This is a genomic window from Rhodococcus rhodochrous, from assembly GCF_014854695.1.
Lineage (GTDB): Bacteria > Actinomycetota > Actinomycetes > Mycobacteriales > Mycobacteriaceae > Rhodococcus.
Map to the genome: position 1 here is coordinate 4814320 of NZ_CP027557.1, position 55074 is coordinate 4869393.

Sequence of the window (55074 nt, forward strand, 5' to 3'; positions counted from 1 at the left end):
GCCATCTACCGCGACCCGATGACGATGGACGACTATCTTTCGGCACGTCTCGTCACCACTCCCTTCGGTCTCTACGACTGCGACGTGCCGTGCGACGGTGCGGTCGCCGTCATCGTTTCGGCCGTCGACACCGTCGCCGACCTCGCCAAGCCCGCCATTCGCGTCGAGGCAGTGGGAACGCAGATCGTCGAACGCATCGAATGGGATCAGAGCACCCTCACCCACGAACCGCAGGTCCTCGGCCCGGCCGCGCACCTGTGGACCCGCACGTCGCTGCGACCCGACGACGTCGACGTCGCCCAGCTCTACGACGGCTTCACCTTCAACGCCCTGTCGTGGATCGAGGCGCTCGGCTTCTGCGGGATCGGCGAGGCGAAGGACTTCCTCGACGGCGGGAAGAACATCGCACGCGACGGCATCCTCCCCCTCAACACCCACGGCGGCCAGCTCTCGCACGGACGCACTCACGGCATGGGTCTCGTGCACGAAGCGGTCACGCAGCTGCGCGGCACGGCAGGAGACCGCCAGGTGCGCGACGCCCGCGTGGCCGTGGTCAGCAGTGGCGGGCTCACTCCCGGCAGCGCGATGCTGCTGCGGAGCGACGCATGAGTACCGTCCGCGCACAGTCCTCACCGATCGAGGAGGCTCACGTCGACGACGCGGGAGACGTCTCACCCGTAGCCCGCGTCGTCGATGTCGAGGGCATCCCGATGTCGGCGCTGGTCGCCGAGGCTCCCGAACCGCGCGCCGTGATCGTGGCACTGCACGGCGGTGCCGCCCGCGCGGCCTACTGGGACTGTCCCGGTCATCCCGAACTGTCGATGATGCGCGAGGCCGTCACGTACGGTTTCACCGTGATCGCCCCGGATCGTCCCGGCTACGGCGAGTCGCGGCCGCACCGCGACGAGCTCGGCGACCCCGAGCGTCGCGTCGACCTGGCCTACCGCGCCGTCGACGCGCTGCTCGGCACGGCACCCCGTGGCGCCGGCCTGTTCCTGTGGGGGCACTCGGTCGGAAGCGAGCTGACGACGCGCATGGCCGTCGAGAACCGGCACGACGAGGTACTCGGCATCGAGCTGTCCGGCACGGGTCGCGAACACCATGCTCTGGCCGCCGGCATCCTCGGTACGCGCGAACGGTACGCGAACGCTCGCGGGGTCGGCGAGCTGCTGTGGACACCCGCCGAGTTGTACCCGCCCGACATCGTCGGTGGCGCCGTGATCGCCGCACGCACACCCGACTACGAGGCCGACGTGACGGCCGGCTGGCCGACCGTCGACTTCCCCGCCCTCGCCGCGCAGGTCCGCGTGCCCGTGCACTTCACCGCCGCCGAGCACGAGAAGGTCTGGCGCAACGATCCGCATGCGCTCGAGGACGTCGCTGCGATGTTCACGGCGGCGCCGGGCGTGACCCTGCATCTCCATCCGGGCGGTGGACACAATCTCAGCATCGGTTTCGCCGGGCCGGCCTACCACCGGACGGTGTTCGCATTCGTCGACGAGTGCATCGCATACCAGGAGGTACCGGCCCTATGACGTCCCATCCCCGATCGGAGGCACTGTGATGCGTGTCGGATTCATCGGACTCGGAAGCCAGGGCGGGCCGATGGCACGCCGGATCGTCGAGTCGGGATACGAGACGACGCTCTGGGCCCGACGCCCGGAATCTCTTGCTCCCTATGCCGATACGGCGGCGAAGTACGCGGAGTCACCCGCCGAACTCGGCGCGGTCAGCGACCTCGTCTGCCTGTGCGTGGTGAACGACGACGACGTCCGCCAGGTGATCACCGGTAAGAACGGTGTCCTCGAGGGCATGAACGAGGGCGGCATCATCGCCGTCCACAGCACGATCCATCCGGACACCTGCCGCGAACTCGCCGCGGCCGCGCGCGAACGCGGCGTGTCGCTCGTCGACGCCCCGGTCAGCGGCGGCGGAATGGGAGCTGCTGCAGGAACTTTGCTCGTCATGGTCGGTGGTGAGAGCGACGTCGTGGAACGGTGCCGGCCGGTGTTCTCCACCTACGGCGATCCGGTGGTGCACCTCGGGGAGCTCGGAGCGGGCCTGGTCGCCAAGCTCCTCAACAACCTGTTGTTCACGGCAAACCTGGCGCTGGCCGAGAACACCCTGGCGCTCGGCGCGGAACTCGGCGTCGATCCCACCCGCCTCGGTGAGGTCGTCTCACACGGCTCGGCGAACAGCTTCGCGCTCGGACGCGTCGTGTCCGCCGGGGGCAGCCTCGCCCGGATCGGCGGCCACGCCGGTGAGCTGCTGAAGAAGGACGTGAGCCTCGTGGCGGGTCTCGCCGCAGCAGCCGGGGCGGTGGAGGGCATCACCTTCACCACTGCCGATGCGAGCCTCGAGCGGATGGGGCACCCGCGATGAGCCGCGTGCACTTCGTCGGCGCCGGACGTATGGGGCTGCCGATGGTCGAACGTCTGGTGGCCGACGGACACGAGGTGCACGTGCTCGCGCGGCACGACGACGCCCGGGTGGCCGCGGAGAAGACCGGCGCGACCGCGGTCGGTGGCATCACCGCTGTCGGCACCGACGCCGAGCTCGTCGTCGTCTGCGTGTTCACCGACGAGCAGGTACGCCAGGTGTGCCTCGACGACGGCGTGCTGGGGCGTATGCCGAAGGGTTCGACCCTCGTCGTCCACACCACGATCAGCCCGCGCACCGTGGAGACACTGGCTTCCGCGGCCGAGCCGTTCGGGGTCGCGGTGATCGACGCCGCCGTGAGCGGTGGCCCGCACGACATCGCCGCCGGTGCCCTGACGCTGTTCCTCGGTGGAGCGGACGAGTCCGTCGCCGCGGTGACGCCTGTGCTGAAGAGCTACGGCGATCCAGTCCTGCACGTCGGCGCACCCGGCAGCGGGCAGAAGGTGAAGCTGGTCAACAACGCCCTGTTCGCGGCCGAGATCGGGTTGCTCGCCGAAGCGGCCGAACTCGGCCGGCAGCTCGGGGTCGACGAGGCGGCGCTGTTCTCCGCTCTCCCCCACGGCAGTTCGTCGTGCAAGGTCATGGGGAACATCGCGATGCGTGGATCGGTGTCGGAATTCCGCAGTGCCGTAGGCGAATTCCTCACCAAGGACGTGGCGGTGGTGCGGGCCGCCGTGTCGGAGCTCGGAGGAGACCTCGGGGTCCTCGACACGGCCATCGACGCACACACCCGGTAGGCGGTCCGGCGAGGCGTCCCGGGTGGTGGTCCTGCTCCACTGCACGGGACGCCGTCCGCGCCGTCGCATCCCGCGGTTGCCCACCGGTGCGGACAGATGCACCTGGTGTACACCGAGTTTCCGTCCGCCGGGATACGCAAACGCTCACCCCGGGGCATCCCGTCGAAGCGAAAGGGCATTCCATGGAAGGTCTGAAGGACAAGATCGTGCTGGTCGCCGGTGCCGCAACGGGTCTCGGCGCCGATTCCGCCCGTCGCCTCGCCCGCGAGGGCGCCCGGGTGGTCGTCGGTGACCTGAACCACGCCGGTGCACAGAGCACCGCGGCGTCCATCACGGAGACCGGCGGCACGGCCGTCGCGGTCGAGTTCGACATCTCCGACGACGACTCCGTGCGGGAGCTCGTCGCGACGACGGTCGAGACGTACGGCGGGCTCGACGCCGTCCACATCAATGCCGGCGACATGGGTGCCGTCACGAAGGACACCGACGTCGTCGACATCGACCTCGAGATCTGGGACCGCACGGTCGCGGTGAATCTGCGCGGCCACATGCTCGTCACCCGCCACAGCGTCCCGAAGCTGCTCGAGCGCGGCGGCGGAGCGATCGTCTACACCTCGTCCATCGCCTCGTTCACCGGCGACCCGCAACGTCCGGCCTATTCGGCGACGAAGGCGGGCATCAACGCGCTCGCACGGCACGTCGCGTCGCGATGGGGCCGGGAGGGTATCCGGGCCAACGCGGTGACCCCGGGACTGATCCTCACCGACGAGATCCGGAACGGAGCGGCACCGGAACTGCTGGCAGGCATGCTCGCGCGCACGCGCAGCACCCGACTCGGCGAGGCCGCGGACATCTCGAGCATGGTCGCCTACCTGATGTCCGACGACGGCTCGTGGATCAACGGCCAGGTGGTCAACGTGGACGGCGGCACGGTGCTCCGGTGACGGGTCTCACCGGGTGATTCGCCCGGTTAATCAACCAGGTTGATAAATCCGGTTGTATATTCGGCCGGGTGGACACGATCGAAGGAACCCTCGCCCAGTCCCTCAGGGAATCCCTGCGGCCGCTGTGGAGACAGCTCAACGCACACAAGACGCTTTCCACGGGCAAACTCGACGTCCTCGTCCACCTCGCCGAGCACGGCCGCGCCACGTCCGCGGAACTCGCGACCGCCGCGAAGATCAGCCCGCAGGCGATCGCCACCGCCGTCCGCGAGATCGAGAGCCTCGGGCTCATCACTCGCACTCCCGACGACCGCGACCGGCGTCGGGTGTGGATCGAACTCACCGACGCCGGCCGGCAGCGGCTCGCCCACGAACGCTCGATCGGCAATGCGTGGCTCGAGCAAGCCATCGCCGAGCAGCTGACCGACGACGAACAACACCTGCTCGGCGCCGCCGTCCCACTCCTGCGGAAACTGACCGGCGGTGCCGCCGTTGAGTGAGCGCACCGCCCGATCCCTGCTGCTACCCGCCCTCGTCTACACCGCACTGACCAGTGCAATTGTCAGCTCGCTGGGTATGCTGCTCGTGCCGACCATCGCCGAGGAACTGTCGGTCTCCGTCAGCTCCGCGCAGTGGATGCTCACCATCAACCTGCTCGTCGGCGCCGTCGCCACCCCGATCATGGGGCGGCTCAGCGACGGTCCGCACAAGAAGCGACTGCTGCTCGTGTCCCTGGCGACCATCCTGGTGGGCTCCGTCCTGGCGGCGTGCGCCCCGAACTTCACCGTCTTCCTCATCGGACGAGCGCTGCAGGGACTGTCCTACGGCATCGTGCCCGTGACCATCGCCCTCGCCCGCCGATACCTGGCGGAGGACACGGTGCGTGTAGGTATCTCCAGCCTGTCGGTCACCGTCTCCACCGGACTCGGAATCGGCTACCCGCTCACCGGCATCCTGGCCAGTGCCGCCGGTTTCCGCGCGGCCTTCGCATTCGCCGCCGTCTTCCTCGTGACCGCCTCGATCGTGGTGTGGCGCATCGTCCCGAACGGACCGGACGAGCGTGGTCTGCGCACGAGGTTCGACAGCCTCGGCGCCCTCCTCCTCGGTACGGGGCTCGCGGCCCTGCTCGTCGCGGTCAGCGAAGGCTCGAACTGGGGCTGGTCCTCGGCATGGACCCTCTCCTGCTTCCTCGCCGCCGCCGTTCTGCTGGCCGGGTGGGCATTCGTCGAACTGCGCATCCCGAATCCGCTCGTGAATCTGCGGGTGGTCCGCAACAAGGACGTGCTGCTCGCCAACGGCACCGCCATCGGCCTCGGTGCCGCGATGTACATCGGGTTGTCGGTGAGCAGCCTCATCGCGCAGTCGCCGACCTCCACCGGCTACGGCATCGCCCTGCCGCTGTTCTGGGCCGGCTTCGTCATGCTCCCGCTGTCGGTAGGAAGCTTCGGCGCCAACCGTGTGGTGCGCGCACTCGCGCGTCGCATCCGGCTGACGACGCTCCTCCCCCTCGGCGCCGGGGTCATGACGGTCTCGGCCTTCCTGCTGTGGTTCGAACACGACCGGCTGTGGGAGATCCTCGTCGGAATGTTCCTGTTCGGCATCGGCATGGGCACGACCTACGCCGCGATGCCCGCACTCATCGCACGCAGCGTGGCCGACACCGAACTCGGCAGCGCCGTCAGCTTCAACCAGGTCCTCCGCACCGTCGGTGGTGCCTTCGGCAGCGCCCTGTCCGGCGCCGTCCTCGCCGCACACATGGGCGCCGACCTCCATCCGACCGACGGTGGCATCACGCTCGCATTCGCCCTCGCAGCGTGCGGCAGCACGATCGTGTTCGCCGGGCTCGCGGTCAACCACGTCCGGTCCCGTGCCCGAAAGGGTGAGGCACCCTCCTCGAGGGTGCCTCACGACGTATCGTCCTCCCACTGACGCGAGCCCTACTGCTCGTCGAGCGACACCCCGTACACCTGCTCGAGATGCCGCACGACTGCCATCTGATCCACGCCCGGCTCCAGTGCTTCGACGGCGGCGTTCCACATCTGCCCGATCGCTTCCCCGAGCACGGGGCTGATGCCCTGGTCGTGGGCGAGGTCGAGTGCGATCCCGACGTCCTTGCGCATCAGCGCCGCCGCGAACCCCGAATCGAAGGTGCGGGAGAGCACGAACTTCTCGTACTTCGTCTCGGTGGCCTGGTTGCGGCCGCTGCCGGCGTTGAAGACCGAGAGCAGGGTCGCCGGGTCGATCCCGAACTTCTTCCCCACCAGCAGGGCCTCCGCGGCGACGAGCACGTTGTTCGCCGCGAGGAGGTTGTTCAGTGCCTTGGCGGCATGACCCGATCCGACGGGTCCGACCCGGATGATCTCGCTGCCCGTCTCCTGCAGCAGCGGAGTCACCCCGGCGACCACGGTGGCGTCGCCACCGGCCATCACGGCGAGGGTGCCCTGCTCGGCGCGCGCGACACCACCGCTCACGGGGGCGTCGACGACGCGCACGCCCTTCTCCGCTGCGATCTCGGCGAGACGTTGCGTGCGGGTCGGCACGCTCGAGCCCATGTCGACGATGACCGAGCCCGGTCGCAGGTGCTGCAGCAGACCGTCCTCGGACAGCACGACGGAGTCGACGATGTCGCTCGTGGGCAACATGAGGACGACGACGTCGCAGTCGGCGAAGTCCTCGGTACCGCCTGCACCGACGGCGGTGGGGTGCTCGTCGACGAACCGCTGTTGAGCGGCGGGATCGGCGTCGCGCACGATCAGGTTCCGGCCGCCGCGGACGAAGTTCCGGGCGATGGGGCGTCCCATCGCGCCGAGACCGATATGGCCCACGGTTCTGAGGGTCACCGGCGCACTCCGGTCGCTCATGCGTCCTCCTCCGTCGTCTCGTCGGCCTGCAGCGGGCCGAGTTCCTCGACGAGGACCTGCTGCACGACGCGCATCGCGGCGATGCCCGCGGGGCATCCGACATACGCCGTCGCGTGCACCACCGTCTCGGAGATCTCCTTCCGCGACAATCCGTTCCGGATCCCGGTGCGGACGTGGGTGGCGAGTTCGTTGTGCTGTCCGAGGGCGATCAGCAGCGAGATGGTCACGAGCGACCGGTCGCGGCGCTCGAGACCGTCCCGGGTCCACACGCCGCCCCAGACGAATTCGCTGACGTACTCCTGCAGTCCCTCACCGTCGGTGCCGGCGTTGCGCGACAGCGCGGCGTCGACGTACTCGTCGCCGAGAACGTCGCGACGTACCGCGAGCCCGGAGTCGAGGACCGTCCGGTGCGCCGCCTGCACGGCATCGTCGAGCGCGACCTGTGTTGTCATCGTTGGCCTTTCACATCCGCGACGAATCGAGTTTGACGGTCACGCATTTGACCTGACCGTAATGGTGCAGCGCCTCGACGCCTTTCTCGCGCCCGTAGCCACTGTTCTTCCATCCCCCGAAGGGGGTCTGCACGGAACCGGTGGACCAGGTGTTGACGAACACCTGCCCGGTGCGCAGACGTCCGCTCACGGCGAGTGCGCGGGAGACGTCGCGGGTCCACACCCCGGCGACGAGTCCGTAGTCGGAATCGTTCGCGATCTCCACGGCGTCGTCGGCGGTGCCGAAGGGGACGACGACGAGTACCGGTCCGAAGATCTCCTCCCGCGCGATCCGCATCGAGTTGTCCACCCCGGTATAGACGGTGGGTTCGACGAAGAAGCCGCCGGTCTCCTCGGCCACGGCGGAGACCTTCCCGCCCGCCTCGAGGCGCACACCCTCCGCCTCCGCGATCCCGAAGTACTGCTGCACCTTCTCGAACTGGGCCCGGGTGATGATCGGACCGATGTCGACGCCGACACGCAGTTCCGACACGCGATCGACCACGCGGCGGACGACCTCGTCGTGCACCTCCCGCTGCACGAGCAATCGTGTCCCGGCCGAGCACACCTGGCCGGCGTTGGCGGTGAACGCCTGCACCGCGCCGGCCACGGCAGCATCGAGATCCGCATCGGCGAACACGATGTTCGCCGACTTGCCTCCGAGCTCGAGGGTGACGGGCACGATCCGGTCGGCGGCGATCCCGCCGATGACACGTCCCGTCGGCACCGATCCGGTGAAGGCCACCTTGGCCACGTCGGGGTGGTGGACGAGAGCGGCACCGGCCTCCCCACCGGTGCCCAGCACGATGCCGAGGACGCCGGGTGGGAAGCCCACCGCACTCGCGAGTTCCGCGAGGCGCACGCTCGACGCCGAAGTGTTCTCGGACGGCTTGAGCACCACGGTGTTGCCCGCCGCGAGCGCCGGCGCGCACGCCCGCGCCGACTGGTTGAGCGGCAGATTCCACGGAGTGACCACGCCGATCACCCCGTAGGGTTCCCGCACCGTGTAGACGTGCTGGTCGGGGGCGATGTCGAGGGTCTCCCCCACCGGCATGCCCACGAGACCGCCGTAGAACTCGAAGTAGATCGCCGAGTTCTCCACCTCGGCCAGCGCGACCTTCTCGGGTTTCCCGGTCTCGCTGACCTCGAGTGCGGCGAGCCTCGGTGCGTCGGCCCGGATCGCGCGTGCAAGGTCGACGAGCAGCCGGCCGCGGTCGAGTGCGGGGATCCGCAGCCACTGCGCGCCCGCTGCGGAAGCAGCGCGCACTGCCGCACCGACGTCGATGGCATTGCCCCGGGCGATACGCCGGACGGGACGTCCGGTCGCGGGGTCGGTGACGTCGAGGTAGTCGCCGCCGGACGGCGCCGTCGACGCCCCGTCGATCCAATGGTCGAGTGTCTCCACGACGTCACCTCCCGCCGGTGCTCTGGAGAGCACCGGCCATCGACGGCAGGGCGTCCGGTTCGAACATCGCCCGGCGTTGCCCCAGGAAGTCGTGCGGGTATCCGGCCGAGATCGCCGAGGCCTCCTCCAGCCGCGCCAGCTGGTCGTCGCTCAGCTGCAGGGACAGTGCTTCGAGATTGTCGCGGAGCTGTTGGGCCGTGCGGGCACCGACCGACAGCAGCAGCCCCTGTCGACGCACCCAGGCGAGAGCCACCCGGGCGCTGGACGTGCCGAGTTCGTCGGCGATCTCCCGGGTCACCTTCACGATGCGTTGCATCCGGAGGGTGAGAGCGGCCAGGGATTCGTCCGTGTGGTCGCGGGCCAGTGCACCCCGCGCGAGCGGACTCCACGCATACACCGGGAGTCCGAGATGCTCTGCCATCGGCAGCAGTTCGCGTTCGGGTGTACGGGCCAGGAGGGAGTACTCGACCTGCAGGGCACAGAACGACGTCCAGCCACGCAGCTCGGCGATGGCGTTCGACCGGGAGATCACCCACGCCGGGGTGTTGGAGATCCCGATCGACAGCACCGTGCCCGCCCGTACGAGATCGTCGAGCGCACGCAGAGTTTCGGCTTCCGGCGTGCAGCGATCCCACGCGTGGACCCAGAGCACGTCGAGATAGTCGGTGCCGAGTCGTCGCAGGCTCGTCTCCACACTCCGGCGCAGACTCTTCCGGTTGCTGCCGCCGGAGTTGGCGTCGCGGGGGTCGGTGGGGAGCGTGTACTTGGTGCTCACCACCACCGCGTCACGTTCGGAGGCGATGAACCGGCCGAGCATCTCCTCGCTCGCCCCGTTCGTGTAGTTGTTCGCGGTGTCGACGAAGTTGCCTCCGGCCGCGCGGTATTCGTCGTAGACCGCGCGGGACTCGGTCTCGTCGGCGCCGAAGCCCCATTCGGTGCCGAAGGTCATCGCACCGAGGCACAGTTCGCTCACGCGGATACCGGACGAGCCGAGCACGCATTGCGCCATGATTCCGTCAGGCATCGTCGTCCACCACCCAGTTGACGAAGCGGTGCAGCGGGTACATGCCGTCGTGCGGGCTGCCCATGCTGCCCTTCAGCGCGCTGCCCAGGCGGACGATGCGCTGCACCCCGGCGGTGGCGAGCCGGTCGCGGATCTCGGCCTTGCGGTGGAACGGGTAGACACCGACTGTCTGGGTGGCCACGGTGGCGTAGGAGGCGGCCTCGTCGAGCGTCGAGATCGGCAGGACGTTGACGGTCTTGTTGGTCGGGTGGAAGTCCACCATCTCCGGCGAGCGCACCACGAGGCCGCTGCCGTCGGGCTTGCCCCACACCTTGTAATCCGGTTCGAGGAAGCGCATTCCCTCGACGGCGTCGCGGATCTCGGCGTCGGGCTTCGGTCCGACGGCCTCCGCGAAGTCACGGTCCACGCCGAGTCGTTCGTGCAGCAGGGCACAGAACCGGTCGATCTGGTCGTCGTCGCCCTCGACGCAGATGTGCCGCGCCGCCAGGCACGCGTCCTGGTTGAAGATCGTCGCATCGAGGGCCGCCAGTTCGGCGACCTCGCGCAGGGTCTCCTCGGATTCGAAGGCCTCGCGGCCGACGATCGACATCGACACCTTGGGATCGAAGGAGATCAGCTGGAAACCCGGTCCGGCATAGCGCGCGGCGTTCTCGATGGCCGAGCCACCACCCCACGCGACGAGCTTGTCGAAGTACTGGGAGCGGTAGAGGATGTTCTCGACCTTCTCGTCACCACCGCGCCAGTACACGGCGGACATCGACCGCAGTACCGGGTGCCCGGGGGCGATGTCGGCCATGGTCCGCAGCACCGCGACGGTGGTGAACGGGTCGGCCGAGGGCATCTTGAACAGGTTGACGCCCTTGGTGAGTGCGGCGTCGGCGATTGTCGTCATCGCGGCGCTCGGCGAGTTCCCGGCCATCATGTGGACCAGGCGCGGCGGGAAGGCGCGGACGCGGCTGACGTTGCCGTTCGGGTCGGTGCGCTCGGCCCAGCCGTCGAGCACGTCGAGGCCGCCGAAGGTGCGTTCGAGCCGGTATTCGAGGGCCTGCCGGGTGAGGAACTGACCCGGCCGCGCGAAGGTGTTCTCGATGATGCGGCGCGGCAGGGCGCTCACCTGGACGGTCATCTCGAGGGATTCCTGGAGGTATTCGTTCTTCTCCAGGGTCAGGTACTGCGCGGTCTCGACGAGGAAGTCGATGATCTCGGAGATCGGCACGTCGAATGCCGGCCCGACCTCCGAGCGCGACGCGAACAGACCGTTGTATTCGAGTTTCGGGGTGACGAAGGGGACGCCGAAGTCGCGGGAAAGGTATTCGCTGTCCTCACCCCAGACGATCTCGCCGCGGACGAAGTGCGGGACCTTGATGCGGGTACGGGCCGGTGCGGTGGTGGTCATGGCTCACTCTCCCGAGAGTCCGCGGACGTAGGCGTCCATCGTTCCGGCACAGGTGATCTTGTCGTCGTCACCGAGGTCGGAGTAGCGGACGATGTTCGGCAGCACGGTCTCGCCGGGCCGGCCGCACGGGCACGTTCCGAGGTCGACGGTGATCCGGTCGCCGGAGATCGTTCCGCCCCACCGGCCGTCGACGGTGGTGTCGACGAAGGCCGCGCGTCCTTCGACGATGGTGCCCTCCCGTTCGGCGAGGGCGCTTCCGTCCTTGGTGAGGACGAACAGCACGATCTCGTCCGGCACGTGGTAGCGGCCCTCCTCGGGGCACTTGAACATGCGGTTGTTGAGTTCCTGCATCGAGTAGTAGTGCAGGAAGCGCTCCGGCACGATGTTGAGGAGCCGGTAGATCTGTTCCTGGTAGTCGGCGGGAAGGTTCGTGCCCTTCAGTCCGCCGCCGCTGGTGAGTGCGTTGTTGCCGGTGATGTCGCCGTCGCGGATGCCCTTCTCCCGCAGGATCTCGCAGAGCCGGAACAGTTGCGGGAACTGGGAACTGAAGAGGATGTCCTCGGACTTGTGCGCGACGATCCGGTCGGCGAAGTGGTGCAGTCGCCGATCCTGTTGGGCGGCGCGCTCGGCGGATTCGGCCTCGAAGCGTGCGATGTCGTCGGGGGCGGCGGTGCCGTCGGCCATCTCACGGCGCATGGCCGACAACGTGGCCATGTAACGGTGGAAGCCCTCGGCGGGCGCCCCCTCGAAAAGCGGAAGGGCGTCCGGGCGGGAGAACTCGCGGATGATCAGGTCGCGGACACCGTTGTGCTGGGTCTGGCCGGTCTCGGGACCGACCGGGATGACGTGCCAGCGCTTCTCCGGCGGCAGTCCGAGCGCGGTGAAGCAGTCGAGCAGGTTCTGCTTGTTGACCTCGAGATCACGCTGGGACTTGTTGAGGAAGGAGCCCTTGCCGCTGGTCCCGCTCGAACTCGACACCATGTGGCCGGCCTTCTCGAGGGCGGCGATCCAGTCGTCGACGTCGGCGACCCCGGAGACGTCGACGTCGTCGACCGGGCGGCTCGACAGGGAACCGAGCCAGCGGTTCATCTGCTCCCACCGGCCCTTGGCGATGAGCGTCTCGGGATAGCTCTTGTAGGTGGTGTGGGGAAAGAGCAGAGGGATCATGTCCTCGCGGGAGCGGATCTCCTCGATGCCCTGGTCGGCGGCGCGCTGTGCGAGCACGGGGACCCGGTCGCGTCGTTGCTGGAAGTACGCGTTCAGCGTCGCGACGACGTCTTTCTGCAGGGTTGTTTCTGTCATCTGGTGCCCTCCGGCCCTCTGGGTGCGGAACGTCGATAACTTGACTGGTAGGTATAGATAAAGAATTGCTGCAACCATACCCATGGGAAAAGTTTTGTGTCCAGAACCGGAACGATTTGGCACACTTCCCTCATGACCCCGACCCGCAGCGAGCAGGACACACGACGCCGTGGTGGACGCCCCACCAGGGAGGAAGCGAGCCGGCTCGACGACGCGGTACGCGAGTCCGCCCTCCGGCTGTTCCTCGAGAACGGCTACGAAGGCACGACGATGAACGCCATCGCCGCGGCGGCCGGCACCACGAAACCGTCGCTGTACGCGCGTTTCCCGACCAAGGAGGACGTCTTCCGGTACGTCCTCGGCTGGGCCATGCAGCGCACCGACTGGCCGGCACCCGAACCGGAGATCCCCGACTACGACGATCTCGGGGACTCACTGACCGCCATCGCGGAGGCCGCCGTCCGGCGCGCCCTGGACCCGTCGATGATCAAGCTCCAGCAGGTCGCCATCGCGTACGCCTCGCGCTATCCGGACATCGCCCGGAAGGCCCTCGGCCCCGGTTACTGGCCCCGCAGGAAACAGGTCGCGGATCTGCTCCGCCGGCACGCGGCGACGGGGAGCATCGTCGCCGACGACCCCGACACGCTCGCAGAACTGTTCCTGGCCATGGCATCCGGCGGTCCTGCACGCCTGGCCTCGTTCGGGATCGTGCGCGGGACGGAGGACGTCGACGCCCACGTGCGGGCCGTCGTGGACCTGTTCCTGCGCGGTCTACGTCCGGACTGACGCGCGTCCGGCTTCCGAGGTGATCGAGGCGACCACACCGCCGTCGACGAGCACGTCGGTGCCGTTGACGAAACTCGCCTCGTCGGACAACAGGAAGGCGACGACGGCGGCGAGTTCCTCGGCACGGCCCGTACGGCCGAGCGGCGTCGCCCGTACCATCTCGCCCATCGACTCGTTGTGGTCCGCCTCCTGCCGGCCCTGAGGAGTATCGATGATGCCCGGCGACACGGAGCATGCGCGGGCACCGACCGCCCCGAGCCGCACGGCTTCGTCGCGTGCGAACTGCTGCACACCGTATTTCGCCCACGCATAGGCGACGCCGGGATGTTCGATCGCCTCCCCCACGACCTCCCGGAGACGGTCGAGGAAGTCCTCGGCGAGCGGATCCGCGAGCACGGCGATCTCTTCCGGTGACGGCTGCATCCGCCCGATGTTCGGTGCCATCGAGGCGAAGTAGACCGACGCGGTGCCCGCGGTCGCGAGCGGACGGAGCACCCGGGCGAGCCGCGCGGTCCCGACCAGGTCGACGGCGAAGATCCGTCGCCAATCGGCCATCGTCGGCGAGATGCCCGCCGCATGTGCGACCGATCGCAGGGCCCCGAGTTCCGTCACGCGCGCAGCCAGTCGTTCGAGTCCGTCGACGTCGGTGACGTCGAGGACGAACGGTTCGACCCGTGTCCGATCACCGTTCAATTCGTCGGCGGTGGCGCGGACGGTGTCGGCGTCCAGGTCGACGAGCAGCACGGTGTCGACCGTGCCGATCATGCGTTGCGCGCACGCGTATCCCATTCCGCGACCGGCTCCGGTCGCGATCCCCACGGTGGTCATGACATGCAGTCCTTTCGGATCATCAGGATGCCGCCCAGCACCGTGAGAGTCCGGATTCGGCGGTGCGGGTGACGAGTTCGACGAGTACGCCCCGTCGGCTGCGGGCGAATGCGAAGAACATACCGCCGTCCGGCAGCGCGCGGGTGGCCTCGACGACGAATCCTTCCTTCTCGAGAAGACGGCAGTCCGACTCGACGTCGTCCGACCAGTAGCCGAGGTGGTGGATACCGGAGGTCGCGGCCCACAGGGGTGCGTCGGGCACCGCCGAGACGATCTCGATCCGCGGTTCGGTGACCGAATAGGAGCACTGCAGATCGACGCTCCGGCCGCCGTCCGGCAGCGTCACGTCGACGGCTCCGCCCACCTGCGGTCCCCACTGGTAGCCGAGCAACGTCGAGAGTTCGTCCCGGGCGGCGCGCGGGTCGTCGGTGACGATCCCGAGGTGGAAGAGGTCTTCGGCCTTCATGTCTGCGCCTTTCGGATGTAGATGTTCCAATTGCTCTTCGGTCGTGTAAGAATGGGATTCTTGGTATCGAGATAGATATTCTCACCGATGGAAGGGAGGCGCAATGGCCTGGGACTTCGAAACCGAGCCCGAGTACCAGAAGAAGCTGGACTGGGCCGATGCATTCGTGCGCGAGGAGGTCGAGCCTCTCGACCTCGTGTGGGAACACGAACAGTTCGTCCCTCTCGACGGACTCCGCCGCAAGGCCATCGACCCTCTCAAGGAGAAGGTTCGCGCAGAAGGTCTGTGGGCCACCCATCTCGGCCCCGAACTCGGTGGTCAGGGATACGGACAGCTGAAGCTCGCACTGCTCAACGAGATCCTCGGGCGCTCGTCGTGGGCACCGATCGTGTTCGGTTGCCAGGCACCCGATACCGGCAACGCCGAGATCATCGCCCATTTCGGCACCCCCGAGCAGAAGGAGCGCTACCTGCAGCCGCTGCTCGACGGCGAGGTGTTCTCCTCGTACTCGATGACCGAACCGCAGGGCGGTGCCGATCCCGCCCAGTTCCGGTGCCGCGCGGTCAAGGACGGCGCCCATTGGGTCATCGACGGGTGGAAGTTCTTCTCCTCCAACGCGCGCACCGCCGAATTCCTCATCGTCATGGTGGTGACGGATCCCGACGTCCCCGTGTACAAGGGCACGTCGATGTTCCTCGTCCCCACCGACACACCGGGCGTGAACATCGTGCGCAACGTCGGCCTCTACGGCGAACCGCTGAACGAGGGCACCCACGCGCTGATTCACTACGACAACGTGCGTGTGCCCGCCGACGCGCTCCTCGGCGAGGAAGGCCAGGCATTCGCCGCCGCGCAGGTGCGACTCGGTGGCGGTCGCATCCACCACGCGATGCGCACCATCGGCCTGGCCCAGAAGGCCCTGGACATGATGTGCGAACGCGCCCTCAGCCGCGAGACGGCCGGCAGCCGCCTCTCCGACAAGCAGGCTGTGCAGGGCTACATCGCCGACTCCTACGCGCAACTCGCACAGTTCCGTCTGTTCGTGCTCAGCACCGCGTGGAAGATCGACAAGTACAACGACTACAAGAAGGTCCGCAAGGACATAGCGACAGCGAAGATCATCATGCCCACCGTGCTCCACGACATCGCGTGGCGCGCCATGCAGGTGCACGGTGCACTGGGCGTCACCAACGAGATGCCGTTCTTCAAGATGATCCACGGCGCAGCGGTGATGGGCCTGGCCGACGGGCCGACCGAAGTGCACAAGACCACCGTCGCCAAGCAGGTCCTCCGCGACTACAGCCCGGTCGACGACATGTGGCCCTCGGAGTGGATCCCGAAGAAGCAGGAAGAAGCCCGGAAGAAGTACGCCGACTACATCGAACTCGAAGTGGGGAATCTGTGATCGACACCGAGCGTCTCGCCGAATGGATGGACGAGCAGGGCCTGCCCGGCAAGGGCGCGCCGCTCGACGCGAAGTATCTCTCCGGCGGTACACAGAACGAGATCTACAAGCTCACGCGCGACGACTTCACGTGCGTCATCCGCATCCCTCCGACCGGCGCGCCGGTCGACCGCGACAGCGGGATCATGCGCGAGTGGCGGATCATCCAGGGACTGGCCGGAACCGACGTCCCGCACACGAAAGCCGTAGCCGCATGTGAGGACACGTCCGTTCTCGGCCGCTCCTTCTACCTCATGGGTCACGTCGACGGATGGTCGCCGATGGATCACCGCGGCACCTGGCCCGCGCCGTTCGACACCGATCTCGACGCTCGCGCCGGCCTGGCCTACCAGCTCGCCGAGGGCATCGCCCTCTTGTCGAAGGTGGACTGGAAGGCACAGGGCCTGGAGGATCTGGGACGTCCCGACGGTTTCCACGACCGGCAGGTGAGCCGATGGACCCGCTTCTTCGAGCGGATCAAGGCCCGCGAGATCGAGGGCATGGACGTCGCGACGAAGTGGCTCGAGACCCATCGTCCGCTCGACTACATCCCCGGTCTGATGCACGGCGACTACCAGTTCGCCAACGTGATGTTCGAGCACGGCGCCCCCGCGAAGCTCGCGGCGCTCGTCGACTGGGAGATGGGTACCGTCGGCGATCCGAAGCTCGACCTCGGCTGGATGCTCATGAACTGGCCCGAGGATACGAGCGCGAACGAGGACAGCGCGGTCAGCTACGTCGACCTGACCGGGATGCCCGGTCGCGCGCAGATGCTCGCGCACTACGCCGAGGTCTCCGGCCGCCAGGTCGACGACATCGACTACTACCTGATCCTCGCCAAGTGGAAGCTCGCCATCGTCCTCGAACAGGGCTTCCAGCGGGCCGGGGACGATCCCAAGCTGCAGTCCTACGGACCGGTCATCACCAGTCTCATGAAGTCGGCCGCCGATCTCGCCGAGTCGACGGATTACAAGGGCTGAAGGGGTCTGCGATGACGACTGTCGTGGAAGGGCTGGTGGAGGAACGGCACGGACCGGTGCTCGTCCTCCGCATCGATCGGCCCGAGGCGCGTAATGCCCTCAACGGAGCCGTACTCCGCGGAATCGGCGCTGCGGCCCTTCGGGCAGAGGCGGATCCGGAGATCCGGGCAATCGTGCTCACCGGCACGGGGGACCGGGCATTCTGTGCGGGCATGGACCTGCGGGCGTTCGCGGAAGGCGAGGACATCGGCACCGACTCCGAGGAAGCCGCCGGATACGCCCGGCTGTCCAAGGGCGAACTCACCGTCCCTGTCGTCGGCGCCGCCAATGGCAGCGCTGTGGGCGGCGGGCTCGAACTCCTCCTCGGCGCCGACATCATCGTGGCGTCCTCCGAGGCGAAGTTCGGCCTGCCCGAGGTGAAGCGGGGTCTCTTCCCCGCCGGCGGCGGCACCGCCATCGGCACCCGCATCCCCGTCGGGGCGGCACTCGAGCTGACCCTGACGGGGGATCCGATCACGGCACAGCGCGGCTACGAACTCGGACTGATCAATGCCGTGGTGGCGCCCGATCAGGTCCTGGACACCGCACTCGACTACGCCCGGCGGATCGCGGCGAACGCCCCACTCGGCCTGTCCGCGGTGAAGGAACTCGTCCGGCTCGCGCAGGCCGATCCCGAGCGTGCCGGCGAGCGACTCTCCCACTGGCAGTCGGTCGTCTTCACCAGCAATGACGCGAAGGAAGGCGCCACCGCGTTCATCGAGAAGCGGGCGCCGGTCTGGCAGGGACAGTGACTGCCGCGGCCGCACCGACGAGCACCGTGCGCGCGGTCGTCTGCACCGAATACGGGGAACCCGAATCCCTTCGGATGGAGTCGCGGCCGTCGTCCCCGCTCGCCCCCGGTCACGTCCGGGTGCGTGTGGGAGCGGCCGCAGTGAACTTCCCCGACGTCCTCCTCGTGGCGAACAGGTACCAGATCAGCGTGCCTCCACCCTTCGTTCCGGGCAGCGAGTACGCGGGCACGGTCGTCGAGGTCGCGGACGATGCGGACGGATTCTCGGTGGGCGATCGTGTCACCGGCACCGGGCTGGTCGGAGCGTTCGCCGACGAGGTGGTTGCTCCCACGAAGGCCCTGAAGAAGACCCCGGACGGGATCGACGACCGGACCGCCGCATCCTTCGGAGTGGCGCACCGGACGGCCTATCACACGCTCCGGTCGGTGGCGCGCCTGAAACCCGGGGAACGACTGGTCGTCCTCGGGGCCGGAGGCGGTGTCGGCCTGGCGGCCGTGCAACTCGGTGTGGCGCTGGGCGCTTCGGTCACGGCCGTCGCCTCGTCGGCCGACAAACTCGCGGTCGCGTCGTCCTACGGCGCCGCGCACACGATCGATCACCGCACGAGCGACCTGCGTTCGGCCTTGAAGGACGCGTTGCCGGAGGGGGCCGACGTCGTCGTCGATCCGGTGGGTGGCGAACTCTCGGAGCCGGCGCTCCGGTCGCTGGTCCGCGGTGGACGTTTCGTCACCATCGGGTACGCGTCCGGTTCGATCCCGCGGATCCCTCTGAATCTCGTTCTGGTCAAGGGTATCCGGATCATGGGTTTCCAGTTCCAGGATCTCGATCCGGAGGAGTACCGGCGGAACGAGGCCGAACTCGTGGACCTGCTCGTCTCGGGCACGGCGGTTCCGCACATCGGCGCGGACTATCCGCTCGAGGACGCCGCGCGGGCGCTTCGTCACGTCGCCGACGGACGAGCGGTCGGGAAGGTCGTCATCGACATGTCCCGCTGATCGTCCTCGCGCGACGAACCGATCCTTGCGCGCCCTACACACCGAGCGAACCCCGGTTCGGCGCGCAAGGATCGACCGGCGCAGCAATTCTCTTCCGGCACTACGACTGCGGCCCGGCCTCCGAGCAAGGAGACCGGGCCGCAGTCGTCGTGGTGCTCAGGCCATGGAGACGAGGTTGCCGCGCACACGGAGCGTGTCGGCACCTCCGGTGAGGAACGATTCGGTGGCAGCGATCGCGGTCGCCGGTGCCGCGGCAGCGGCGAGGGCATGCGACTTGAAGACCTGGGCCGCGCGGCTCAGGCGGTGCTGCAGCGGCACGATGCGCGAGTCGAGTTCGGAGGGGACGTTCTCGCCCCACAGCGCAACCGTGGTGGGACTGTCCGACATCGCCTCGAGCACACCGTTGCGGATCCGCTCGTCGGACGCGTAGAGATCGGCGGCGACGGCGACCATGTCGGGCATGGGACCGTAGGGTGCAGAACTCAGAGCGGACTCGAGGTCGACCGCCTTGGTCGCGCCGAGGATCTCGAACGGCCGCAGATCGGAACTCTGCGGAACGACGACCACCACTTCCCAGCCTGCCGCAACCTGGTCGTACAGCCAGCCACCGGTGTACCGGACGGCGTCGGCGACCTTGGGCGCGACGACGGCGACCCTTCGTCTCAGGATGTGGCGGCGGGCATGAGCTGTTGCTCGAGCGACTGTATGTAGTCCTCGAATATTGCGGTCAGTGGGAGCGAACGATCGAGCAGCCATGAGGTTTCCATTCCATTCAGGAAAGCGACGATCTCCACCGCTTTGACGGCTGGGTCCACATCCGTTCGATATCGCCCGGCGTGTTGTCCACGCCGGATGCCGGCTTCGACCGCGTCGAGAGCCGCCTGATACCGCCCGAGTAGGCGATCGTGCAGAGGGGCATCCGGTTCCAGGTTCTCGATGAGAAGCACCGCATACATTCCGACCAGTTCGGGCGACTCCTCGAAACGCTTCGGGAGTTTCCTGAGCTGTTCGACGAGATCCCCCGTCCGATCCACACGAGCGTCGTCGTCGTTGTCGCGGGCGTCGAGCACCGCGTGCAACAACTGGTCCTTCGACTCGAAGTGATGCAACAGCCCTGCCGGGGTCAATCCTGCTTCCCGGGCGATCTGGGCGAGGCTCGTGCTCCGCCACCCGTTCCGCGCCAGAAACCGCTGGGCAACGCTGAGAATCAGCTCCCTGCGATCCTCACCTCTGGCGAGGAGAGTGTCGTATGCACGCTGGGACAACAGCCCTCACTTCGTTGAAGAAGAACAACCTACTGAACGCACATTAGGTCATTTTCCCAAGTGTGACAAGGGTCTCATCAGATATATGTTTCGCGATGGATCACAGGAGTTCGACGACGGTCGCGTTGGCGGTCCCACCGCCCTCGCACATCGTCTGGAGACCGAAGCGGATGCCCTGATCACGCATGTGATGGATCATCCGGGTCATCAGCACCGCACCCGAACCGCCGAGCGGATGACCGAGCGCGATCGCCCCTCCGAGCGGATTCAGCTTCTCCGGATCCGCGCCCGTCTCGGCGAGCCACGCCAGCGGCACCGACGCGAATGCCTCGTTGACCTCGAAGACACCGACTTCTCCCAGTGCGATGCCGGCCTTCGCCAGGGCCTTGTCCGTCGCGGGGATGGGCCCGGTCAGCATGAGGACGGGATCGGCGCCGGCGACGACACCGGCCCGGTACCGGACCAGCGGAGTGAGCCCGAGCTCCCGGGCCTTCTCCGGCGTCGTCACGAGCAACGCCGCCGCACCATCGGAGATCTGCGACGAATTACCGGCGTGGATGACGCCGTCCTCGGCGAAGGCGGGCTTCAGATCGGCCAGCTTCTCGACGGTCGATCCCCGCCGCACCCCTTCGTCCACCGACACCACGCCCGCCTCGGTGGGCACCGGGACGATCTGTGCGTCGAACGCACCGCGGTCCAGCGCAGCGGCGGCACGCTCGTGCGAGAGCACCGAGAACTCGTCGAGACGGGTCCGGGAGAAACCCCACTTCTGAGCGATCTTCTCGGCAGAGATGCCCTGGTTGAACGAGAACCCGTCGTACCGGGCCAGCGCCTTCGGTCCGTACGGCTGACCCGACGCCCGCGCCGAACCCAGCGGCACACGGCTCATCACCTCGACACCACCGGCGACGACGACGTCCTGCTGACCGGACATCACCGCCTGCGCAGCGAAGTCGAGCGCCTGCTGGCTCGACCCGCACGCGCGGTTGATCGTCGTACCCGGGATCGATTCGGGCCAGCCGGCGGCGAGGACCGAGTACCGGCCGATGTTGCTCGACTGGTCTCCCACCTGCGAGACACAGCCCCACACGACGTCGTCGACGACCGCCGGATCGATACCCGCGCGCTCGGCGAGTGCCTGCAGGACGTGCGCCGACAGATCCGCCGGATGCTCGCCCGCCAGTCCCCCGTTGCGCTTGCCGACCGGCGTGCGGACGGCCTCGACGATGACTGCTTCACGCATGTACTTCTTCTCCACTCGTAGTCTGTGGTTCCGGAGTCTGTATTTCCGGGTTCAGTGCCCACCGGCCGGTGAAGCGGACCTCGCGCTTCTCGGCGAAGGCACGGAACGCCTCGGGGGCGTCGACGGTCCCGAAGTTGACCGCCTGGGCGCGCGCTTCACCGGCGAGAGAATCCCGCAGGCCGCGGTCGACGGCTTCGTTGAGCAATGCCTTGGTCTGGGCCAGGGCGACGGGCGGACCGGCCGACAGCCGAGCGCAGAGATCGTCGACGAACGCGTCGATGCCCCCCTCGGATTCGATCCAGGTCACCAGCCCCAGCCGGTGCGCCTCGTCGGCGTCGATGGCCTCGGCCAGCAACGCGAGTCGTTTCGCTTGCTGCAGACCGACGAGCCTCGGCAGCAACCACGTGCCGCCGAGATCGGGTGACAGTCCCCGCTTGGCGAAGATCTGCGAGAAGGTCGAGCGCGGTGTCGCGACCACCAGATCGCATCCGAGCGCCAGGTTCCAGCCGGCCCCGTAGGCGACACCGTCGACCTTCGCGACGGTGGGAACCGGAAGTTCGTGGAGCAGCAACGCGACGTCCGTCAGTTTGCGCAGCTTGCGCAAGGGATGTGCGACACCGGGATTGGCGATATCGGCGCCGGAACAGAACGCGCCGGCCGCGCCGGTGACGACGAGGACACGTACGCCCGGGTCGTCGGCGGTGTCGACGAGGACGTCGTGCAATGCCTGCCAGAGCGGACCGTCGATCGCGTTCTTGCGATGCGGCCGGTTCACCGTGAGGGTCCGGACCCCGTCGTGGTCGTCGACGAGAAGAGAATCGGTGCTCATTCGGCTGCCTCCGTGTCCGGTGCGCGGTATGCGGGACCGATCGCGCCGGTCTCGCGCAGCCGCGCGATCTCGGTGCGGGTGATCCCGAAATCCTGCAGCACCGCATCGGTGTGCTCACCGAGCCCCGGTACCGCACCCATGGGCAGTTCGAAGCCCGCGACGACCGGTGGGGGAAGCAGCGCCTCGATCGGTCCGTTGGGGGTTGCGACCTCCCGCCAGCGATCCCGGGCCTGCAGCTGGGGATGTGCGATCACGTCGCTGGGCAGGTTGTACCGGGAGTTGCCGATACCGGCCTCGTCGGCGATCTTCTGGATGTGTGCGAGGGGATGCCGGGCGCACCACTGCGCGATCGCCTCGTCGAGCACGGCGCGATGTTCGCAGCGACCGGCATTGGAGCGGAAACGCTCGTCGTCGGCCAGATCGTCGCGTTCGATGATCTCCCGTGCGAGTCGCTGCCATTCCCGGTCGTTGGTGGTGCCGAGGACGACGACCTGGTCGTCGGCGGTGCGGTACGACCCGTACGGTGAGACGGCGGGCGACGACATGCCCAGCGGTTGCTGGTTCACCCCGGAATAGCGCGTGTAGGTCAGCGGGTATCCCATGAGCTCGGTCATCGTGTCGAACAGGCTCACCGACACCTTCGACAGGCTGCCGCCGCGACCACGGTGCCGTTCCTTGCCGCACAGCAGGGCGAGGATCGACACGGCCGAGTACAGGCCGGTGGTGATGTCCGCGACGGGCGGCCCGGGTTTCGCCGGCATGCCGGGATGGCCGGTGACCGCGCACGCCCCCGATTCCGCCTGGATCAGAAGGTCGTAGGCGCGTTTGTGCGAGAGCGGACCACCGGGACCGTAACCGTCGATCTCGACCGAGATCAGTTCGGGATAGAGCTCCTCGAGCCGGTCGGGTGACAGTCCGAGCCGCGCGGTCGCGCCCGGCGCCAGATTCGACACCAGCACGTCGGAGCGGGCGAGGATCCGGTGCAGCACCGCGATCCCGTCGTCCGACTTCAGGTCGAGTGTCACCGATTCCTTGCCGCGGTTGGCCCATACGAAATGTGCTGCCATGCCACCGACGACGTCGTCGTAGTCGCGCGCGAAGTCACCACCGCGGGGGTTCTCGATCTTGATGACCCGCGCACCGAAATCGGCGAGCGTCCGCGTGCACATCGGTGCCGACACGGCCTGCTCGAGGGTGACGACGGTGACGCCCGCGAGCGGGCCGTCCGAGCCCACAGAATCTGTTGTCACCGTCTCGGTCATCACATCACCATGCCACCGTCGACCGGCAGCACCTGCCCGGTGACGAACGATGCCGCGTCGGTGGCCAGGAAGACGAACGCTCCGGCGACCTCCTCCGGGGATGCCCAGCGACGCAGCGGAATACGATTGAGCATGTTGGCGGCGAACTTCTCGTTGGTGCGGATCGTCTCCGTCATGGGAGTCGCGGCGAGCGGGGCCAGCGCGTTGACGAGGATGTTCTTGCGGGCCAGCTCGCGGGCGAGCGACTTGGTGATGCCGATGATCCCCGCTTTGGCCGCGGAGTAGTTCACCTGCCCGAGCGTGCCGGTGATGCCCGCCGAGGAGGTCACGTTGATGATGCGTCCCTTGCCGTCGGTGGCGAGGAAGGGCAGTGCCGCCTGCGAGCAGTTGAAGGCGCCGAGCACGTGGATGTCGTGGATGCGCTGGAACGAGTCGACGGTGGTGTCGGCGAACATCGCCGGGTCGGTGACACCGGCGTTGTTGACGAGGATGTGGAGCACGCCCTCGGTCAGACCGGCGGCACGCGCCATCGCGGCGTCGGCCGCCTCCCGGTCGCGGACGTCGAGCGCGGCGCTGTCGGCCTTACCACCGTTCACCGAGATCCGTTCGGCAACAGCGGCTGCGGCGTCACCGTTCACATCGGTGACGAGCACGGCCGCACCGGCGGCCGCGAGGGCTTCGGCGACGGCCGAGCCGATACCGCCGGCCGCGCCGGTCACCACGGCCGACCGCCCGGTGAGATCGAAGAGAGAATTGTTCACGGCCATCAGTAGCTCCTCGGCAGTCCCAGAGTGTGTGAGCTCAGGAAATTCAGGATCATCTCCTGGCTGATCGGTGCAATGCGCATGACGCGCGCTTCGCGGAAGTACCGCGAGACGTTGTACTCCTCCGAGTAGCCCATGCCGCCGTGCGTCTGCAGCGCACGATCGGCAGCGGTGAATCCCGCATCGGCACAGAGGTATTTGGCGGTGTTGGCTTCCCGTCCGCACGGCTTGCCGTTGTCGTAGAGCCAGGTCGCCTTGCGCAGGACGAGTTCGGCGGCATCGAGGTGGGCGAGCGAATCGGCGAGGGGGAACTGGATTCCCTGGTTCATGCCGATCGGGCGGCCGAAGACTTCGCGTTCGTTGCCGTACCTGACCGCCTTGTCGAGCGCCACGCGACCGATGCCGAGGGCCTCGGCGGCGATGAGCATGCGCTCGGGGTTGAGGCCGTCGAGCAGATACTCGAAACCCTTCCCCTCCTCACCCACGCGGTCCTCCACCGGCACCCGCAGGTCGTCGATGAACAGCTCGTTCGACGTGACGGCGTTGCGCCCCATCTTGCGGATCGGGCGGATGTCGACGCGGCTGCGGTCGAGATCGGTGAGGAACAACGTCATGCCGTCGGTCTTCTTCTGCACCTCGTCGTACCGCTGGGTACGGGTCAGCAGCAGGATCTTCTCGGATTCCTGCGCCTTCGAGATCCACACCTTGCGGCCGTTGACGACGTAGTGGTCGCCGTCCCGCCGGGCGAAGGTGGTGATCCGCGAGGTGTCGAGGCCTGCTCCGGGCTCGGTGACACCGAAGCAGACGTGCAGGTCGCCGCTGACGATGCGCGGCAGGGTGCGGGCCTTGAGCTCGTCGGAACCGTGCTTGACGACCGGCTGCATGCCGAAGATGTTGAGGTGAATCGAGCTCGCGGCGTTCATGCCGCCGCCCGAACGCGCGACCTCCTCGAGCAACAGGGTGGCCTCGGTGATGCCGTATCCGTGCCCGCCGTACTCCTCGGGCATGGTGATACCGAGCCAACCACCGTCGGCCATGGCCTTGTAGAACTCCGAGGGGAACTCGTGGGCGAGGTCCTTCTCCATCCAGTACTGGTCGTCGAACCTCTTCGTCAGTTCGGCCACCGACTTGCGGATGAGCTCCTGATCCTCGCTGAGTTCGAAACTCATTCCGCTCATCGTCGGCACCGCCGGCCCTGCGGGCGGGGCTGCACGTCATCGAGGTTCATGGGGGTCCCTTTCGTGTCGGTCAGTCGGAGGCGGGAAGCGGCTTCGCGGCCTTGAGAGTCATGGGGATACCGCCGTAGCCGAGTTCCCCGGGCCCCGAGGAGGTGCACAGCACCTCGACCGTGTCGTCCGCGTCGACGTAGCGCTTGCCGAGAACGGTGACGGCGTCGCCGGCCGACGGTTCGGGTCGGCCCGGCGGCGCCGGAATCATCGGGGCGCCACCGCATGTGAGTTCCTGTGCGTTCTCCGCAGGGGCGCGGACCACGACGACCCTCGTGGAGCCTTCGGCGGCGGCGAGCTGCACTCCTGGACGAAGTGGTGCGGGTGTGGTCACGGCGTACCTCTCTTTCGATCGCTCGACGGCGAGCGCGACCCCGGGTGGCTCGTGCGATGAAAACTATCCTCTCTTTTGAGGAGAATCAACCTTCGCGACGCGCCGCCCACAAGAGGAGGAGGCTCGTAGATCTCATGCATCCACCGGCAGCGTGGAGCGACAGCCGCTCCGCGCGCGAGCTTCCCACCAGCAGAAACGGGACATTTCTCGCGGAACGTTGACTATCCGGCGCGGACGTGGAAATCTATCGATCAGAAATGAGAATGCAATTCTCTCGAACAGGGAGGAGGTTGATGTGGCACTGCTATCCCCGCTGCCGGCGGAACTCTGGGACGAGGACGTCGACGCAGCACTGAAAGGTCTTATGCCCCGGCACATGAGGAATCCGGAGCAGGCCGGCACCGCGATGGCGACGCTCGTCCACCATCCGGAGTTGACCAAGGCCTTTCTCGGCTTCAGCGTGCATCTTCTGTTCCGATCCACACTCCCGGCCAGGCTGCGCGAACTCGTGATCCTGCGGGTCGCCGCACTGCACGACTGCTCGTACGAGCGGGAGCACCACATCGAGATCGCGCGCACCGAGGCCGGCCTCACGCCGGACGAGATCGCCGCGGCCGTCGACGGGTCGGCCGAGGATCCGTTCGAGCAGCGCCTGCTCGACTCCGTTCGGGAGTTGACCGAGACCTCGCGCATGTCCGAGGAGACCTGGACAGCGCTCTCGGAGCATCTCACCACCAAACAACTGATGGACCTCATCTTCACCGTGGGTGGCTACAGCCTGATGGCCATGGCCTACAACACCTTCGGTATCGAGTTCGAAGACGAAAGGTAGAACCTTGCCCCACTTCACCAAGCCGGCCGAGGGAAGCTGGACCGAGCACTATCCCGAACTCGGCACCGCACCCGTCGACTACACCGACTCCATCGATCCCGCCTTCTTCGAGGCGGAGCGCGAGGCGATCTTCAAGCGCACGTGGCTCTACATGGGTCGCGTCGAGCAGCTGCCGCGCGTCGGCAGCTACTTCACCAAGGAGATCCCGTCGGCCGGGCCCGGCACCTCGCTGGTCATCGTCAAGGGCAACGACGGCGTCATCCGCGCGTTCCACAACGTGTGCCGCCACCGCGGAAACAAGCTGGTGTGGAACGACTTCCCCAACGAGGAGACCGCCGGTAGCTGCAAGCAGTTCACCTGCAAGTACCACGCCTGGCGCTACAGCCTCGAGGGCGATCTGACCTTCGTGCAGCAGGAGGGCGAGTTCTTCGATCTCGACAAGAAGGACTTCGGACTCAAGGCGGTTCGCTGCGAGACGTGGGAAGGGTTCATCTACATCAACCTCGACGACGACGCAGCTCCGCTCGTCGACTACCTCGGCGACTTCGCCAAGGGTCTCGAAGGCTACCCCTTCGACAAGATGACCGAGGTCTACAGCTACCGCTCTGAGATCAACGCGAACTGGAAACTGTTCATCGACGCCTTCGCCGAGTTCTACCACGCACCGATCCTGCACATGAAGCAGGCGGTCAAGGACGAGGCCGAGAAGCTCGCCGGCTACGGCTACGAGGCGCTGCACTACGAGATCAAGTCGCCGCACTCGATGATCTCCTCGTGGGGCGGCATGGCCCCGCCCAAGGACCCGAACATGGTCAAGCCCATCGAGCGCGTCCTGCGTTCGGGTCTCTTCGGCCCGTGGGACGTTCCGGACATCGAGGGCCTGGCCGAGGATCAGCTGCCTCCGGCGGTCAACCCCACCAAGTTCCACAGCTGGGGCCAGGACAGCTTCGAGTTCTTCCCGAACATGACGCTGCTCATCTGGAAGCCGGGCTGGTACCTCACCTACACCTACTGGCCCACCGCCGTCGACAAGCACATCTTCGAGACGAGCCTGTACTTCGTCCCGCCGAAGAACGCTCGCGACCGCCTCGCGCAGGAACTCGCCGCGGTGACTTTCAAGGAGTACGCGCTCCAGGACGCGAACACCCTCGAAGCGACCCAGACCATGATCGGCACCCGCGCAGTGACCGATTTCCCACTCAACGACCAGGAAATCCTCCTGCGCCACCTCCACAAGACCGTCGCCGATTACGTCAAGGAGTACCAGAAGTGACGACTCTGCCCACCGAATTCGCCGACCTCGAACCGTATGCCGACTGGGCTCTGGCCACCGAGCCCGAGCGCTACGCCAAGCGGCTGGCGTCGAGCATGCCCGAGATGCAGCAGTTCTACGACGCCGCCTTCGGCCGACTCGAGGACGCCATCACCTACCTCGACAAGTTCGATCTGGACGACCTCGACGACGATGCCCGCGCGCTCATGCACCTGATGCAGTCGCTCGTGATGGTCTCGTTCCCCGTCGAGGTCTGGAAGCAGCCCCGCGTGCCGGACAGTGGCGCCGCCTGGGTCACCATCACCAAGGAACCGGTGGTGTGATGCCACCCGTCGGGACACTCCGGCGATGAGCACACCTCGCGCCCGTACCCGAACCCTCCGGGGTTCGAGTACGGGCGCGTTGTGGTTTCTTCGGTTCCACGCCGTCCGTATTTCAAGATCGAACACAGTTGGTCGATTGTCGTCACGTGATCGATCACAAGTCCGATATGCACGAAAGATCCCCTCGCGCCGGACTTTCCGACCCATGGTTGGATGTGCGGGCGAGACACGGCTTCGAGCGCGGGACGGCCGCGGGGCGAGGTCGAACTCTGCACCAGCCCACAGCCTGCCCCGGGAGGAAACATGACCGACATCGAGACGAAGAACTTCTTCACCGATCCGGATCTCGTCGAGGACCCGTACCCCTATTACGACGCCCTGCGCGAGGGATGCCCGGTCAGGCGCGAACCCCACCACAACGTCATGATGGTCACCGGCTACGAGGAGGCGATCCAGGTCCTGAGCGACGAGCAGACCTTCTCGTCGTGCATCTCGGTGACCGGCCCGTTCTCCGGCCTTCCGGCCTGCCCCGAGAGCGACGACATCACCGACTTCATCGAGGAGCACCGCCCCTCGCTGCCGATGAACGACCAGCTCCCCACCATGGATCCCCCGCAGCACACCGACCATCGCGGCCTGCTGATGCGGCTCATCACTCCCAAGCGCCTCAAGGAGAACGAGGCCTTCATCGAGCGCATCGCCGACCGGCTCCTCGACGACCTGCTCGCCCGGGGCGAGGGCGACTACATCACCGGCTTCGCTGCGCCGTTCGCGATGCTCGTCATCGCCGACCTGCTGGGCGTGCCGGAGAGCGACCACCAGGAGTTCATCGAGGGCCTGAACATCCAGGTGGAGAAGGGCTTCTCGCTCGGCAGCACCGAGGGTGAGGCACTGAAGCTCAACCCGCTCGAGTTCCTGTACAAGAAGTTCGGCCAGTACATCGAGGACCGCCGCGCGAACCCCACCGACGACGTGCTGACGGGCCTCGCCACCGCGACCTTCCCCGACGGCACCCTGCCGCCCGTCGACGACGTCCTGCGCATCGCCGCGAACGTGTTCTCCGCCGGCCAGGAGACCACCGTGCGTCTGCTGAGCTCGGCGCTGCGGATCATCGCCGAGCAGCCCGAACTCCAGAAGACCCTGCGCAGCGAGCCCGATCGCATCCCGAACTTCATCGAGGAGACGCTGCGTTTCGAGAGCCCGATCAAGGGCGACTTCCGACTCGCGAAGACCCCCACCACCATCGGCGGGGTCGACGTCTCGGCCGGCACCATCATGATGCTGGTCAACGGTGCCGCCAACCGCGACCCGCGTCAGTTCTCCGATCCGAACGACTTCGACATCGACCGCCGCAACGCCCGCACCCACATCGCGTTCGGTCGCGGTGTGCACTCGTGCCCCGGCGCCCCGCTCGCCCGCACGGAGGGGCGCGTGGGCATCCAGCGTCTGCTCGAGCGCACCAGCGAGATCCGGATCTCCGAGAAGGTGCACGGCCCCGAGAACGACCGGAAGTTCGGTTACCTGCCGACCTTCATCCTGCGCGGCCTGCTCGCGCTGCACCTCGAGTACGCGCCGGCGGAAGGTGAGTCGAAGTGAAGGTCTTCGTCGACGACGACGCCTGTCGCGGACACGGAGTCTGCCTCGCCGCCTGCCCGGAGGTCTTCGACCTGAGCGACGGCGGGTACGCGGTCACGCTCGTCTCCGAGGTCCCGGCCGAGCACGAGGAATCCGTGCGGGAGGCCGCAGCGGGTTGTCCCGAAAGGGCGATCCGGCTCGACTGAGTCACGATCGAAACCGAACACGGGCGTCGGTCCGGACCGAAAGGTCCGGGCCGACGCCCTTTTTCGTTTCTCCCATCGAGGGTCGATTGACGCCGTCCGGGGTTGTGTGAAAACCTCATAATCAAGATATGAGAGTGACATTCTCATGATGTGTCGCTCTCCGATGAAAGGACGAGCGATGCTGACCCTGAAGGCAGCCGGACTGCTCGACGTCGACACGGGCGAGATCGTCCGCCCGGGAATCATCCGCGTCGACGGCGAACGCATCGCCGGAGTGGGCGGAACCTACAGTGATAATTCGGGCGACACGCCCGAGGGTGACGTCATCGACCTCGGCGACCTGATCCTCATGCCCGGCCTGATGGACATGGAGGTCAACCTCCTCATGGGTGGACGCGGCGAGAAGCCCGTCTACTCGACGGTCCAGGACGACCCGCCCCTGCGCATGCTGCGTGCCGTCGGAAACGCCCGCCGCACCCTGCGCGCGGGATTCACCACCGTCCGCAATCTCGGACTGTTCGTCAAGACCGGCGGATACCTCCTCGACGTGGCCCTCGGAACGGCCATCGACAAGGGCTGGGTGGACGGCCCGCGCGTCGTCCCCGCCGGTCACGCCATCACCCCCACCGGCGGACACCTCGATCCGACGATGTTCGCGGCGTTCGCGCCCGGCGTCCTCGACCTCACGATCGAGGAGGGCATCGCCAACGGCGTCGACGAGGTCCGCAAGGCGGTGCGCTACCAGATCAAGCACGGCGCCCAGCTCATCAAGGTGTGCGTCTCGGGCGGCGTCATGTCGATGACCGGATCCGCAGGTGCCCAGCACTATTCGGACGAAGAGCTGCGCGCGATCGTCGACGAGGCACATCGTCGCGGGATGAAGGTCGCCTCGCACACGCACGGCGCCGAAGCCGTGCGACACGCGATCGAAGCCGGAATCGACTGCATCGAACACGGATTCCTCATCGACGACGACACCATCGACCTCATGGTCGAGCGCGGAACATGGCTCGTGCCCACCACCCGTCTCGCCGACGCGATGGACACCTCCCACGCGCCGCCGGAGCTGCAGGCCAAGGCCGCCGAGATGTTCCCCAAGGCACGCACCTCGGTGCTCGCCGCATACAAGGCCGGGGTGAAGATCGCGGTCGGCACCGACGCGCCGGCCATCCCCCACGGCAAGAACGCCGACGAGATCGTTGCCCTCGTCGACCGCGGAATCCCTCCCCTCGCGGTGATCCAGGCCGCCACGATCAATGCGGCAGAACTCATCGGCGTCGACGACCGCGGTCGCCTCGCCGAAGGTCTGCTCGCCGACATCATCGCCGTCCCCGGCGATCCCACCGAAGACATCACCGTCACCCAGAACGTGCGGTTCGTGATGAAAGGCGGAAAGGTCTATGTCCACAACTGACCGTTCGATCACCGACGACCTCGTCGAGATCAACCAGCTGCTCGCCCGCTACGCGGTGAACATGACGAAGAACGACGTCGAAGGCGTCGTCTCGGTGTTCACCCCCGACGGCACCTACAGTGCCTTCGGCGACGCGTTCCCCCTCGACCGGTTCCCCGAGCTCGTCGCGGCCGCACCGAAGGGCCTGTTCATGACGGGCACGGCCCTCATCGACATCGACGGCGACACCGCGACCGGCACCCAGCCGCTGTGCTTCGTCGAACATTCCACGCACGACATGCGGATCGGCTACTACAACGACACCTACGTCCGCACGGCCGACGGCTGGCGACTGCGCACCCGCGCGATGACCTTCATCCGCCGCAGCGGAACCCACGACTCCGGCATCCCCCACGCCTTCGAACCGGCATGAACGTCACCGAATTCAGGACCGCCGTCCGAACCTGGCTCGACGAGAACGATCTGACCCCCGGACCGGATCACTCGTTCGACGCGCAGGTCGAACAACTCGCCCGCGTGCGGCGGGAACTCTACGACGCGGGCTGGATGCGCTACGGCTGGCCCGAGGAGGTCGGCGGACTCGGCGGCGAGGCCGTCCTGCGTGCCGTGCTCGGCGAGGAGGTCGCGACCCGCGACCTCGCCGAGCCGGGCATCTATTCGATGATCGAGGTGCTCGCGCCCACCATGATCTCCTACGCGCGACCCGAACTCGCGGCGGAGATGGTGCCGAAACTGCTCCGCGGTGAGGAACAGTGGTGCCAGGGCTTCTCGGAGCCCGGCTCGGGCAGCGACCTCGCGTCGCTGTCCACCCGGGCCGAGCAACGCGGCGACGAGTGGGTGATCAACGGGCAGAAGGTCTGGACGTCGCTCGCCCAGTTCGCCTCCCGCTGCGTGCTGCTCACCCGTACCGCGCCGGGGCACAAGGGCATCACCGCCTTCTTCGTCGACATGGACACCCCGGGCATCACCGTCCGGCCGCTGCGCACGATGCACGGCGTCGACGAGTTCGCCGAGGTGTACTTCGACGACGTCGTCGTGCCGGCCGACCGTATGCTGGGCAATCCCGGCGACGGCTGGAAGCTTGCGATGGATCTGCTTCCGCACGAACGGTCGACATGCTTCTGGCATCGCATCGCCTATCTGTTCACCCGGTTGGATCGACTTGTGGACGAGACCGATTCGACGACCGACGACGAACTCGGCGCGGCCTACCTCGCGCTGCACACCGTGCGGTGCCGGTCGCTCGCCACCCAGCAGCGACTGGCGTCGGGCGCGTCGCTCGGCCCCGAGACCTCCGTCGACAAGATCCTCCTCGCGACCGCCGAACAGCAGTTGTTCGACACCGCGCGGGATCTGCTTCCCGGCGTACTCGAACTGTCCGACACCGAATGGCGGACCGAATTCCTGTATTCCCGTGCGGCGACGATCTACGGCGGCACCGCCGAGATCCAACGCAACATCGTCGCGCGCCGACTTCTCGATCTGGGGGCGGAGTGACGACCTACAGCACTGCACCGGCGCCGGATTCGGACCTCGGCCTGCTCGAGGACGCACTGCGCAAGACCATGGAGAGCACGACCGGTGCCACACTCGACGCGGCGCTGGTCGATCTGGGCTGGCACGACATGCTCACCGAGATGCCCGACGACACGATCCCCATGGTGTTCCGGCTGCTCGGCGAGACCGGCGCGCACGCCCCGGTGATCAACGACGTCGTGCTCGTCGACGCGGGTCGTGAGGCCGGTGGGGTCGTACCCCTCCCCTACACCGGCCGACAGTGGATCGAGTGGGCACGCGAGGACCGGGACACCACCGCGCTCGACGCGGAACTGCCGATCGCGACGGTCGGATCCGGTGATCCGGTGCCGGTCGCAGCGGCACGTCGTGCGCTCGGCTGGTGGCTGGTCGGAACGAGCCGAGCGATGCTCGACTCGGCCCGTACCCACGCTCTCGACCGCACGCAGTTCGGCAAGCCGATCGCCGGCTTCCAGGCGGTGCGGCACCGGCTCGCGGAGACGTACGTCGCCGTCGAGGGCGCGGAGGCCACCCTGCGTGCCGCCACCGACGAGCTCGGTTCCCTGCTCGCGAAGGCCGCCGCGGGTCGCGCGGCGATCATCGCGGCACGGCACTGCCAGCAGGTCCTCGGCGGTATCGGCTTCACCGCCGAGCACGACCTGCACCGACACATCAAACGGGCACTGGTGCTCGACGGTCTGCTCGGCAGTTCACGGGAACTGACCCGCGAGGCCGGTGCCCTCATCCGCGCGGAGGGTTCGGCGCCGCGCCTGGTGCACCTCTGACCGTCCATCCGGTTCGGCGTCAGCCCTCGACGACCACACGGAACTCGTCGAGGGAGCTGTCGGTCGCGTCGGGCACGTTCATGCCGGCACCCACACCGCTGTGGAGGTAGTCGACGACCGCGCGGTCGAGCCGCTCACCCGGTACGACCGCGGGGATACCCGGCGGGTACGGCGTGAGCTGTTCCGCCGCGATGCGGCCGACGGCGCGGGCGGCGGAGACCATCTCGGTCCTGCCGAAGAACGCGTCGCGCGGAGACATCACCGATTCGAGCTGCAGTTCGTCCGGACTCGGCAGCTCGATCCGGGGCGGCGGATCGAAGGACTCCGCCGCCCGGGACAGTGCTTCGAGCGCGGAGACGAGCCGATCGGCGGTGTCCTCGTCGTCGGACATGGACATCGTGGCGAGGATCCTGCGGTGGTCGCTCATGCCGACGTCGAGACGACAGTTCTCCCGCAGCCAGTCGGCGCACTGATAACCCGAGACGCCGAGTTCGTCGAGGTCCATGAGCACCTGGAGGCGGTCGAGATCGTGCGAGGCCTCGTCGCCGAGCAGCCGGTCGTCGAGGACGGAGATCCCGTCGATCCTCTCGATGCGTTCGCGCGTAGTCCGGGCCAGGTCGAGCGCACTGCCGAGCAGTTCGGTGCCGTGCTCGACCATCTGCCGTCGCCATCCGTCGATCGCCGAGTAGATCAACACGTTGGGGCTGGTGGTCATGAGCAGATCGGCGCAATCCGACAGGTGGGAGGCGTCGACCAGGTCTCCCTGGACGTGGTACACCGAGCCCTGCTCGAAACCGGCACCCATCTTGTGCACACTCACCACGCAGACATCGGCACCGGCATCCATCGCCCAGGTCGGCAGGTCGTCGTGGAAGGGCAGATGCGCGCCCCACGCCTCGTCGACGATGAGCGGCTTTCCGCGTTCGTGGCAGACGTCCGCGATGCCCGCGATGTCGGCGCACGTCCCGTACGGACTGGGGCTGACGATCAGTGCACCGGCCGCGTCGGGGTACTTGTCCCACATTTCTCGAACCTGCTGTGGTGAGGGTGGATGGGAGAAGTGCATCTCCTCGTCCCACTGCGGGGTGATCCAACGCGGGGTGACGCCACTGAAGATCAGGCCGGCGACGATCGACTTGTGCGAGTCGCGTCCGAGCAGCAGGCCGCCCGGATCGTTGCCGGCGACGGCCATCATCGCGGCCTTGACCGACAAGGAGCTTCCGCAGGTCGAGAAGAAGGCCTGCTCGGCTCCGACCGCCTCGGCCATGAGTTCTTCTGCTCTGCTCAGATATCCGTTGCGCGTCAGACGGTCGTCGAGGCCACCGGAGGCGAGGACATCCGCACGGAACGAGTCCCGCCCGAGCACTTCCGCGACGCGTTCGTCCACGCCGCGGCCCTGCCGGTGTCCCGGCGGGGAGAAGCCGTAGCGGTCGAGCCGGCGGTATTCCTCGACAGCGCTGAGCAACGGGGTTTCCGACTGGTCCATGCCTGTCGGTTACCCGGGCCTGAGATCTGCAATCAGCTCGATCGGTGCGCCCCGTTCTTCGACGGGTCGGGGTGGTTCGAGAACCACAGGCTCTCCTCGGTGAGGCGGCAACTCTTCCAGCCCTCGGAGGTCCGCACGACCTCGTGGTGGTAGTTGCCCCCGCAATAGGTCAGGCCGTCGACGCCGGGGAGTTGCATGGGGTTGTAGAACATCGCCCGTACCGTCGCACGGTCGCCGTCGAGGTCGACCTCGACGTTGGTGACGAAGTGCTGCGACATCGGCAGGTACGACAGCGCCTTCTGCAGCTGCGCGAGCACTTCGTCCCTCGGTCCGGGCTGGTATCCCACGGAGCTGTAGTCGAGATGGGCGTCCTCGGTGAAGACCGATTCCATCTTCTTCCAGTCCTTGGTGTCCACCGCCGTTGCATAGCGGTAGAGGAGTTCGGTGATGGCGTACTTGTCGCACAGCTCGTCGGGCGTCATGAGGCTCCTTCGACTTCGTCCGGAATTTCATTCTTTCAGAAGAGAACCCCCTTTCCAATACCCTTGTTCTGAGGCATGATCCGTATATGGGACAACTTGACTCTCTTCACGATCTGAGCGGGAAAACTGCTGTCGTCACAGGTGGTTCGCGTGGCATCGGCCGCGCCATCGCGCAGATCCTCGCCGAACACGGCGCCGACGTCGTCGTCGCCTCCCGCAAGCTCGACGCGTGCGAACTCGCCGCGAAGGAGATCGAGGCATCCACCGGCAGCAAGGTGCTCCCCGTCGCCTGCCATGTCGGACAGTGGGACGACTGCAACACGCTCGTCGACACGACCCTCGACCATTTCGGGCGTCTCGACATCCTCGTCAACAATGCCGGAATGTCGCCGCTCTACCAGGATCTCGAATCCATCACCGAAGAGTTGTACGACAAGACCTTCGGCGTGAACCTCAAGGGCCCGTTCCGGCTTGCGGTTCGCGCCGGCACGTACATGGCGGAGCACGACGGCGGGTCGATCGTCAACATCGGCACCGCCGGGTCGCTCACGGCGAGTGTGCGCGAACTCCCCTACGCATGCGCGAAGGCCGGCCTGAACGCCCTCACGGTGGGCCTGGCAGAGGCTTACGCACCGAAAGTGCGTGTCAATTCGATCCTTCCGGGTCCGTTCCGTACCGACCTGTCGAAGGCATGGGCTCCGCCGGAAGGCGAGGAGGCATCCTTCGTGCCGTTGCGTCGCATGGGCCGGCCCGAGGAGGTCGCGCCACTCGCACTCCATCTGGCCAGCGACGCGTCGAGTTTCACCACCGGCGCGATCATCCGCGTCGACGGTGGTGTCACCCGTAAGGTCTGAGACACACGCGTGCGGGGCCGCCTCCGGGATTCGGAGGCGGCCCCACACGTAACTGCGTTGTCCATCGGCTACCGGAATCGCCATACGCTACAACAATTTCCGCGGCGAATGGCGAAAGCGGTAGCGAATGCCCCGTGCGCTAGCGGATGTTGTCCTTCATCTCGTCGAGATTCATCAGGACCGGCCACCCACTGTCGCTGAGGGCGTTGCCGTGTCCCGTCTGGTGGATGTCGAAGACCGACTGGATCGCGGCGTAGAAGCCCTGCACGTCGAGAGTCTGGTTGACGGCCCGCTTGGCCTGCCGCAGGCCGAAGGGATGCATCTTCGCGATCTGCTCGGCGAGCGTGCGTACTTCGGTGTCGAGATCGGCGCGGGGCACGACGCGGTTCACCATGCCCGTCTGCTCCGCTTCCTCCGCGGTGACCGGCCGGCCGGTGAAGAGGATCTCCTTGGCCTTGCGTGGGCCGAGTTCCCAGGTGTGCCCGTGATATTCGACGCCGCCGATACCCATGAGGACCACAGGATCGGAGAACGACGCGTCGTCGGCCGCGACGATGAGATCGCACGGCCAGCACAGCAGGAGGCCACCGGAGATGCACCGGCCCTGCACCGCGGCGATGGACGGCTTCGGGATGTTGCGCCACCGCAGCGAATACTCGAGATAACGCCGGGACTCGTTGCGGTAGATCATCTCGAGGGTGATCTTGTCGGGGACAGGTTCTCCGCTGCGGAGATCGTGCCCGGCCGAGAAGTGCTTGCCCTCGGCGCGGAGCACGATCACGGAGACCTCGGGATCGTCGCCGGCGCGGGTCCAGGCGGCGTCCAGTTCGTCCAGGAGGGCGCCGTTCTGCGCGTTGGCGACCTCCGGCCGGTTCAGTGTGATGGTCGCGATCCGGTCGGAGGTCTCGTACCCGATGTACTTGTCAGCCACGGGGCAAGCCAAGGACGCGTTCGGCGATGATGTTGCGTTGGATCTCGGACGTGCCACCCGCGATGGTGCCGGCGAAGCTCCGCACGAACCTCTCGAACCAGCTCGACGAGAAGTTGTCGAGATTCCACGGCACATATGCCGATGTCGTCGCCGGATGGACGAGACCGTCCGGGCCGGCAGCGTCGAGGGCGTGTTCGGCGGCGGTCTGGACCGCCTCGGAGCCGAGGAGCTTGAGCACCGACAGGGCGGGAACGTCCTGCGCTCCGCGGGATTCGCGGACGAGGGCGGCCGAACCGAGCAACTTCAGCGCCTGGTGGTCCATCACGAGTGTGGCGTAGCGGTCGCGGTCGAGCGCCGTGCGGGGGCGGAAGTCCTCGACGAAATCCTGCAGCCGGTCGGCGAAACTGAGCCACAGCAGGGTGCGTTCGTGCCCGAGCGATCCGTTCGCGACCGACCAGCCGCCGTTCAGCTCGCCGATGAGGTTCTCGGCGGGCACACGCACGTCGGTGAAGAACACCTCGTTGAAGTCGCGGTCGTCGCCGTCGGCGACCGACGGGAACGGTCTGCGGACGACGCCGGGCAGATCGGTGGGGATGAGCAGGACGCTGATCCCCTTGTGCTTCGGCGCATCCGGATCGGTACGGACGAAGGTCAGCAGCACGTCGGCGTCGTGGGCACCGGAGGTCCACACCTTCTGGCCGTTGACGACGAAGTGGTCGCCGTCGCGCACCGCCCGGGTGCGCAGGGAGGCGAGGTCGGATCCCGCGCCGGGCTCGCTCATCCCGAGGGCCGCGGTGATCTCCGCTCGGAGGATGGGCACCGCCCAGCGTTGCTTCTGTTCGTCCGTACCGAACGACAGCAGCGAGGCCGCGATGATCCCGAGCCCTTGCGGGTTGAAGCTGTGGTAGATCCGCCGCTTCGACAGTTCCTCGAGGTGGACGTACTGCTGCAGGATCGTCGCGTTGCGGCCACCGAACTCGGGTGGATTGCCGGGCAGCAGCCAGCCGTGGTCGAACTGGACCCGTTGCCAGCGGCGTGCCCATTCGGGGACGTCGGCGCTCGACCGGGCGCGGACGGTGGCCTCGGACGGATCGGGCAGGTGCTCGTCGAGAAAGGCCACGAACTCGGCGCGGAACTCCTCGACGTCGGAATCAAACGAGAGTTGCACGGTACTCCTCGGCGATCAGTGCGCGGTGCTCCGCGGCGGATCCGAGCATGTGCTCCCCCGCCCGGGCACGCTTGAGCGCGAACTGCAGGTCGTTCTCCCAGGTGAAGCCCATGGCGCCGAACAACTGCAGACCACTGCGGAAGACCGTCGACTGGCATTCTCCCGCAGCGGCTTTGGCCATGGAGGCGGCGAGGCGACGGCGCGGGTCGTCCTCCGCGATCGTCAGTGCCGCGAAATACGCGAGGGCGCCGGCACGTTCGACGGCGACGTGCATGTCGGCGGCGCGATGCTTGACGGCCTGGAACGACCCGATCGGCACACCGAACTGCTGCCGGTTGCGCACGTGGTCGAGTGCGAGATCCAGGATACGGCGGCAGGCACCGACCATGGTGACGGCGAGTCCCGCGAGGGCGACGTGCCGTGCCTTCTCCACGTCGACGTCGGTGTCCGGGTCCGCTTCGGCCCGCACGTCGTCGAAGACGATGTCGGCCAGGTGCAGGACCGGGTCGAAAGCGGAGGTACGGCGGGCCGACACCTGATCGGCCCGGACGGTGAACACACCTGCATCGGTGACGACGGCGATGTCGTCGGCGCGGTCGCCGTCGAGCACCCGGTGTGCGGTGCCGCGGAGCAGCCAGCCATCCGCGTCGCGCACGGCGGAGATGCCCTCGTAGACGGCGGCGCCCGCACGATCGGGCCGGTTCCGGCCGGCGACGAGCGGGGCGAATTGGGTGGTGGTGGCGAGAAAGGGGGTCGGGTCGGTTGCCCGGCCGAGTTCCTCCAGGACGATCGCGAGCTCCACCGCGGCCTCGGACTCGACCAGTTCCGTCCATCCCAGGCCCACGTAGGTCTTCCACAACGGGGCCGGATCGGCGCCGTTGTCGACGACGGTGCGGACGAGTGTCGACGGGCATTCCTTCGCCGTCACTTCCCGGACGGTCTTCTGCCACAACTGCTGATCGGAGTCGAACTCGAAAAGCATTCCGACTTGCCTCCTTCCTGGCACTGAGCCTGGTATTGCGATGAGAATAACATTCTCTTTTCAAGATAGTAATAGTCTCTGATCGGTGCGGGAAACGGAAGGACAGTCCCGCAATGCGCCCCTACCCTCCGGTACAGTGCTCCTATGTCCACTCCACGCGACACAGGGCGATCCGGGCAGTGACGGGCGCCAGCGAAGAACCGGCCTGGAAGCAACGCGCAGTCGAGCGCTCCATCCGGACCGCCAAACTGCGCGCCGAACAGCGCGTACAGCGCTTCCTCGACGCAGCGCAGGCGATCATCACGGAAAAGGGCAGCACCGACTTCACGGTCCAGGAGGTCGTCGACCGTTCGAAGCAGTCGCTTCGCAGCTTCTACCTGCAGTTCGACGGTAAGCACGAGTTGCTGCTCGCGCTCTTCGAAGATGCTCTGAGCCGCTCTGCCGATCAGATCCGTGCCGCTGCCGCCGGCGAGAAGGCCCCTCTCGACCAATTGCGCGTCGCGGTGGAACTGCTGTTCGAGTCGTCCCGGCCCGACCCGACGGCCCAGCGACCGCTGTTCACCGACTTCGCGCCGCAGCTGCTGCTCACCCACCCCGCCGAGGTGAAGGTCGCGCACGCCCCGATGCTCGCGCTGTTCACGGAGCTGATGGAGAAGGTCGACGCCGAGGACAGCCTCCGCGAGGGGCTGAACCCGAAGCGGATGGCCGCCATGACGATGCAGACCGTGATGTTCATCGCTCAGTCGAGCGGAGGCGACGACAGCACGACCCGTCCCATCACGGCCGACGAGGTCTGGAACTTCTGCTCGCAGGGATTCGCCGCCCGCTGACGAGAACACCATTCTCAAATCGGAGTAGTTCACTTACACTCGGCTCGTGACCGAGTTGTGGAACGACCTCCTCGCCTGTCTCGATCTGCGCTCGTCCCCCGTGGACGAGGAGCGCCCCGAGTCGGTGGTGTTCGAGGGCAGCAATCAGCACCTCGAATACCACCGGCTCTTCGGGGGCCAGTTGCTCGGGCAGTTCGTGCGTGCCGCCGAGCTGACCTGCCCCGAGAAGAGCATCAAATCCCTGCACACCGTCTTCGCCCGTGAAGGACGCGCCGACGAGCCCGTCCGCTACGAGATCACCCGCCTGCACGAGGGCCGGACCTTCGCCACGTTGACGGCGGTCGCGCGCCAGTCGAAGGGCGTCCTCGCCACGGCATCGGTGTCCATGCACGCCGGCGAGGACGGCCCCGAGGTGCAGACCGTGCCGTCCGTACCCCAGGTGTTCGACGAGAGCACGCGCGCCCCGTTCTCGTTGATCCCGTGGGAGACCCGCGCGACGACCGACCTCGAGGATCGCGGAGTCTCCGCACCCGAGTTCGAGATGTGGATGCGCACCCCCGAGGTCGACGAGGCGTACGCGCCGGCACTCGCCGCCTACGCCACCGACCTCAACCTCATCGGTACCGCACTTCTTGCCGTCGACGGCTTCGACCACACCGGCAACGGAACGGCCTTCACGTCCGCGGTCACCTCGCACAATCTGTGGTTCCACCGCCCGTTCCGCAGTGACGACTGGTTGCTGCTGCGTCAGCACAGCCCCCTCGTCGCCCACGGACGGTGCTTCGGCCGCGGCGACCTGCTCACCGAGAAGGGTTCTCTCGTCGCCTCTTTCGCCCAGGAAGCCCTGCTGCGTCTGCCCTGACGGTTCTTCCCACGAACACCGATCGAGATCGAGGTGTCATGCAACGACAGTCCGCCCCCGACAACGCCGTCGTCGAGACTCCGTCACCGCGCCCTCTGCGCGTGGTGCAGTGGGCGACCGGAACGATCGGCACCCGCGCGCTGCGCGCGGTGATCGACCATCCCTCCGTCGAACTCGTCGGCGTGTACGTGCACAGCGACGACAAGGCCGGTCGCGACGCGGGCGAGTTGTGCGGACGCGACCCGGTCGGTGTGCGCGCCACGAACGACGCCGACGAGATCATCGATCTCGGGGCCGACTGCGTGCTGTACATGCCGCTGCTGTTCGACCTCGACGAAGTGTGCCGAATCCTCGCCTCCGGCACGAACATCGTCACCACCCGTGGAGAGTTCCACCGCCCGGCGGGTATGGATCCGGTGGTGCGTGAAGCCGTAGAGGCCGCGTGCGCACTCGGCGGTACGTCGATCCACAGCACCGGCAGCAGTCCCGGTTTCGTCACGGAGGCTGTGCCACTCGTGCTGACCTCCATCCAGCGGAGGATGGACCACCTCGCCATCGACGAGTACGCCGACCTCTCCCAGCGGAACTCCCCCGGAATCCTGTTCGACGTCATGGGATTCGGTGGTGATGCAGGAGAATTCGCCGACGTCCGGCTCGCCCACGTGGAATCCAACTTCGGACCGTCGCTGGCCGCCCTGGCCGACGCGCTCGGCCTCACCCTCGACACGATCCGAACGACAGGCGAACTCGCCACGGCACGCTCGACGGTCACCATCGCCGCCGGCACGATCGAGGCGGGAACGGTGGCCGCGCAACGCATCACGGTGTCGGGCATCCGCGACGGCCGCGAGCTGATGCGATTCCGTCCCACCTGGTACTGCACGGATCAGCTCGATGCCGATTGGGACCTGCACGCCACCGGCTGGCACATCACCGTCGACGGCGACGCACCCCTCGACATCGACATGCGTTTCCCCATCCCGCTCGAGCGGATGAGCGAGATCTCCCCGTCCTACACCGCCAATCGTGCAGTGAACTCGATCGCGGCGGTGTGCGCGGCGCGGTCCGGGATCCGGACGACGGTCGAACTCCCGCTCGTGGTCCCCGTTCTGACCTGAGATCGAAACTGCGCTGTCACTCGGCGCTCTCGTCGCCCTCGTCCCGCCGGCGCTGCTCCTGCGCGAGCCGCCGTTGCTGCTCGACCCGCGCACGGAAGCGCCGCTGGAACTCCTCGTCGTTCTCGGGATCGACGGCAGGGCGGAATCGACTCGGGTGCTGGGGAGTGGACCTGGACGTCAGCATGTCCACCACCCCCTGCGGTCGCCCGAGGACCAGCCAGAGCCCCGACCCGATCAACGGCAGGAAGAGAACGATCGTCACCCAGAGCAGTTTGGGCAGACGCCGGACCCGTTGCTCGTCGGCGCAGATCACGTCGACGAGGCATCCCACCCACAACACTGTCACGATCAATCCGAGATACGGCACCTTCGCAAGCTAACAGGCCGTGCGGACTCACGCCGCCGCTCGGGTAGGCCCCGGTTACGCCGAAATGGTTGTTCCGACCGCGCATGACGCCGTCGGAACAACCGGATCGAGCACGCTAGTGGGACGAAACCCCGGCGCCCACACCGTCGACGAGTCGTGCGGCCGCCGAGTACGGATCGTCGCGACCGTCCGCGACGGCCTCTGCCAGAGCATCCAACTCCGAGTGGTTGCGCAGGAGGGTGTGTGCCAGCGACAGGATCTGGCTGCGGGCCCGCGCGGTGCGACGTTCCGCGGTGTCGGCCCGCTGGTGCGCCTCGATCGCGTCGACGAGGTCGTCGACACCGTGGCCGGTCGCGGCGACGAGCTTGAGGATCGGGACCTTCACGTCGCCACGGAGATCGCGCACCGTCTGATCCGCACCGTCGCGGTCGGCCTTGTTGACCACGACGAGATCGGCGACCTCGAGCAGTCCGGCCTTGGCGGCCTGGACGGCATCTCCCCCACCCGGATTGAGGATGACGACGGTGGGTTCGGCGACCGACGCGATCTCGATCTCCGACTGCCCCACCCCGACGGATTCGAGCAGGATCACGTCGTAACCCAAGGCTGCCAGCAATCGGATCGACGCGGGGACGGCGGCCGCGAGTCCGCCGAGATGTCCGCGGGAGGCCACCGACCGGACGAACACACCCGCGTCGCCGACGTGCGCGGCCATGCGGATGCGGTCGCCGAGCAGTGCGCCGCCGCTGTAGGGGGACGACGGGTCGACGGCCAGTACCGCGACCCGCAGTCCCCGTTCGCGGTAGGCGGTGGTGAGTGCCCCGACCGTGGTGGACTTGCCGGCGCCGGGCGGGCCCGTGAATCCGACGACCCGCGCGCGGGCGGGTTCGAGCAGCTCGAGTACCTCGTCCCGGCGCGGTCCTTCGACGAGGGTCAGCAATCGACCCGCGGCACGCGGGGAGCCCCCGCGTGCCGCGTCGATCAATTCACCGATGTTCACGGCGTATCCCGGTTCACGGTGCCGGCACCTCGATCACGACGGCCGAGCCCATGCCACCACCCGCGCACATCGACGCGACACCGATGCCACCGCCGCGGCGGCGCAGTTCGTAGGTGAGGGTGACGAGCATGCGGGCGCCGGTCGCGGCGACCGGATGGCCGAGGGAGCAGCCGCTGCCGTTGACGTTGACTTTCTCGGGGTCGATCTCGAGCAGCTTGATGCACGCGACGCACTGCGCGGCGAACGCTTCGTTGATCTCGAAGAGGTCGACGTCGCCGATGGACAGACCGGCGCGCTGGAGTGCCTTCGGGATCGCCTCGACCGGCGCGAGTCCGGTGATCGCGGGGTCGACACCCACCGACGCCCACGACAGCACCGTGCCGAGCGCGGGCAGACCCAGATCACTGCTCGCGATGGCCAGCGCGGCCGCCGCATCGTTGCCGCCGCAGGCGTTGCCGGCGGTGATGCTGAAGCCCTCGATCTCCGGGTGCAGCACCTTCAGGGACGCGAGCTTCTCGAGGCTCGTCTCCCGGCGCGGGTGTTCGTCGGTGTCGAACAGGCCGTGCGGGGTGTCGATCGGGACGATCTCCTCCTTGAAGCGGCCCTCGTCGATGGCGCGGATCGCGACCTGGTGCGAGCGCAGCGCCCAGGCGTCCATTTCCTCGCGGCTGATACCGGCCTTCACCGCGGCGTTCCAGCCGACGGTGATGGACATGTCGCGGTTGGGGGCCTCGGGGCTGTCGGGGTGGCTGGGCGACATCCACGGCACCCACTCCTCGCCCTTCCGGATGAGCGATCGAGGCGAGGTCGACGCGGAGTTGACGCCACCGGCGATCACGATGCGGTCCATGCCGGAGCGGATACTCGCCGCGGCGGACTGCACGGTCGACAGGCTCGCTGCGCAGTGCCGGTTCTGTGCGAGACCGGGCACATGGGTCAGGCCGGCGGTGAGGGCTGCGTGCCGGGCGATCACGCCGCCGCCGTACAGGCCCTCGCCGAGGATCACGTCGTCGATCAGGTTCTTGTCGAGGTCCTCGGTGGTCGCGGTGACGATGCGCTCCGCGAGGGCGAACGCGTCGGTGTCGCGGAGCGTGCCCTTGACGGCGGTGCCGACCGGGGTGCGCAGGGCGGAAACGATCACGGCATCAGGCATGGGTGGCCTCCAGTTCGGCGAGAAGGGTGCGACGCAAGAGTTTTCCGGTCTCGGTCTTGGGCAGTTCGTCCCGGAAGACGATGTTGTCGGGGGTCTTCGAGGAACGCAGACGTTCCTTGACCCACTGTCGGATCTCGTCCGGATCGCCGTCGCCGACGAGGACCGCGACGATGCGTTGTCCCCATTCGGTATCCGACACGCCGATGACGGCGGCCTCGGTGATGCCCGGATGGGCGAGCAGGACGTCCTCGATCTCGGCGGGGGCGATGTTCTCGCCACCGCGGATGATCGTGTCGTCGGAACGGCCCTCGACATACAGATATCCGTCGGTGTCGAGCCGGCCGAGATCGCGGGTGGAGAACCATCCCTCGGCGTCGAGGACGCTGCGGTTGCCGTATTCGCCCGAGATCTGTTCGCCGCGGACGAAGATCAGGCCGGTCTCGCCGGCCGGGACGGGTTCGCCCTCCTCGGAACGGATCTCGATCTCGATGCCGGGGAGCGGGCGACCCACCGAACCGAGGCGGTCGCGGACGGCCGGATCGGTGGAGTCGAAGGCGGTGCGGTGGTCGTCGGGTCCGAGAACCGCGACGGACGACGCGGTTTCGGTGAGACCGTAGGCGTTGACGAAGCCGGTGTCGGGGAAGGCGCGCAGCGCATGCTCGAGGACCGGGCGCGGCGTGCGCGACCCGCCGTAGGCGAGACTCGCCAGCGTGGGGGTGTCGGCCGTGTCGTCGCCGAGGGCGGTCACGATGCGGGCGAGCATGGTCGGGACGAGCATCGCGTGGGTGACGCGTTCGCACCGGACCGTCTCGAGCCAGACCTGCGGGTCGAAGGCCGGCAGGTACACCACGCGGCGGCCGGTGTAGAAGTTCGACAGCAGGTTGGTCAGGCCGGCGATGTGGTACGGCGGGACCGAGACAAGCGATGCGTCGGTCTCGGCGGCCGATCCGAACTCCATGGTGTTGAGCACGTAGGCGAGCAGGTGCCGGTGCCGCAGGATCGCGGGCTTCGGATCCGAGGTGGTGCCGCTGGTGTAGATGATCGCGGCGACCATGTCGCCGTCCCACTGAGGTTCGAGTGGCGGTTCGGGGTCGCCTGTGGCGTAGGAGTCGTCGACGAGGGCGTCGAGGTCGTCCTGCTCGAGTACGAGCGCACCGGGGTGCTTGGCCTTCAGCGCACCGAGTTGTTGTTCGCCGAGCCGGTAGTTGAGCGGCACGAAAGGAACCCCGGCCAGTGCCGAACCGAACAGCGCCACCGGATACGCGAGGTGGTTGGACCCCAGGTAGAGCACCGCCGGATGATTCCGGAACTGCGCGGCGGCACGACGTGCGAGGGCGTCGAGACCGGCAGCGGTGAGGGTCCGGTTCCCGACGGTCGCAACTGCTCGCTCGCCGGTGCTTGCGGCCATTTCTAGAATCATGCTTAGGTTCATGAGAACATTATTCTCACAGACAGAGAGCTTTACTTTCAAGAGCTCGAATCTCGAAGGAGGCAGCATGCAGGTAGCAGGAAGCTCCGCGATCGTCGTCGGCGGCACGGGTGGCCTCGGGCAGGCCACCGTCCGGCGTCTCCACGAGGCGGGTGCGAAGGTCGTCGTCGCCGACGTCAACGACGAGAAGGGCAAGGAACTCGAGCAGGAACTCGGTGTGCGGTACGTGCGCACCGACGCCGGCAGCGAAGAATCCGTCTCGGCCGCCATCGCGGAAGCGGACTCGCTCGCGCCGCTGCGCATCTCCGTCGACTGCCACGGTGGCCCGGCCGGTGGCGGACGCCTCGTCGGCAAGGACGGCAGCGCCATGCCGCTCGAGAACTTCACCAAGACCATCGAGTCGTACCTGACGTCGTCGTTCAACGTCATGCGCCTGGCCGCCGCCGCCATCGCCAAGCAGGACCCCTTCGACGACGAGGGCTCCCGCGGCGTCATCGTGAACACCGCGTCCATCGCCGGTTACGAAGGGCAGATCGGGCAGCTCCCCTACGCGGCCGCGAAGGGCGGCGTCATCGGCATGACGCTGGTCGCCGCACGCGACCTGTCGCCGCTCGGCATCCGCGTCAACACCATCGCGCCGGGCACGATCCTCACCCCCGCCTACGGCAAGGCCGGCGACCAGCTCGAGGCGTACTGGGGCCCGCAGATCCCGCATCCCAAGCGCATGGGCCGCCCTGCCGAGTACGCGACGCTCGTCGCGTCCATCGTCGAGAACGACTACCTCAACGGCGAGGTCATCCGCCTCGACGGTGCACTGAGGTTCCCGCCGAAGTGAGCCCCCTCGCAGGGAAGGTCGCGTTCGTCGCCGGTGCCAGTCGTGGCATCGGCGCGGCGATCGCCGTCGCTCTCGCCGAGGCGGGAGCCTCTGTGGCGGTCGCGGCACGCTCCGAGCAGGAGGGCAAGCTGCCCGGCACCATCGGCTCGGTCGCCGAGCGGATCACCGACGCCGGCGGCCGGGCCCTACCGGTGCCGTGCGACGTCACCGACGAACAGTCCGTCGACTCCGCGATCGCCGCGACGGTCGCCGAGTTCGGCGGGCTCGACATCCTCGTCGCGAACGCCGGGGTGCTGTGGATGGGGCCGATCGAGACGACCCCGGCGAAACGCTGGCAGTTGTGCCTCGACGTCAACCTCACCGGCGTATTCACCGTGACCAAGGCAGCGATCCCGCATCTGCGCGAGCGCGGCGGCGGGTCGATGATCGCGGTGACCACCAGCGGCGTGACGATGACCGACCGCGGCTCGAACGCCTACTGGGTGTCCAAGGCCGCGGTGGAACGCCTCTACGTCGGGCTCGCGGCCGACCTGCGGCAGGACAACATCGCGGTCAACTGTCTCGCGCCCTCACGGGTCGTCCTCACCGAGGGCTGGACCGCCGGCGGTGGCGGACGGGAGATCCCGCCCGAGATGGTGGAACCACCGGAGACGATGGGCGCCGCCGCGGTGCTGCTCGCGCAGCAGGACGCGAACGGGATCTCCGGCACCGTGCAGCGTTCGGAGAGCCTCGTGTCCGCGAGGGGATGAGATTGCCGCACGAAGGGAGGTCCGGCACCGGGCCTCCCTTCGTGCTTCCGGGTGCGAATCCGCTTCGACGGTTCAGCGGTCCGACCGCGCGACGAGCCGTCCGGTCACCTCGTTGCGACGAAGGCGTTCCAGGCCATCACCGATCTCCTCGAAGCCGATCTCGGTGTATGCGGGTTCGATCTCCCGTCTCACGAACAGGTCGTACACCTCCTCGATGTCCTCGACGGTCCCACCGAGGGAACCCACGAGCGTCCTGCCGAGGAGCGTCGGCGTCTTCACGGTGAACGTCGGCAGGCCCAGACCGACCTGCACCACGGTGCCGCCCCGGGCGACGGCGTCGATCGCCTTCTGTGTGGTGTCGAAACCGGCGTAGTCGACCACGAGGTCGAATCCTCGGCCCGCCCATTCGGCCGCGTCCCGCACGACATCCGTCGCGCCGGCCTGCCGGGCGAGATCCCATGCCGATTCCTTCGTCTCTGCCACGTGCACCTCCGCACCGGCCAGCACGGCCGCACGAGTCCCGATCTGCCCCAGACCGCCGTAGCCGATCACACCGACCTTCATCCCCGTCGACGCACCACCGACCTTGATGATGGCGTGGTACGAGGTCATTCCCGCATCCGTCGCGAGGGCGGCCAGCGACAGGTCCAGCCCTTCGGGCACCCGGGCGAGATCGCGGGCATCGGCGACCAGCTTGTCGGCGAACCCACCGTGGGAGAACATGCCGAGCGGCGGACGCACGCCCGACGAGCAGACGCCGACGACGTCACCGATGCTCCAGCCCTCGACGCCGTCGCCCAGTGCGCTGATGACGCCGGCGTTCTCGTGTCCCTGCGTCATGGGCAGGAACGGCATCGTCTCCTCTCCGACCTCCATGTACATCAGGTCGCTGTGACACAGTCCGGCCGCCGCGACGTCGATCACCACCTCGCCCGGGCCGGGTTCCGGTTCCGGAACCTCGTTCAACGAGATCGGTCGCCCGGCTCCTTCGAACTGCCATGCCCTCATATCCGCACCGTCCTCACGCTCCACTTCTTCGATCGCACCTCTTGCAGGCCGACACCTGTGACATTACTGTTCTCACCAACCGGAACGGCATTCTTGGAACAAAGATCGTGAAAATGTTTACAGGGAACACGAATCGAGTCGCGGTGCAGTTCCGAACCGACTGCAGAACAACAGAATTCGCCGACGATCGGAGAACGTCATGAAGGTGGAAGTCGATCCTCACCGCTGCCAAGGACACACACTGTGCGCCATGGCCGCCCCCACGCTCTTCGAACTGAGCGACATCGACGGGCACGCCACGGCCGTCGACACCGAAGTACCCGCCGACCTCGCAGAATCCGCACGCGAGGCCTACCGCAGTTGCCCCGAACAGGCGATCTCCGTCCTGTGACACCACCCGACCGCACCACCATCCATCGGACGCACGAGAGGGCAACACCGTGAGCGCTGACGAGGCCGTCGTCGACACCGAGCACCGGACACCGGTCTATCAGTTCGACAGGCACGCACCGGACTACCGGGGCCGATTCTCGGAAATCACTACCGAGATGCACTCGAAATGCCCGGTGGCATGGTCCGACACGCACGGAGGTCACTGGGTCGCCGCAGGCGGCGAGGCAGTATTCACCCTCGCACGCTCGGCGAACATCTCGAACGACCACGACGTGAAGGGAGTACGGCGCGGCTACAAGGGCATCATGATCCCCACGGCCGTCCGGGCATCCGGCGTGCGCGGTGGGATCCTGGAGATGGACGACCCCGAACACCGGGAATTCCGAAGCGTACTCAATCCGTATCTGTCTCCCGCTGCCGTGAAGAAATGGGTTCCCCTCATCGACGAGGTGATCCGCGCGTGCCTCGACGAGAAGATCGAGACCGGCAGCATCGACTTCATCGACGATATGGTGAACATCGTTCCCGCCGTCATCACCCTCGCGATGCTCGGGATTCCGGTCGCCAAGTGGAACGTCTACTGCGAGCCCGTCCACGCCGCGATGTACACGCCGCCGGACTCGCCCGATGTCCACCGCGTCGCCGAACTGCACCGGTTGATGGGAATGGATCTTCTCGCCAGCCTCCACGAGATCCGGGAAAACCCCCGTCCCGGAATGGTCGATGCCGTCGCCCGCGCCACCATCGACGGGGAGACACCCGACGATCTCGAACTGCTCGGTGTGCTGAGCCTGCTCATCGGCGGTGGTTTCGACACGACGACGGCGTTGACCTCGCACGCGCTCGAGTGGCTGTCGCAGAACCCCGATCAGCGCGAAATCCTCAGCGCCGAGCGGGACACGCTGCTGGATTCGGCAACAGAAGAATTCCTGCGCTTCTATTGTCCGTCGGCCGGGGACGGCCGCACGTTCTCCGCCGACACCCAACTCGACGGCGTCGAGTTCAAGGAGGGCGAACGCATCTGGCTGTCGTGGGCGATGGCGAACCGGGATCCCGAACTGTTCACGGATCCGAACGAGATTGACCTGGAACGCAAGGGCAACCGGCACTTCAGCTTCGGACTCGGAGTGCACCGCTGCATCGGATCCAATCTGGCGCGAACCATGTTCAAGCGGATGTTGCTCGCGGTACTCGACCGGATGCCGGACTATCGCTGCGACCCCGAAGGCACGGTCCACTACGAGTCCATCGGCGTCATCCAGGGCATGCGGCAGCTTCCGGCCACCTTCACGCCCGGTCCGCGCCTCGGCGACGGACTCGACGAGACCCTCGACCGGATCCAGAAGATCGTCGACGAGCAGGGAATCGCAGCGCCGGTGACGGCACAGAAGTAACCGGCACCGGCTGCGGAAAGGGATCCTCATGAAGACCGAAGACATGGTGATGATCAGCATCGACGACCACGTCGTCGAACCCGCGGACATCTTCGAGAAGCACTTCCCCAAGAGCCTGATGGACCAGGCTCCCAAACTCACCGCCCACCCCCGTAATCCCCGGGTGCAGGCCTGGCAGTTCCAGGGCACCGTCGTCGGCAGCTCCGGCCTCAACGCCGTGGTCTCGTGGCCCAAGCACGAATGGGGCATGGACCCCACCGGGTACGCGGAGATGCGGCCCGCCGTCTACGACATGGATATGCGCGTGCGCGACATGGACGCCAACGGCACCCTCGCCGCGACACTGTTCGCCACCTTCCCCGGCTTCGCCGGCACCCACCTGGCGAGCCTGCCCGACAAGAAGCTCTCCCTCGCCGCGTGCAGGGCTTTCAACGACTGGGTCGTCGGTGAGGTCCCGGACGCACACCCGGGCCGGTTCATACCGATCGGCATCATCCCCTTCTTCGATGCGGACGAATCCGTTGCCGAGGTTCACCGGATCGCAGCCATGGGATGTCGCTCCATCAGCATCCCCGAAACTCCCTACGGTGTCGGGGAAGGGTTCCCCGACTTCAAGTCCGGCTACTGGGACCCGATCTTCAAGGCGTGCGTCGAACACAACATCGTGCTGTCCCTGCACATCGGAGGCGGCATCAACCTGGTCAAGCGGCCCGAGGGATTCGACATCGACAACATGCTGATGCTCACGCCGCTCATCTCGACAATCGCGGCCACCGACATGATGCTCAGCGGCGCGTTCAAGAAGTTCCCCGACCTCAAGGTCGCTATGAGTGAGGGCGGCGTCGGATGGGTGGCGCCGTGGCTGGACCGCCTCGACCGGCACATCGTCAACCAGTCCTGGACCGGAACGAGCTTTCTTCCCGACGGGATGAGCCCGACCGACGTGTGGCGCAAGAACTTCCTCGCCTGCTACATCACCGAACCCAGCGGACTGAACAACCGTCACCGGCTCGGCATCGACACCATTGCGTGGGAATGCGACTACCCGCACTCGGATTCCACTTGGCCGCACTCACCCGAGATCCTGAAGAGCGAGCTGGACGCCGCTCGGTGCACCGACGAAGAGATCGACAAGATCACCTTCGCCAACGCCGCGCGGTTCTTCGACTGGGATCCGTTCGCGCACACCCTGCGTGAGCAGGCCACCGTCGGCGCGCTGCGGGCACGCGCCACCGATGTGGACATCAGCGAGACCTCCAAGGAGGAGTACCGCCGCCGCTACGAGCTCGCCAATTCGTGAGCCGACCGGAACATCCGCTTCGACCGACAGGAAAGAAATGACAGACAGCCCCCAACTGGACGGCAAGGTCGCCATCGTCACCGGCGCCGGAGGTGGGATCGGCCGCGCCTACTCCCGTGGTCTCGCCGAGGCGGGTGCCGCAGTAGTGCTCGCAGACGTCAACCTCGAGGCTGCCACCGCCGCCGCGAAGGAGCTCGAAACGGACGGCCATCGCGTGCTGGCCGTCGGCGTCGACGTCCGCGACGAGGCCAGTACGACCGAAATGGCAGCTGCCGCAGCCGAACACTTCGGCTCCGTCGACATCCTCGTCAACAATGCCGGCCTGATGGCCGAGGTGGTCGGCGAAGGGTCCCTCACGACGATGGACATCGAGCTGTGGAACCGTACCCTCGCCGTCAACCTGACCGGCCCGCTCCTGTGCACCCGCGCCGTGGTGCCGTACATGAAGGAGCGCGGCTACGGCAAGATCGTGAACCAGTCCTCGAGCGGCGCGTTCATGGCCGCGCAGGCCTACGGCATCACCAAACTCGGTCTCGTGAGCATGACGGTCTCGCTGTCACGCGAGTTGGCGCCGTTCGGTATCCGCGTGAACGCGATCGCTCCCGGCATGGTCAACACCGAGGCCGGTTCGATCGCGTCGCCGCCCGAGCTCAAGGAGATGGTCAAGCATGCCATCCCGTTCCCGTTCGGTGAGCCCGAGGAACTGATCCCCGGTCTGCTGTACCTCGTGTCGTCCGGCAGCGACTGGGTCACCGGACACACCCTCAACATCGACGGCGGCTGGGTCGTCCGGGTCTGAAGCTCCAGTAGACCAACCCTTCTCACAGACAGGACCACGCATGAAGCACTACTTGCTCGTCGAGTCGTACCCGTCACATCCCGAGCGGCTGGAAGAGTTCAACAAGTGGTACGACGAGGTGCACATCCCCGAAGTGGTGGCCCTCGACGGATTCGTCGGTGCCACACGGCTGTCCCCCGCCGACGCGGACGGCGGCCCGTCGGTCACCCTCTACGAACTCGAGGGTGATCCCGCGGCGGCCAAGGCCAACGTCCACGCCGCGGCGGCAGCGAAGCAGCTGAACATGTCGGACTCGCTCAGCTACGGCCCCATCCCGAAGATGCGGATCATGGAAGTGAAGTCGGAGTACGTCAAGCCCCGTTCGTGAACGGAGCACGGAAGCCGTAGGGCCGCTGCCGGGATCCGGCAGCGACCCTACGAGCATTCCAGGGAGAGCGCATTTTCCAGGGTGGCGCACTGTTCGTCGAAGAATCCGCGCGCGACCCCCGTGCGCGAGGCCACCGAATCGAAGCCGTGGAAGGCTCCGTCGACGATGTGCAGAGCACACGGGACACCCGCCGCCTGTAGCCGTTCCGCGTACGCGCGGTCCTCGTCGAGGAACAGATCGTGCGTGCCCACCCCGATCCAGGCCGGGGGCAGGCCCGACAGATCGGTGCGACGCGCCGGCGCCACGACCTCCGGATCGGCCGAACCCAGGTAACTCGCCCAGCCGAACCGGTTGCTGAACGCATCCCACATCCGGGTGTGTGCGGGACCGTCGCCGGTGCGGTCGTCCAGCATCGGATAGGCCAGCAGCTGGAAGGCCGGTGCCGGCAGTTCCCTGTCCCGGAGCAGAAGTGCCAGTGCCGCAACCAGACCCGCCCCGGCGCTCGCACCTCCGATCGCGATACGCGCCGGATCGACCTCCGGCCGGCTCCGCAACCACTCGTAGGCGCGCAGACAGTCCTCGAGCGGAGTCGGATAGGGATGCTCGGGTGCCAATCGGTAATCGACCGAGGCCACGGCGATACCGAGCCGGTCGGCGAACCGCCGGCACAACGCGTCGTCCTGCGCGGCCCGGCCGAAGACGTACCCGCCACCGTGGATCCACAACAGGGCCGCACCGGGTTCGGTGCCTGCGCGGTCCGGAGCACCGAACCAGCGGACCGACACCCCCGGTTCGAAGACGTACACGTCCGGGTCGGTGCCCCGGATCGCGCGGGTGAGCATGCGCATCACCGGCAACGATCGCGGGGTCACCGCACGACGTGGAGCGAGCAGCGCCACCGCCCGCAGATCGGGATGGAAGCTCGACAGCGAACGCAACCGTCCGATCACACGGCCTCTCCGATCACCCGGCGTCTCCGATCACGATTTTCCTGCGGTCATCCTCGCGATGTTCGCACGGAAGTCGTCGCTCTGGAAGGTCATCTCCTCGGCACTCATCGCGTAGTCGAGGCTCGCGAGCACCGCCCGCTCGAGGTGGATGTTGAGCAGCCGCTTGGTGGCCTCCACAGCCTTCTGCGGTTGCTCCACGAGACGCTTGGCGCATGTGAGTGCCTCGGCGAGCGGATCGGCGACGACATGGTTCGCCAGGCCGAGTTCGCGGGCCCGCTCCGCGGGGATCCGCTCCCCGAAGAAGGCGAACTCCTTCGCGTGCAGCAGGCTGATCTGCAGCGGCCAGGTCAGCGGACCACCGTCGGCCGCGACCAGCCCGACCTGCACGTGGGGATCGGCGAGATAGGTGCCCTCCCCCATGTAGACGACGTCGCTCAGGGCGACCAGGCTGCACCCGAGTCCCACCGCCGGGCCGTTGACCGCAGCGACCACAGGCACGCGGCAGCGCGCCATACCCAGGACGATCTCGCGTCCGTCGGCGATGGTCTTCGCCCGCAGTTCGGCGTCCTGCCCCAGTTCGGCGAGATAGTCGAGATCCCCGCCGGCGGAGAACGCCTTGCCGGCACCGGTGAGCACCACGGCGCGGACCTCGCGGTCGGCGCTCAGCTGCGGCCACAGCCGGGCGAGTCCCGCGTGCAGCGGATCGTTGACCGCGTTGTACTTCGACGGCCGGTTGAGCGTGACGATCCGCAGCGGCCCCTCGGCGCGGACCTCGATCTCGTCGGGCATGCCGTACATGTCAGACCCCCAATCCGAGGATGCGCGAAGCGATGATGTTCTTCTGGATCTGCGACGTGCCGCCCATGACGGACTGGGCGCGGC

The 55074-nt window shown here is 67.3% G+C and carries 61 protein-coding genes (2 of these 61 cut by a window edge); 32 read left to right on the forward strand and 29 right to left on the reverse strand.

The features are described 5' to 3' along the window. From C6Y44_RS21890 to C6Y44_RS21920, 7 genes are all read left to right on the forward strand, one after another. Positions 1 to 609, forward strand: the 3' end of a protein-coding gene (locus tag C6Y44_RS21890) for a thiolase C-terminal domain-containing protein (RefSeq protein ID WP_120280485.1). 1077 nt of this gene lie to the left of the window's left edge; 609 of the gene's 1686 nt are visible here — the last part of the coding sequence; its start codon lies beyond the left edge, outside the window; the stop codon is at positions 607 to 609. Continuing rightward, the gene (locus C6Y44_RS21895) at positions 606 to 1535 is read left to right on the forward strand and encodes an alpha/beta hydrolase (RefSeq protein WP_159417437.1); all 930 of its coding nucleotides are present in this window, start codon (positions 606 to 608) and stop codon (positions 1533 to 1535) included. Before C6Y44_RS21890 ends, C6Y44_RS21895 begins: the two co-directional genes overlap by 4 nt. Before the next feature lie 28 nt (positions 1536 to 1563). Then, the gene (locus C6Y44_RS21900; protein ID WP_159417436.1) at positions 1564 to 2382 is read left to right on the forward strand and encodes an NAD(P)-dependent oxidoreductase; all 819 of its coding nucleotides are present in this window, start codon (positions 1564 to 1566) and stop codon (positions 2380 to 2382) included. Beyond that, complete coding sequence (locus C6Y44_RS21905) at positions 2379 to 3176, forward strand: NAD(P)-dependent oxidoreductase (RefSeq protein WP_159417435.1); 798 nt, start codon at positions 2379 to 2381, stop codon at positions 3174 to 3176. The genes C6Y44_RS21900 and C6Y44_RS21905 overlap by 4 nt, the downstream gene beginning before the upstream one ends. A 182-nt stretch (positions 3177 to 3358) precedes the next feature. Beyond that, positions 3359 to 4120, forward strand: a complete 762-nt coding sequence (locus tag C6Y44_RS21910; RefSeq protein ID WP_120280489.1) for an SDR family NAD(P)-dependent oxidoreductase — start codon at positions 3359 to 3361, stop codon at positions 4118 to 4120. 68 nt (positions 4121 to 4188) lie between these two features. Continuing rightward, positions 4189 to 4620, forward strand: coding sequence for a MarR family winged helix-turn-helix transcriptional regulator (locus tag C6Y44_RS21915; protein ID WP_159417434.1), 432 nt, complete (start codon positions 4189 to 4191; stop codon positions 4618 to 4620). Next, the gene (locus tag C6Y44_RS21920) at positions 4604 to 6049 is read left to right on the forward strand and encodes an MFS transporter (RefSeq protein ID WP_159417433.1); all 1446 of its coding nucleotides are present in this window, start codon (positions 4604 to 4606) and stop codon (positions 6047 to 6049) included. The genes C6Y44_RS21915 and C6Y44_RS21920 overlap by 17 nt, the downstream gene beginning before the upstream one ends. Positions 6050 to 6057: 8 nt before the next feature. Here the strand turns inward: C6Y44_RS21920 and C6Y44_RS21925 are convergent, their stop codons facing one another. The 6 genes from C6Y44_RS21925 to C6Y44_RS21950 are packed head-to-tail and all read right to left on the reverse strand — an operon-like array spanning position 6058 to position 12599. Then, positions 6058 to 6981 (reverse strand): NAD(P)-dependent oxidoreductase, encoded by a 924-nt coding sequence (locus C6Y44_RS21925; protein WP_159417432.1) that lies wholly within the window; start codon positions 6979 to 6981, stop codon positions 6058 to 6060. Beyond that, positions 6978 to 7433 carry a carboxymuconolactone decarboxylase family protein gene (locus C6Y44_RS21930; RefSeq protein ID WP_159417431.1) on the reverse strand — a complete coding sequence of 152 codons (456 nt, stop codon included), beginning with the start codon at positions 7431 to 7433 and terminating at the stop codon, positions 6978 to 6980. Before C6Y44_RS21930 ends, C6Y44_RS21925 begins: the two co-directional genes overlap by 4 nt. A 10-nt stretch (positions 7434 to 7443) precedes the next feature. Then, positions 7444 to 8877 (reverse strand): aldehyde dehydrogenase family protein, encoded by a 1434-nt coding sequence (locus C6Y44_RS21935; RefSeq protein WP_174246982.1) that lies wholly within the window; start codon positions 8875 to 8877, stop codon positions 7444 to 7446. Positions 8878 to 8881: 4 nt separating this feature from the next. Then, the gene (locus tag C6Y44_RS21940; RefSeq protein ID WP_225623653.1) at positions 8882 to 9901 is read right to left on the reverse strand and encodes an aldo/keto reductase; all 1020 of its coding nucleotides are present in this window, start codon (positions 9899 to 9901) and stop codon (positions 8882 to 8884) included. Next, the gene (locus C6Y44_RS21945; RefSeq protein WP_159417429.1) at positions 9894 to 11297 is read right to left on the reverse strand and encodes an acyl-CoA reductase; all 1404 of its coding nucleotides are present in this window, start codon (positions 11295 to 11297) and stop codon (positions 9894 to 9896) included. The genes C6Y44_RS21940 and C6Y44_RS21945 overlap by 8 nt, the downstream gene beginning before the upstream one ends. Positions 11298 to 11300: 3 nt before the next feature. Next, positions 11301 to 12599 (reverse strand): hypothetical protein, encoded by a 1299-nt coding sequence (locus tag C6Y44_RS21950; RefSeq protein WP_159417428.1) that lies wholly within the window; start codon positions 12597 to 12599, stop codon positions 11301 to 11303. A 132-nt stretch (positions 12600 to 12731) separates the two neighbouring features. On the opposite strand from C6Y44_RS21950, the gene C6Y44_RS21955 reads away from it, so the two are divergent. Continuing rightward, the gene (locus C6Y44_RS21955) at positions 12732 to 13385 is read left to right on the forward strand and encodes a TetR/AcrR family transcriptional regulator (RefSeq protein ID WP_159417427.1); all 654 of its coding nucleotides are present in this window, start codon (positions 12732 to 12734) and stop codon (positions 13383 to 13385) included. Here the strand turns inward: C6Y44_RS21955 and C6Y44_RS21960 are convergent. Together C6Y44_RS21960 and C6Y44_RS21965 are read right to left on the reverse strand one after the other, a co-directional pair. Continuing rightward, positions 13371 to 14213 (reverse strand): SDR family oxidoreductase, encoded by an 843-nt coding sequence (locus C6Y44_RS21960; protein ID WP_159417426.1) that lies wholly within the window; start codon positions 14211 to 14213, stop codon positions 13371 to 13373. The genes C6Y44_RS21955 and C6Y44_RS21960 overlap by 15 nt on opposite strands. A gap of 22 nt (positions 14214 to 14235) precedes the next feature. Beyond that, positions 14236 to 14679 (reverse strand): VOC family protein, encoded by a 444-nt coding sequence (locus C6Y44_RS21965; protein ID WP_159417425.1) that lies wholly within the window; start codon positions 14677 to 14679, stop codon positions 14236 to 14238. Between the two features lie 103 nt (positions 14680 to 14782). Here C6Y44_RS21965 and C6Y44_RS21970 point away from each other — a divergent pair, with 103 nt between their 5' ends. The 4 genes from C6Y44_RS21970 to C6Y44_RS21985 are packed head-to-tail and all read left to right on the forward strand — an operon-like array spanning position 14783 to position 18889. After that, complete coding sequence (locus tag C6Y44_RS21970; protein ID WP_159417424.1) at positions 14783 to 16084, forward strand: acyl-CoA dehydrogenase family protein; 1302 nt, start codon at positions 14783 to 14785, stop codon at positions 16082 to 16084. Beyond that, positions 16081 to 17103 carry a phosphotransferase family protein gene (locus C6Y44_RS21975; protein ID WP_225623654.1) on the forward strand — a complete coding sequence of 341 codons (1023 nt, stop codon included), beginning with the start codon at positions 16081 to 16083 and terminating at the stop codon, positions 17101 to 17103. Before C6Y44_RS21970 ends, C6Y44_RS21975 begins: the two co-directional genes overlap by 4 nt. Before the next feature lie 11 nt (positions 17104 to 17114). Next, complete coding sequence (locus tag C6Y44_RS21980) at positions 17115 to 17894, forward strand: enoyl-CoA hydratase-related protein (RefSeq protein WP_016692294.1); 780 nt, start codon at positions 17115 to 17117, stop codon at positions 17892 to 17894. Positions 17895 to 17920: 26 nt separating this feature from the next. After that, the gene (locus C6Y44_RS21985) at positions 17921 to 18889 is read left to right on the forward strand and encodes an NADPH:quinone oxidoreductase family protein (protein ID WP_159419105.1); all 969 of its coding nucleotides are present in this window, start codon (positions 17921 to 17923) and stop codon (positions 18887 to 18889) included. 156 nt (positions 18890 to 19045) lie between these two features. Here the strand turns inward: C6Y44_RS21985 and C6Y44_RS21990 are convergent, their stop codons facing one another. The 8 genes from C6Y44_RS21990 to C6Y44_RS22025 all read right to left on the reverse strand — a co-directional run bounded on the left by C6Y44_RS21990 (position 19046) and on the right by C6Y44_RS22025 (position 25812). Further along, entirely contained in the window at positions 19046 to 19645 is a 600-nt protein-coding gene (locus C6Y44_RS21990) for a hypothetical protein (RefSeq protein WP_318653658.1), read from the reverse strand. Continuing rightward, a complete protein-coding gene (locus C6Y44_RS21995; RefSeq protein WP_026061153.1) occupies positions 19552 to 20157 on the reverse strand; it encodes a TetR/AcrR family transcriptional regulator in 606 nt (201 codons plus the stop codon). The genes C6Y44_RS21990 and C6Y44_RS21995 overlap by 94 nt, the downstream gene beginning before the upstream one ends. 97 nt (positions 20158 to 20254) lie before the next feature. Beyond that, complete coding sequence (locus tag C6Y44_RS22000; RefSeq protein ID WP_159417423.1) at positions 20255 to 21397, reverse strand: thiolase family protein; 1143 nt, start codon at positions 21395 to 21397, stop codon at positions 20255 to 20257. Beyond that, complete coding sequence (locus C6Y44_RS22005; RefSeq protein WP_159417422.1) at positions 21390 to 22226, reverse strand: enoyl-CoA hydratase/isomerase family protein; 837 nt, start codon at positions 22224 to 22226, stop codon at positions 21390 to 21392. Before C6Y44_RS22005 ends, C6Y44_RS22000 begins: the two co-directional genes overlap by 8 nt. Continuing rightward, on the reverse strand, positions 22223 to 23488 hold the full coding sequence (locus C6Y44_RS22010) for a CaiB/BaiF CoA transferase family protein (RefSeq protein WP_159417421.1): 1266 nt from the start codon (positions 23486 to 23488) through the stop codon (positions 22223 to 22225). Before C6Y44_RS22010 ends, C6Y44_RS22005 begins: the two co-directional genes overlap by 4 nt. Next, a complete protein-coding gene (locus C6Y44_RS22015; RefSeq protein WP_059384039.1) occupies positions 23488 to 24255 on the reverse strand; it encodes an SDR family NAD(P)-dependent oxidoreductase in 768 nt (255 codons plus the stop codon). Before C6Y44_RS22015 ends, C6Y44_RS22010 begins: the two co-directional genes overlap by 1 nt. Further along, positions 24255 to 25421 carry an acyl-CoA dehydrogenase family protein gene (locus C6Y44_RS22020; protein WP_085470198.1) on the reverse strand — a complete coding sequence of 389 codons (1167 nt, stop codon included), beginning with the start codon at positions 25419 to 25421 and terminating at the stop codon, positions 24255 to 24257. The genes C6Y44_RS22015 and C6Y44_RS22020 overlap by 1 nt, the downstream gene beginning before the upstream one ends. 79 nt (positions 25422 to 25500) lie before the next feature. Continuing rightward, entirely contained in the window at positions 25501 to 25812 is a 312-nt protein-coding gene (locus C6Y44_RS22025; RefSeq protein ID WP_059384038.1) for a hypothetical protein, read from the reverse strand. Positions 25813 to 26107: 295 nt separating this feature from the next. Between C6Y44_RS22025 and C6Y44_RS22030 the strand changes: the two genes are divergently transcribed. The 9 genes from C6Y44_RS22030 to C6Y44_RS22070 all read left to right on the forward strand — a co-directional run bounded on the left by C6Y44_RS22030 (position 26108) and on the right by C6Y44_RS22070 (position 33735). Beyond that, complete coding sequence (locus C6Y44_RS22030) at positions 26108 to 26644, forward strand: carboxymuconolactone decarboxylase family protein (protein WP_159417420.1); 537 nt, start codon at positions 26108 to 26110, stop codon at positions 26642 to 26644. Positions 26645 to 26648: 4 nt separating this feature from the next. Next, positions 26649 to 27917 carry an aromatic ring-hydroxylating oxygenase subunit alpha gene (locus tag C6Y44_RS22035; protein ID WP_120280520.1) on the forward strand — a complete coding sequence of 423 codons (1269 nt, stop codon included), beginning with the start codon at positions 26649 to 26651 and terminating at the stop codon, positions 27915 to 27917. Next, the gene (locus C6Y44_RS22040; protein ID WP_059384037.1) at positions 27914 to 28240 is read left to right on the forward strand and encodes a hypothetical protein; all 327 of its coding nucleotides are present in this window, start codon (positions 27914 to 27916) and stop codon (positions 28238 to 28240) included. The genes C6Y44_RS22035 and C6Y44_RS22040 overlap by 4 nt, the downstream gene beginning before the upstream one ends. Before the next feature lie 303 nt (positions 28241 to 28543). Further along, entirely contained in the window at positions 28544 to 29836 is a 1293-nt protein-coding gene (locus tag C6Y44_RS22045) for a cytochrome P450 (RefSeq protein ID WP_085470199.1), read from the forward strand. Further along, positions 29833 to 30021: a ferredoxin gene (locus C6Y44_RS22050; RefSeq protein WP_059384035.1), complete on the forward strand. Its 189-nt coding sequence runs from the start codon at positions 29833 to 29835 to the stop codon at positions 30019 to 30021. Before C6Y44_RS22045 ends, C6Y44_RS22050 begins: the two co-directional genes overlap by 4 nt. 178 nt (positions 30022 to 30199) lie before the next feature. Continuing rightward, the gene (locus C6Y44_RS22055; protein ID WP_085470200.1) at positions 30200 to 31435 is read left to right on the forward strand and encodes a metal-dependent hydrolase family protein; all 1236 of its coding nucleotides are present in this window, start codon (positions 30200 to 30202) and stop codon (positions 31433 to 31435) included. Next, positions 31422 to 31847 carry a nuclear transport factor 2 family protein gene (locus C6Y44_RS22060; RefSeq protein ID WP_060650211.1) on the forward strand — a complete coding sequence of 142 codons (426 nt, stop codon included), beginning with the start codon at positions 31422 to 31424 and terminating at the stop codon, positions 31845 to 31847. Before C6Y44_RS22055 ends, C6Y44_RS22060 begins: the two co-directional genes overlap by 14 nt. Further along, positions 31844 to 32932 carry an acyl-CoA dehydrogenase family protein gene (locus tag C6Y44_RS22065; RefSeq protein WP_159417418.1) on the forward strand — a complete coding sequence of 363 codons (1089 nt, stop codon included), beginning with the start codon at positions 31844 to 31846 and terminating at the stop codon, positions 32930 to 32932. Before C6Y44_RS22060 ends, C6Y44_RS22065 begins: the two co-directional genes overlap by 4 nt. A 68-nt stretch (positions 32933 to 33000) precedes the next feature. Next, the gene (locus C6Y44_RS22070) at positions 33001 to 33735 is read left to right on the forward strand and encodes an acyl-CoA dehydrogenase family protein (RefSeq protein ID WP_197700708.1); all 735 of its coding nucleotides are present in this window, start codon (positions 33001 to 33003) and stop codon (positions 33733 to 33735) included. Positions 33736 to 33754: 19 nt separating this feature from the next. Here the strand turns inward: C6Y44_RS22070 and C6Y44_RS22075 are convergent, their stop codons facing one another. After that, entirely contained in the window at positions 33755 to 35221 is a 1467-nt protein-coding gene (locus C6Y44_RS22075; RefSeq protein WP_159417417.1) for an aminotransferase class I/II-fold pyridoxal phosphate-dependent enzyme, read from the reverse strand. Between the two features lie 32 nt (positions 35222 to 35253). Further along, complete coding sequence (locus tag C6Y44_RS22080) at positions 35254 to 35703, reverse strand: nuclear transport factor 2 family protein (protein ID WP_120280525.1); 450 nt, start codon at positions 35701 to 35703, stop codon at positions 35254 to 35256. 86 nt (positions 35704 to 35789) lie between these two features. On the opposite strand from C6Y44_RS22080, the gene C6Y44_RS22085 reads away from it, so the two are divergent. After that, the gene (locus C6Y44_RS22085; RefSeq protein WP_016695484.1) at positions 35790 to 36557 is read left to right on the forward strand and encodes an SDR family NAD(P)-dependent oxidoreductase; all 768 of its coding nucleotides are present in this window, start codon (positions 35790 to 35792) and stop codon (positions 36555 to 36557) included. Between the two features lie 139 nt (positions 36558 to 36696). Here C6Y44_RS22085 and C6Y44_RS22090 read toward each other — a convergent pair whose 3' ends face one another. The 3 genes from C6Y44_RS22090 to C6Y44_RS22100 are packed head-to-tail and all read right to left on the reverse strand — an operon-like array spanning position 36697 to position 39638. After that, positions 36697 to 37488, reverse strand: a complete 792-nt coding sequence (locus tag C6Y44_RS22090; RefSeq protein ID WP_016695483.1) for an enoyl-CoA hydratase — start codon at positions 37486 to 37488, stop codon at positions 36697 to 36699. Then, entirely contained in the window at positions 37481 to 38656 is a 1176-nt protein-coding gene (locus tag C6Y44_RS22095; protein WP_159417416.1) for an acyl-CoA dehydrogenase family protein, read from the reverse strand. Before C6Y44_RS22095 ends, C6Y44_RS22090 begins: the two co-directional genes overlap by 8 nt. After that, entirely contained in the window at positions 38640 to 39638 is a 999-nt protein-coding gene (locus C6Y44_RS22100) for an acyl-CoA dehydrogenase family protein (RefSeq protein WP_159417415.1), read from the reverse strand. The genes C6Y44_RS22095 and C6Y44_RS22100 overlap by 17 nt, the downstream gene beginning before the upstream one ends. Before the next feature lie 179 nt (positions 39639 to 39817). On the opposite strand from C6Y44_RS22100, the gene C6Y44_RS22105 reads away from it, so the two are divergent. From C6Y44_RS22105 to C6Y44_RS22115, 3 genes are read left to right on the forward strand one after another with little or no spacing between them, the layout of a single operon-like run. After that, positions 39818 to 40468: a TetR/AcrR family transcriptional regulator gene (locus C6Y44_RS22105; protein WP_174246981.1), complete on the forward strand. Its 651-nt coding sequence runs from the start codon at positions 39818 to 39820 to the stop codon at positions 40466 to 40468. A 46-nt stretch (positions 40469 to 40514) separates the two neighbouring features. Beyond that, positions 40515 to 41330, forward strand: a complete 816-nt coding sequence (locus C6Y44_RS22110; protein ID WP_159417413.1) for an acyl-CoA thioesterase — start codon at positions 40515 to 40517, stop codon at positions 41328 to 41330. A gap of 38 nt (positions 41331 to 41368) precedes the next feature. Beyond that, entirely contained in the window at positions 41369 to 42448 is a 1080-nt protein-coding gene (locus tag C6Y44_RS22115) for an NAD(P)H-dependent amine dehydrogenase family protein (protein ID WP_159417412.1), read from the forward strand. Between the two features lie 16 nt (positions 42449 to 42464). On the opposite strand, the gene C6Y44_RS22120 is transcribed toward C6Y44_RS22115, so the two are convergent. The 4 genes from C6Y44_RS22120 to C6Y44_RS22135 all read right to left on the reverse strand — a co-directional run bounded on the left by C6Y44_RS22120 (position 42465) and on the right by C6Y44_RS22135 (position 46400). Next, entirely contained in the window at positions 42465 to 42794 is a 330-nt protein-coding gene (locus C6Y44_RS22120; RefSeq protein WP_225623655.1) for a PLD nuclease N-terminal domain-containing protein, read from the reverse strand. Positions 42795 to 42930: 136 nt separating this feature from the next. Beyond that, positions 42931 to 43815: a methylmalonyl Co-A mutase-associated GTPase MeaB gene (meaB, locus tag C6Y44_RS22125; RefSeq protein WP_159417411.1), complete on the reverse strand. Its 885-nt coding sequence runs from the start codon at positions 43813 to 43815 to the stop codon at positions 42931 to 42933. A 13-nt stretch (positions 43816 to 43828) separates the two neighbouring features. Further along, a complete protein-coding gene (locus C6Y44_RS22130; protein WP_085470211.1) occupies positions 43829 to 44968 on the reverse strand; it encodes a thiolase family protein in 1140 nt (379 codons plus the stop codon). Next, positions 44961 to 46400 (reverse strand): class I adenylate-forming enzyme family protein, encoded by a 1440-nt coding sequence (locus tag C6Y44_RS22135; protein ID WP_174246980.1) that lies wholly within the window; start codon positions 46398 to 46400, stop codon positions 44961 to 44963. Before C6Y44_RS22135 ends, C6Y44_RS22130 begins: the two co-directional genes overlap by 8 nt. Before the next feature lie 64 nt (positions 46401 to 46464). Here C6Y44_RS22135 and C6Y44_RS22140 point away from each other — a divergent pair, with 64 nt between their 5' ends. Then, positions 46465 to 47232 (forward strand): SDR family oxidoreductase, encoded by a 768-nt coding sequence (locus tag C6Y44_RS22140; protein WP_059384022.1) that lies wholly within the window; start codon positions 46465 to 46467, stop codon positions 47230 to 47232. After that, entirely contained in the window at positions 47229 to 47981 is a 753-nt protein-coding gene (locus tag C6Y44_RS22145; RefSeq protein WP_159417409.1) for an SDR family NAD(P)-dependent oxidoreductase, read from the forward strand. Before C6Y44_RS22140 ends, C6Y44_RS22145 begins: the two co-directional genes overlap by 4 nt. Before the next feature lie 72 nt (positions 47982 to 48053). Here the strand turns inward: C6Y44_RS22145 and C6Y44_RS22150 are convergent, their stop codons facing one another. After that, positions 48054 to 48989: a zinc-binding dehydrogenase gene (locus C6Y44_RS22150; RefSeq protein ID WP_159417408.1), complete on the reverse strand. Its 936-nt coding sequence runs from the start codon at positions 48987 to 48989 to the stop codon at positions 48054 to 48056. A gap of 199 nt (positions 48990 to 49188) precedes the next feature. Here C6Y44_RS22150 and C6Y44_RS22155 point away from each other — a divergent pair, with 199 nt between their 5' ends. The 5 genes from C6Y44_RS22155 to C6Y44_RS22175 are packed head-to-tail and all read left to right on the forward strand — an operon-like array spanning position 49189 to position 53242. Next, on the forward strand, positions 49189 to 49380 hold the full coding sequence (locus C6Y44_RS22155; protein ID WP_159417407.1) for a ferredoxin: 192 nt from the start codon (positions 49189 to 49191) through the stop codon (positions 49378 to 49380). A 49-nt stretch (positions 49381 to 49429) separates the two neighbouring features. After that, the gene (locus tag C6Y44_RS22160; protein ID WP_059384018.1) at positions 49430 to 50776 is read left to right on the forward strand and encodes a cytochrome P450; all 1347 of its coding nucleotides are present in this window, start codon (positions 49430 to 49432) and stop codon (positions 50774 to 50776) included. A gap of 28 nt (positions 50777 to 50804) precedes the next feature. Continuing rightward, on the forward strand, positions 50805 to 52076 hold the full coding sequence (locus tag C6Y44_RS22165) for an amidohydrolase family protein (RefSeq protein ID WP_085470215.1): 1272 nt from the start codon (positions 50805 to 50807) through the stop codon (positions 52074 to 52076). A gap of 37 nt (positions 52077 to 52113) precedes the next feature. Next, a complete protein-coding gene (locus C6Y44_RS22170) occupies positions 52114 to 52875 on the forward strand; it encodes an SDR family oxidoreductase (RefSeq protein WP_085470216.1) in 762 nt (253 codons plus the stop codon). A gap of 40 nt (positions 52876 to 52915) precedes the next feature. Beyond that, positions 52916 to 53242, forward strand: coding sequence for a DUF4286 family protein (locus C6Y44_RS22175; protein ID WP_059384015.1), 327 nt, complete (start codon positions 52916 to 52918; stop codon positions 53240 to 53242). 47 nt (positions 53243 to 53289) lie between these two features. Here the strand turns inward: C6Y44_RS22175 and C6Y44_RS22180 are convergent, their stop codons facing one another. The 3 genes in view from C6Y44_RS22180 to C6Y44_RS22190 are tightly spaced (at most 30 nt apart) and all read right to left on the reverse strand, a layout consistent with a single transcriptional unit that may run on beyond the window. Further along, positions 53290 to 54192: an alpha/beta hydrolase gene (locus C6Y44_RS22180; protein WP_159417406.1), complete on the reverse strand. Its 903-nt coding sequence runs from the start codon at positions 54190 to 54192 to the stop codon at positions 53290 to 53292. 30 nt (positions 54193 to 54222) lie between these two features. Beyond that, positions 54223 to 54990 carry an enoyl-CoA hydratase/isomerase family protein gene (locus C6Y44_RS22185; protein ID WP_085470218.1) on the reverse strand — a complete coding sequence of 256 codons (768 nt, stop codon included), beginning with the start codon at positions 54988 to 54990 and terminating at the stop codon, positions 54223 to 54225. A gap of 1 nt (position 54991) precedes the next feature. Then, positions 54992 to 55074, reverse strand: the 3' end of a protein-coding gene (locus C6Y44_RS22190; RefSeq protein ID WP_159417405.1) for an acyl-CoA dehydrogenase family protein. It continues 1006 nt past the right edge of the window; the window shows 83 of its 1089 coding nt (coding positions 1007-1089); its start codon lies off the right edge, out of view — the gene reads right to left on this strand; its stop codon occupies positions 54992 to 54994.

What these genes read in the sequence shown, in the direction of transcription:
- C6Y44_RS21895 (WP_159417437.1), top strand. Translation starts at nt 606, where the DNA reads ATGAGTACCGTCCGCGCACAGTCCTCACCGATCGAGGAGGCTCACGTC.
- C6Y44_RS22070 (WP_197700708.1), top strand. Translation starts at nt 33,001, where the DNA reads ATGGAGAGCACGACCGGTGCCACACTCGACGCGGCGCTGGTCGATCTG.
- C6Y44_RS22165 (WP_085470215.1), top strand. Translation starts at nt 50,805, where the DNA reads ATGAAGACCGAAGACATGGTGATGATCAGCATCGACGACCACGTCGTC.
- C6Y44_RS22115 (WP_159417412.1), top strand. Translation starts at nt 41,369, where the DNA reads ATGCAACGACAGTCCGCCCCCGACAACGCCGTCGTCGAGACTCCGTCA.
- C6Y44_RS22150 (WP_159417408.1), bottom strand. Translation starts at nt 48,989, where the DNA reads ATGAGGGCATGGCAGTTCGAAGGAGCCGGGCGACCGATCTCGTTGAAC.
- C6Y44_RS22130 (WP_085470211.1), bottom strand. Translation starts at nt 44,968, where the DNA reads ATGCCTGATGCCGTGATCGTTTCCGCCCTGCGCACCCCGGTCGGCACC.
- C6Y44_RS21925 (WP_159417432.1), bottom strand. Translation starts at nt 6,981, where the DNA reads ATGAGCGACCGGAGTGCGCCGGTGACCCTCAGAACCGTGGGCCATATC.
- C6Y44_RS22060 (WP_060650211.1), top strand. Translation starts at nt 31,422, where the DNA reads ATGTCCACAACTGACCGTTCGATCACCGACGACCTCGTCGAGATCAAC.
- C6Y44_RS22140 (WP_059384022.1), top strand. Translation starts at nt 46,465, where the DNA reads ATGCAGGTAGCAGGAAGCTCCGCGATCGTCGTCGGCGGCACGGGTGGC.
- C6Y44_RS22155 (WP_159417407.1), top strand. Translation starts at nt 49,189, where the DNA reads ATGAAGGTGGAAGTCGATCCTCACCGCTGCCAAGGACACACACTGTGC.
- C6Y44_RS21970 (WP_159417424.1), top strand. Translation starts at nt 14,783, where the DNA reads ATGGCCTGGGACTTCGAAACCGAGCCCGAGTACCAGAAGAAGCTGGAC.
- C6Y44_RS21980 (WP_016692294.1), top strand. Translation starts at nt 17,115, where the DNA reads ATGACGACTGTCGTGGAAGGGCTGGTGGAGGAACGGCACGGACCGGTG.
- C6Y44_RS22065 (WP_159417418.1), top strand. Translation starts at nt 31,844, where the DNA reads ATGAACGTCACCGAATTCAGGACCGCCGTCCGAACCTGGCTCGACGAG.
- C6Y44_RS21960 (WP_159417426.1), bottom strand. Translation starts at nt 14,213, where the DNA reads ATGACCACCGTGGGGATCGCGACCGGAGCCGGTCGCGGAATGGGATAC.
- C6Y44_RS22135 (WP_174246980.1), bottom strand. Translation starts at nt 46,400, where the DNA reads ATGAACCTAAGCATGATTCTAGAAATGGCCGCAAGCACCGGCGAGCGA.
- C6Y44_RS21905 (WP_159417435.1), top strand. Translation starts at nt 2,379, where the DNA reads ATGAGCCGCGTGCACTTCGTCGGCGCCGGACGTATGGGGCTGCCGATG.
- C6Y44_RS21940 (WP_225623653.1), bottom strand. Translation starts at nt 9,901, where the DNA reads ATGCCTGACGGAATCATGGCGCAATGCGTGCTCGGCTCGTCCGGTATC.
- C6Y44_RS22170 (WP_085470216.1), top strand. Translation starts at nt 52,114, where the DNA reads ATGACAGACAGCCCCCAACTGGACGGCAAGGTCGCCATCGTCACCGGC.
- C6Y44_RS22045 (WP_085470199.1), top strand. Translation starts at nt 28,544, where the DNA reads ATGACCGACATCGAGACGAAGAACTTCTTCACCGATCCGGATCTCGTC.
- C6Y44_RS21900 (WP_159417436.1), top strand. Translation starts at nt 1,564, where the DNA reads ATGCGTGTCGGATTCATCGGACTCGGAAGCCAGGGCGGGCCGATGGCA.
- C6Y44_RS22015 (WP_059384039.1), bottom strand. Translation starts at nt 24,255, where the DNA reads ATGGCCGTGAACAATTCTCTCTTCGATCTCACCGGGCGGTCGGCCGTG.
- C6Y44_RS21950 (WP_159417428.1), bottom strand. Translation starts at nt 12,599, where the DNA reads ATGACAGAAACAACCCTGCAGAAAGACGTCGTCGCGACGCTGAACGCG.
- C6Y44_RS21945 (WP_159417429.1), bottom strand. Translation starts at nt 11,297, where the DNA reads ATGACCACCACCGCACCGGCCCGTACCCGCATCAAGGTCCCGCACTTC.
- C6Y44_RS22000 (WP_159417423.1), bottom strand. Translation starts at nt 21,397, where the DNA reads ATGCGTGAAGCAGTCATCGTCGAGGCCGTCCGCACGCCGGTCGGCAAG.
- C6Y44_RS21930 (WP_159417431.1), bottom strand. Translation starts at nt 7,433, where the DNA reads ATGACAACACAGGTCGCGCTCGACGATGCCGTGCAGGCGGCGCACCGG.
- C6Y44_RS22010 (WP_159417421.1), bottom strand. Translation starts at nt 23,488, where the DNA reads ATGACCGAGACGGTGACAACAGATTCTGTGGGCTCGGACGGCCCGCTC.
- C6Y44_RS21910 (WP_120280489.1), top strand. Translation starts at nt 3,359, where the DNA reads ATGGAAGGTCTGAAGGACAAGATCGTGCTGGTCGCCGGTGCCGCAACG.
- C6Y44_RS22055 (WP_085470200.1), top strand. Translation starts at nt 30,200, where the DNA reads ATGCTGACCCTGAAGGCAGCCGGACTGCTCGACGTCGACACGGGCGAG.
- C6Y44_RS21990 (WP_318653658.1), bottom strand. Translation starts at nt 19,645, where the DNA reads ATGGCTGCTCGATCGTTCGCTCCCACTGACCGCAATATTCGAGGACTA.
- C6Y44_RS22075 (WP_159417417.1), bottom strand. Translation starts at nt 35,221, where the DNA reads ATGGACCAGTCGGAAACCCCGTTGCTCAGCGCTGTCGAGGAATACCGC.
- C6Y44_RS22175 (WP_059384015.1), top strand. Translation starts at nt 52,916, where the DNA reads ATGAAGCACTACTTGCTCGTCGAGTCGTACCCGTCACATCCCGAGCGG.
- C6Y44_RS22185 (WP_085470218.1), bottom strand. Translation starts at nt 54,990, where the DNA reads ATGTACGGCATGCCCGACGAGATCGAGGTCCGCGCCGAGGGGCCGCTG.
- C6Y44_RS22005 (WP_159417422.1), bottom strand. Translation starts at nt 22,226, where the DNA reads ATGAGCACCGATTCTCTTCTCGTCGACGACCACGACGGGGTCCGGACC.
- C6Y44_RS22080 (WP_120280525.1), bottom strand. Translation starts at nt 35,703, where the DNA reads ATGACGCCCGACGAGCTGTGCGACAAGTACGCCATCACCGAACTCCTC.
- C6Y44_RS22085 (WP_016695484.1), top strand. Translation starts at nt 35,790, where the DNA reads ATGGGACAACTTGACTCTCTTCACGATCTGAGCGGGAAAACTGCTGTC.
- C6Y44_RS22100 (WP_159417415.1), bottom strand. Translation starts at nt 39,638, where the DNA reads ATGCTTTTCGAGTTCGACTCCGATCAGCAGTTGTGGCAGAAGACCGTC.
- C6Y44_RS22020 (WP_085470198.1), bottom strand. Translation starts at nt 25,421, where the DNA reads ATGAGTTTCGAACTCAGCGAGGATCAGGAGCTCATCCGCAAGTCGGTG.
- C6Y44_RS21955 (WP_159417427.1), top strand. Translation starts at nt 12,732, where the DNA reads ATGACCCCGACCCGCAGCGAGCAGGACACACGACGCCGTGGTGGACGC.
- C6Y44_RS21965 (WP_159417425.1), bottom strand. Translation starts at nt 14,679, where the DNA reads ATGAAGGCCGAAGACCTCTTCCACCTCGGGATCGTCACCGACGACCCG.